Source organism: Microcoleus sp. CZ3-B2 (assembly GCF_036705055.1).
Classification (GTDB): domain Bacteria; phylum Cyanobacteriota; class Cyanobacteriia; order Cyanobacteriales; family Microcoleaceae; genus Microcoleus.
In genome coordinates this window covers 1-57,671 of the sequence record NZ_JAUBTN010000020.1, presented here as the reverse complement: position 1 = coordinate 57,671, position 57,671 = coordinate 1, and the positions used below count along the sequence as shown (strand labels likewise).

The following is a 57,671-nucleotide window of genomic DNA, read 5'->3' as shown; positions in this document are numbered from 1 at the left end:
CTAGCAGTTCTAGCTTCGCGTAAAAGGTTTGTAGTGAGGACTTTAGTCCGCATTCAGGCTAAATCTGTAAGAAGCAACTCAAGTTCTTACTCCAAATATTCAGTAATAAAAGACTAAAGCCCTTACTACAAATATTCAAGAAATATTCAATAAAATTTCTGACAAATACATGAACCAAAAAGTATTAGAAATCGAAAACTTGACTGTTAGCTTTGACGGTTTCAAAGCCATTAACAATCTGAATTTTAGTATGGATGCGGGCGAACTGCGAGTTATCATTGGCCCCAACGGTGCGGGGAAAACAACTTTTCTCGACTCGATTACCGGGAAGGTGCAGCCGACGGAAGGGCGGGTAATCTTTAAAGGTCGCAATTTACGCAAATTGTCGGAATATCAGATTGCTCGCCTCGGTATTGGCCGCAAGTTTCAGACGCCGCGAGTTTACTTGAATTTAACGCCGAGGGAAAATTTAGAGCTATCTTGCAACGGCAATAAAAATGTATTTCCTACTCTGTTTAAGGGTTCTCCTGTGGCGGAAAAGCGCACGGTTGCTGGTTTGTTAGAAACAATTGGTTTAGTTGCTAAAGCTGATGTTCATGCTGGTTTGCTTTCTCACGGGGAAAAGCAGTGGTTGGAAATTGGGATGTTGGTGGCTCAATCTCCCGATTTGTTGTTGGTTGATGAACCTGTGGCTGGTTTGACTGATGAGGAAACGGCGCTGACTGGAGATTTGCTGATTTCGCTGGCCGAAAGTCATTCGGTGTTAGTGATAGAACACGATATGGAGTTTGTGCGGCAAATTGCTCAAAAGGTGACGGTTTTGCATCAGGGTGCTGTTTTGTGTGAAGGAACGATGGATGAGGTGCAAAATGACGATCGCGTTATTGAAGTATATTTGGGAAAACCAGAAGAGTAGTCATTAGTCATTAGTCATTAGTCATTAGTCATTAGTCATTAGTCATTAGTCATTAGTCATTCGTCATTATAAAAATAACAGTTAACAGTCAACAGTCAACAGTTAACAGTCAACAGTCAACAGTCAACAGTCAATAATTATGCTGCAAGTTTCTGATTTGAATGTTTATTACGGCGAAAGTCACATTTTGCGCGGTGTCGATTTAAGTGTTAATGCGGGGCAAATGGTTTGTTTGATCGGCCGTAATGGTGTTGGTAAAACTACGATGCTAAAAACGCTGATGGGGTTGCTGCAACCCCGCAGCGGTAAGATTAATTTTGGCGGTGAGTCGATTGTTTCTAAGTTGACTCACCAGCGGGCAAAGTTGGGCATCGGTTACGTGCCTCAAGGGCGGGAAATTATTCCTAGGTTGAGTGTTAAAGAAAATTTGTTGTTGGGTTTGGAAGCGAAACCAATTGCGGTTAAAAATCCTAAAATTCCTGATGAGATTTTTGATTTGTTTCCGGTTTTGAATACTATGCTCGATCGCATGGGGGGTGATTTGAGCGGGGGACAGCAGCAGCAGTTGGCGATTGCTAGGGCTTTGATGGGTGAGCCGAAATTGCTAATTTTGGATGAACCGACGGAGGGGATTCAACCGTCTATTATTTTGGATATTGAGGCTGCGGTGCGTCGGGTGATTGCGACTAGGGGTATTTCAGTTTTGTTGGTGGAGCAGCATTTGCATTTTGTGCGGCAAGCTGACTGGTATTATGCTATGCAAAAAGGGGGAATTGTGGCTTCGGGAAGCACTAGCGAATTGAGCGATGAGGTGATTCAGAGGTTTTTGGCTGTTTGAATCGAAGGAAGAAGTCATTAGTCATTAGTCATTAGTCATTAGTCATTAGTGCTGTCCCCCCCGATCGAACGTCCAACGTCATCAGGAAGAAGGCTATAACGGCTTCGCTCAGGGTGAAAAGAAGGAGGAAGGAATTGGTGTCAATTTTATGTGAAACTTAACTGGTTCCAAGGCTCTGCCTGGGAACCCATATCAGCGAGGCTCTGCCTCGATTGTGAAAGAGTAATGAGGAGGCAGAGCCTCCATATCTTCGTTACCAGGCAGAGTCTGGTGACAAGTAAATGGAATTAAATGCTTTGATGCAGTTGCTTGGTAAAAAAAACTGGTTTCTGCTTCTAGAAAAAATTCTGTTATTGCTTTTTGCTGCCGTCTGGCATTGTTGTACCTCCCATGCTGGCTCTGTCCAAACTGGCTCCGTCGATGTTAGCATTGCGGAGGTTGGCATTTGACAGGTTGGCATCTCTGAGGTCGGCAAATCGCAAATCTGCGCCGTCTAAATTGGTTCCTGTCAAGTTGGCTTTTCTGAGGTTGGTGTTGCTAATTCTTGCTCCTATTAATTCGACTCCGCTTAAGTCGGCGCGAGCTAGATTGGTGTTGACAAAATCTGAAATCTCGAAGCGACTTCCGCTGAGGTTGGCGTCTGATAAATCTGCTCCTGTGACGATCGCATTTTTTAAGCGCAGGTTAACTAATTTTACGGCTCGGAGGTCGCAGCGGACGCAGCTTTGGGTTAGTAACAGGGTTTCGACGTTGGCGTTGATTTGGTCAATTTGTTGCTGGGAGAATTTTTCGGCAAATTCTGGGGAGACGTAGCCGAGGTTTTTGGGATCCTCTGCTTTTGGTTGGGTTGTTGGTGTTTGGGGTGTTGGTGGTTGACTTGTTGGGGGTTGGAGTGTTGGTGGTTGGGGTATTTGTGGTTGGATGATTTGTGGTTGAGGTGTTTCTGGTTGGGGTGTTGGTGTTTGGGCGATCGCCCTTTGTTGCAGCCCCACCTTCGGATATTCTAGAGTAGCGGCAAACATTAGCAGGGCGATCGACAATCTTGTGAGTTTTTTCATAAATAAATAACAAAAGTGAAAAAATACCATTGATATTGTATGATACTCCCAAAAGCGATAGCCCTACATTGAGATAAATAAATCTCAACTTAGATAAAATACTTCGCAACCGTCAGGTGCGAGAATTATTTTTTATATTGCTGTTCAGCCGTCAGTATTTAGTAGTTAGTATTTAGCAGTGAGCTATGAGGATTCTGTTAGTAGAAGACGACGATCGCATTTCCCAAGCATTAGCAGAAGCACTCACAGACCAACATTATGCCGTAGATATAGCCGCCGACGGCGAAGAAGGTTGGAACTTTGCAGAAGCCTGTACCTATGACTTAATTCTGCTAGACGTGATGCTGCCAAAATTAGATGGAATTAGCCTTTGCCAGCGCTTGCGCCGACAAGGATTAAAAACCCCCGTGCTAATGCTCACAGCCAGAGACACCAGCAATGATAAAGTCATGGGCTTAGATGCCGGAGCAGATGATTATGTCGTCAAACCCTTCGATTTGCCAGAATTAGCAGCAAGAATCAGAGCCTTACTGCGGCGGGGAAGTACAACTGTATCACCAATATTAGAGTGGGAAAATCTGCAATTAAACCCTAACACCTGCGATGTAACCTATCGTGACAATTTGCTGCACCTCACTCCCAAAGAGTACAGCTTACTAGAATTATTTCTGCGAACAGGCGGGCGCGTTTTAACACGAAGTGCTATCCTAGATCATGTATGGGCTTTTGAAGACTCACCGGGAGAGGAAACCGTCAAAGTTCACCTCCGGGGTTTGCGACAAAAACTGAAAGCAGCAGGCGCACCCGCTAATTTTATAGAGACTATTTATGGCATGGGTTATCGGCTCAACCAAAACCTATAATTGCCAATTCCAAGCTTTGGGATGGCGTTTATTGCTATCTTACTTAACAGTTATGATAGCTATTTTAGGCAGTTCTGCTTTTGCTGTTTATGAATTGTTGGCCAGCACTCTATATCAAGAATTAGACCAGCGATTAGAGATTTTAGCCCGGTCTGCTTCTCACGGTTTAGTTGTGAAAGAAAAGCAGTCTCTTCCACAATCTTCAGAAAAAAAAGGCGATCGCACCAACAGAGAAGATAGAGACGACAATGATGATTTGTCTATTGAACTCGATAGCAAAAAAGTCACCGATCAGTTAGACAAAGATGCAGACTTAGACATTCCTTGGCAAAATCTGCGGGAAGCGGATCAATCTGTAGAATGGTTTAATGAAACAGGTGCAATGTTAGGAAATGCTGGCAAGGCTTTACCTCCTCTACCTCTGAAATCTGGTTTTCAAACCATACAAAACGGGCAGATTCGGTTTACCACAATTCCAGTTTACATTTCTGATGGTGAACAGCAAAAATTAAAAGGTTACATTCGCACCAGCGAATCTACTAAAGAAGTCGAAGAAGTCCTCAGCAGCCTCCGCTGGAAATTGGGTTATGGGAGTATTATTTTTCTCAGCTTGACTGCGGTTGGTGGTTTGTGGCTGACAAAGCAATCTCTCCAGCCAATTGAGGAGAGTTTTCAGCAGTTAAAACAATTCACCGCCGACGCTTCCCACGAGTTGAGAAGTCCGCTGACGGCGATTAAAACTTCAGTGGAAGTGATGCAGAATCATCCTGAGAGAATTCATGCAGCGGATGTTAAGAAAATGGCGGCGATCGCCTCTGCGACTAAACAGATGAGTCAGTTAGTTGAAGACTTACTTTTATTGACTAGAATAGATGCTGCTGCTACAACCATCACCCGCGAGTGGATAGCGGTTCCGTTAGATGAATTGTTAGAAGATTTACTCGATTTTTGGGAACTGCAAGCTCAAGAAAAACAAATTACTCTCAAATCAAATTTAGGCATCGGGTTGACTGTAATGGGAGACGGATCGCAGCTAACTCGTTTGTTTTCTAACTTAATCGGAAATGCAATTCATTATACACCAACGGGCGGCATTGTGACTGTTTCTCTGAGAAGTCAAGGTCGCTTAGCAATTGTTAGTGTAGAGGATACTGGGATTGGCATTGCTCCCGAAGATGTCAAGTTAGTTTTTGACAGGTTTTGGAGAGCGGATCGAGCCCGAAATAGTCGGGAAGGAGGTTTGGGGATGGGATTGGCGATCGCCCAATCTATTGTCCAAAGTCACCGAGGAGAAATTAGCGTTACCAGTCAACTAGGGGTAGGTAGCTGTTTTCAGGTAAAATTCTCCTCAGTAACTTAAGAGTTGATTTTAATAAAAAACCTTAACTATCATCCCCATATTCTCCTTGTTCTCCTCGTTCTCCTCGTTCTCCTTGTTCTCCTTGTTCTCCTTTTTCACCAACTTCTCCTTGTTCTCCGTATTCAAACCCGCTAGGACTCATTAAGACGATCGGTTTAACCGAATTATTATTGCTAACCGATGAATTAGCAGGATTAGCGGCATTACTCAAAAAATTAATCGGAGACAATTGATTGAGAGCGGTATCATTCTGAGATGCGATCGCGCTAGCAGCAGCAACAGAAGTTAAAACACAAGCTCCAACGCCGAGCCAAATCTTAGTTTTATTTTGCATTTTTCAAAAATCCTTACTGTGGGTGATTACTTTTACTATCCCACACAAAAGTAAAGAACTCGGAAAGAGGGGAAACATCTAAAAAATGTTGGCACAGGCATTGCCTTATTGCTACAATTCTAGTCCATAAGCAACCTGTAGGAGTTTCCTAAATGATTATTTGTATAGCTAATATTTTGACCACCGAAGAATTAGAATTAATTATCAATAGTCTAAAAACTGCTGAATTTGTCGATGGAAAGTTAACCGCAGGTTGGTATGCAAAACAAGTAAAAAATAACGCTCAATTAAAAAACGATGCGGCTCCGACTCAGGAAATTAGAACTCTAGTCAATCAAGCACTAAAACGCAATTCTTTATTCCAAATAGCGGCTCGCCCGAAAGCGCTGCGTCCGATTATTTTTAGTCGCTATCAGGTAGGAATGTACTACGGTACACATATTGATAATGCGATTATGGGAGACGAAAAACTAATGCGATCGGATTTGTCTCTCACTCTATTTCTCAGCGATCCTGCGAGTTATGCGGGCGGGGAATTAGTGATTGAAAGTACCCAAGGCGAACAAGCTTTTAAACTTGATGCGGGCTCGATGGTTGTTTATCCTACTACAACTTTGCACCGGGTGGAACCTGTCACTGAAGGCGAGAGATTAGTGGCGGTGACTTGGGTGCAGAGTTTAGTTCGGGATGCTCACAATCGAGAAATTCTCTTTGATTTGGATACGGTTCGCGATATCCTGTTTCAGAAGTCGGGAAAGACGGCGGAGTTTGACTTGCTATCCAAAAGCATTGCTAATTTGCTGCGAAAATGGGCTGATGTTTAGGGCGAGGAAGTCTTAGAGACGTTTAAATAAATTTTATGTCTTTCCGAGTTCTTTACTTTTATTTGTCACAATCCTAATATAGCAATCCTAAATCATTATCACGGGCGGCGAACATAAATGTGATTTCCCCAAAATCCATCCTCCTGGACACTCAAGATGCCGTGTCCAGGACACGGCTTGGCCTTAGTCCCTACAGGTACAAGAAAATCATTTAGGATTGCCATAACACTGATTGCCAGGAAATAACAACTCATGAAACGGAAAAATATTTTTAGTTTGCTCGCAGTTACAACGATTCTTTCAGTAGCGGCCAGTTCTGCCTTTGCACAAGCTATAACTCGAATCCGCGATTTGCGACCGTCGAGAACACCAACTACCATCTCTGGAAAAGTAGTCGGTTTTGGAGAAGCTGATGAAAATGAGTGGATTATCGACGACGGTAGCGGTGGAATTAGAGTCGATGCTGGCCCCCGCTCGTGGCGCAATATTAATGTATCAAGAGGTGAAACAATCAGAGTTGTTGGCGAGATGGACGACGGTGAATTCGATGCTTTTTCTGTTACTCGCTCGAACGGCTCAGTAATTAACATCCGCTCTCCCCAAAACCGGGAGCCTTGGGAGGGCAAGGAGGACGATTAACTGCAAAATTGTGCGCTATCTGTCTGCACAGCTTGGGATGCAGCTTTACAAATAGACCCTAGGGTTTTAGCTAACTGACCAAATATAGCAATCCTAAATCATTATCCAGGCGGCGAACATAAATGTGATTTCCCCAAAATCCATCCTCCTGGACACTCAAGATGCCGTGTCCAGGACACGGCTTAGCCTTAGTCCCTACAGGTACAAGAAAATGATTTAGGATTGCTATAGATAAGTTAAACAATAAGAATCTGACAATGAGTAACGAAACTAAAATTTGGACAAGCATCGGACAGTCATATCTAACTAAAGATAATTCGATCGATGTAAATATAGCGTCATCGGAGAGATACCAACTCTCAATCAGTGAAAGTGGCGAAAGTGGCGAAAGTGGCGAATTTGGTGAAAGTGGCGAAAGTGGCGAATTTGGTGAAAGTGGCGAAAGTGGCGAATTTGGTTACGATAGGAATTTTTCGATAGGTCAACCTGTAAATTCTTCCAATTCTAGCCCAGTTACGGGCAATTTTCCCATGATTTCTCAGGGATACGAAAGGGGCGATAATTTTTATCAGATTGAAATTGAAGGTACAAATGGTAACGACATCCTGACAGGAATTCCTGGGAATAATGTTTCTTTAGAAGGACGCAGGGGCAATGATATTCTGAGCGGCAACAATGGCAATGATGAACTAGAAGGTGGCAAGGGTCAAGATACCCTTGACGGTGGTGCAGGAAATGATATTATCGATGGAGGGAGGGGTAAAGATATTCTGACCGGCGGTATGGGTTCGGATTTATTTGAGCTAGAAGGGCGATCGGCTACAAATACTCTCGAACTCGCTGATATCATCACTGATTTTCAAAAAGGTGTAGATAAATTGAACCTGGAAGATGGCTTAGGATTTTCTAACATTAATATCACTCAAGGCAATGGAATTTATGCTGGTGATACTCTGATACAGCTAGCAAATACGGGTCAATATTTGGCAGTGTTGAAAGGAGTTAATGCTGGCAATATTAACGGGGCAGATTTCAGTTTTTCATAATGGTCTAATTTAATTTAAACTCAGTCTGGACTTACCCGCGCGGGGTCATCAACCCGGTTTTTGATACCATTTTTACAAATTTTTGCTCCGAAAGAAGTTTTGGGCGGAGTGAACGTCCGGGTTGTTTACATGGCGGAGAGTTTGTAAGGTGCGTCGCTGTGAGATTTTTGATCTTTATTTGGGGATTGTCTATGGCGACGCACCCTACGAATACTTACTACTAAGTTTGAGCCTTTAAGAATAACATTTACAGCCGATGAAATTATGGCGATTTATGCTACGTCACAACAGGGAATTGCTGCGGCTAAATCTATGAGTAAAGCTGCTTTAGCAATGCTTGAATTATATGGGATTGGTGCGGGATGCGGTGTGCATTGCGGGAGCGTTATCGAGAGGCTCTTTGGCGGTGAAGATGTTCGGACTTATACTGTAATTGGTGATGTTGTGAATACAGCAAAACGCTTAGAAAGTGCCACGCCTGGTGGTGCTATTACTATTTCTGATGCTGTCTATCAACGGATGTCACAAATTCTAACAGTCGAACCTTGTGAACCGATTGTGGCTAAGGGTAAAACAGCAGCTTTAATTGCATGGCGGTTAATATAGCAAGCCCTAAATAAAATTTGTCGCTGTCAAGTTAGTTTTTGTGATTATAGTTTATACGTTGGTTAGCAAGTAAGGTGCTGATGGGTCAATACGGTTCACTTAAGACCGATCCCCCCTAACCCCCCTTAAAAAAGGGGGGGACAAGAAAGCTTTCAAAGTCCCCCTTGCTTTCGGGGGATTTAGGGGGATCTCCGGGGCACAAATAGTGTTAAGTGAACCGTATTGGCTGATGGGTGCACTCTAAATTTCGCTAAATAGATCCAAGTTCAGATAAAAGACTTCGGAACCGTCGGGTGCGCGAATCAACTTTTCTATTACCGGAGGCAGTTGTTGTTGGCGGTACAATTCGGGAATTTCGCAGAAGCTTTCTTCGGGAACTTCCAAGATTTTTGGCATATCAGGAATGGGAATTCCCAAGCGATCGCTTTTATTTAAACTGCAAACAATCAGGTAGTTGAAGTCAGCAAGAGTGCGACTGCTGGGAAATATTTTGGATAAGTTAATCAGGGTAATCAATTCTTCTTGATGTCGCACTAAACTTTGACCGCTATCTAAAAAACCGTAGGGATTAAAGTCTTTGACAACGCGCTGGACTTTTTCAATGGGAACTGCATAATTAACGTTTCCGAGTTCAAAGGAAACAAGTTTTCGAGGGGGGGTTCTGACAGCACCTTGTTTTTGGCTGCGAAAACGGCGATTGTAATTGGCGTGAGTCATTCGATTTTAGATTGAAGATTAATGAACCGCGAAGGCGCTAAGAACGCAGTACGCGAAGCGGCGCGTAAGCGCTAGGAAGAGGAAGAAGAAGATGCTGTTTGGATTATTTAATGTTTGATTAATTTGGGGATGGCTTCTAAAAGTTGGGCTTCGCTGTAAGGTTTGGTGAAATATTTATTTGCGCCTAATTCCATTGCCATTTGCCGATGTTTTTCGCCGCTGCGGGAGGTCAGCATGGCTACAGGGATTTTAGCAAACCGCTGGGTCGATCGCATCGATCGCAACAATTCAAATCCATCCATCCGGGGCATTTCAATATCCACAATGGCCAAACTGCAATCAAGACCGTTTTGCAGCTTTTCCAAAGCATCCAGCCCGTCTTTAGCCTGCACGACTCGGTAGCGGGCACGAGTCAGCATCAGAGACAGCAACTGCCGAATTGTATAGGAATCGTCCACTACCAAAATCTGGGGTGACTGACTCGAACTCGGCGCCATATGTGGCGTTGTACCGGACACAGGGGCGATCGAACTATTGACAGCAGAAGGTTGACCTACCAAATCATCCACATCCAAAATAGTCACAACTTTGCCGTCCCCCAAAATCGTACTCCCCAAAACCCCGCGAGGCTTGGATAGAGGTGGCGGCAAGGGTTTAACCACAATTTCCTGCTGGCCGATCAGCCGTTCCACAGCCACCGCCAGCATTCCTTCACTAGAAGCCAAAACCAAGACAGGAATGTGGTCTTGAGTCAAAGGGTCTGGAGAGGGGCCATCGGGCCCGAGGACGCTATATTCGAGTAAATCTTGCATCCTCACCAAACGAATAAATTCCTCCCGCCACCACAGCATCGGCTGATTGCCGGCGGTGTGAACTTCCGAAGCTTTGATGTGGAGAATCTCCTCGACTGCATCCAGCGGTACTGCTATTTTATTGCGATCGGTCTTCACCATCAAAGCGTCAGTAATCGACAGCAACAGCGGCAGCTTGATGATAAAGTTTGTACCTTTTCCCAGGCGAGAGTCCACCTTTACCGTTCCCCGCACAGTCCGCAAATTCGTTCGCACCACGTCGAGTCCGACTCCCCGCCCCGAAAGGTCGCTGACCCCTTCTGCGGTGCTAAAACCAGGCCAAAACAGAAAATCGTAGAGTTCGGCAATGGAAAATTCTTGAGCTTGTTCCTCTGTCGCTAAACCCTTGTTGACAACCTTGCGGCGGATGATTTCCGGGTCAATGCCTTTTCCGTCATCGGCGACAGTAATAATAGTTTGGCCGCCTTGGTGGCGGGCTGCTATTTCAATTTGACCGCTGGCGGGTTTGCCGCTGGCTTGCCGAACTTCGGGAATTTCGATGCCGTGGTCGAAGGCGTTTCTCACTAAGTGTATTAAGGGGTCGCGCAAAGCATCGAGCAAACTTTCGTCAATTTTGGTATCTCTTCCCACTAACAGGAGGTTGACATCTTTATCGTAAGTGAGACACATATCCCGAAGCGCTCGGGGCAAGTGGTCTACGGCGCGGCTGAAACTCACGACTCGCAACTGCATGACGCGGCTGCGGAGTTGTTCGGTAATGCGGCGCAGTTGGTCGGTACTGCGCTCGAATTTCATGGCTAGGAGGTCTAATTTGGTGGCGGATTGTGAAATTGCTTGGGCGGTTTCGATGACTTCTGCGGCTGTAGAGTGGAACTCTGTATAACGATCCATCTCTAAGATATCAAAGTGAGCATGGGTCAGAGAGGATTTACTGTTAGCGATCGCCGGAAATTCTATTTCAGATCCTGCAATTTTTCCCAATCCCGCATTGCCGTTTCCCCCTCTCCAATCGGCAAAACTCAGTCTGTCGTATTCTTCTCGCAACTGGCCGCCGAATTGGTTCAAATCTACGATACTGCGGCGGATGCGCTTGACTTCGCCGCGCAGTTCGGATTCTTGAAGTTCCAAATTTGTACGGTTGATGACTAATTCTCCGACGAGGTTCACCAATTCTGTTAAGCGTTCTAAGTCTACTCGGATTGTCGGTCTTTGGAGGTTGGGGAGTGGGGGAGTGGGAGATTGGGGGAGGGGGAGAGGGGGAGATTGGGAGAGGGGGAGATTTGGGGAGGGGGAGATTTGGGGAGGGGTTTCGGATGCTGGTGATTCGTCTGTGGGTGGGGAGATTGGGGGGAGTTCGATCGCCCTTCCTTCCAATAGCTGCTGGCGGGCGGTTTGCAGGTTTTGGGCGATCGCCCAACCCTCGGACTGGAGGCGTTCTAAAGTCAAGTCTGGAAAATCGATCAAATCTCTCAGGGGTGCGGCGACTTTCCCAAAATCGGGCAATTGCAGCATTCCAGCCAAGCCGGAGAGTTGATAATAAACCTGGTTGAGGGCGGTGACGCTTTTTGCTAAATCTGCCTCAGAAGCTTGGGAAAGTTCGGTTTCCAGGCGATTGAAGATTGGCGGCAATTCGTGTTCAAAAATCAGTTTTAGGGTTTCCGGGGCTGCCGATCGACTGGCGGCGGGAACTGGTGGCGGTTCTGGCTTGCCGTACTTTGCCTCGAACTGGGCGTGAATTTGGGCGAGATCCTCCAAATTTGACCTTTGATCTGGAGTGCTGACATCTGAGTGATGAATGGATTCGACAGAAATCTTTTTGAGAGTATCCACCCCTTGCAGTAAAACACTTACAGTGGTCGCTTCCAGTGCCGACAAGTCCGTGCGATCGCGCAAAATGACAAAACAGTCCTCCAGCGTGTGAGCCGCCGCCGACACGTTTTGAAAGCCCAACATCGAACCCGCACCTTTAATCGAGTGAGCCGCCCGAAACATTTCTTTAACTGCCGCTTCTCGTTCTTGTAACCCAGCACCTTCCATCGCCAGCAGGTGAGTCTCCATTGACTGGAGAAACTCGCTGGTTTCTGCGGTAAAAGCATCTATTAATTCGTTTAAATCATCGTCATTCATATTAAATTAGTCATTAGTTAGTAGTCATTAGTCATTAGTCCTTAGTCCTTAGTCATTAGTTATTAGTCACTTCTTAGATGATATTCGGTTCATTTCAACCCGCCCCGCCCCACCGACAGAAATGCGATCCTCTTCTGCAAGCTTCGCTAACGCACTTTTTGCCTTGGGATGGGGCGGGTTTATGTAGATTCTCGGTGGGAATTAAACATTATTCGTGAATCCGCCCCTACAGGAATTAGGTTATTTAATGGAATTTGAGACGACCAATGACTAATGACTAATGACTAATGACTAATGACTAATGACTAATGACTAATGACCAATGACTGATGACTAACTGCGGAAATTCGCCACCGACTTTTGCAATTTGTCAACAGAACCGGACAGATCGTCCAAAGAAGCTTTGACATCCGAACCCTTTTGTGCAGTTGTATTCGCAATCTCATTGACTTGCTGCATACTGTTAGAAATTTCCTCAGCGGAAACAGTTTGCTTGGCAGATGCGCGAGTAATATTCTGCACCAAAGCATTCATTTCTCGACTAACTTCGATGATAGCATTGAGGTGAGTTTTAGCTTCGCTGGCTAGTTTAGTGCCTTCCACTACCTCCAAAGTTCCCGATTCCATTGCCTTCATCACGCGGCTGATTTCTTCTTGAATTGTACCGACAATTTCCGAGATTTCTTCAGTAGCGCCGGCCGATCGCTCTGCAAGCTTCCGCACCTCTTCGGCGACAACGGCAAAACCCAAACCTTGTTCGCCGGCTCTGGCAGCTTCAATCGTAGCATTGAGAGCTAACAGATTGGTCTGCGAGGCAAGTTGAGAAATGGAAGTGACAATTTTGCCGATTTGCTGCGAAGATTCGCCCAAACGCTTCATCATTTTTGAGGTTGAGGCGATCGTCAACCGGAGCTCGTTAATGCCTTCGACAGCGCGATCGACCGCCATACCGCCGACTTCAGCAGTGTGAGAAGACTGCTGGGCGACTGTTTCAGCCCGCACCGAAACATCTCGCACGTCGCGGATCGAATTCACAATCCGCTCGATTTCCCGCATGATCGCAGATATTTTTGTGGCTTGAACTTCCGCCTGTTGGGTGAGTTGGCTGGTATTGTTAATTGACTCGCCAGTGGCAGATGTTACCTGTTCGGCTAGATTTTGAATTCCCGTTACCACCTTCCGCAGAGAACCGATTAAGAAGTTAAAAGAATCCGCAACAGCACCTAAAACATCGTTAGTAACTTCCGCCCTGACAGTCAAATCGCCTTGAGCCGCGCCTTTAATTTCTCCCAACAATTTGAGGACTTGTTGAGTCATAGAATCGGCTTCAGCTTTGCGTTCTGCTGCCAATTTTCCTAGCCGTTCTTCTGCCTCTTTGCGTTCGGTGATGTCAAAGCGGATGGCGATATATTTGACTATTGTGCCGCTGGTATCGAAGATGGGGGCGATCGTCGAATCTACCCAATAAAATGAGCCATTTTTAGACCGATTTTTGATTTCTCCTTTCCACACCAAGCCGCGCGAAATTGTCAGCCACATTTCAGCAAAAAATGCTTTGGGATGGTAGCCGGAATTGATAATGCGGTGGTCGCGGTGCAGCAGTTCTCCCATGCTGTAACCGGAGATTTGAATGAATCTGTCGTTGACGTAGGTAATCATGCCTTTGATGTCAGTTTCGCTGACGATCGCAGCTTCGTCTAGGGCATTTTGCCGCGTTTTGAGTTCTTGCAGCAAGCGTTGCTGTGTCTCGGCAAACTGCTGCATCTGCTGCTGGGATGCTCTTTCTTGGGTGACGTTGCGGCAAACGACTACACCGCCTTTGATTGCTCCCGTTTCGTCTTTAAGCGGCCTGCCGCTAATTTTTATCCATAGGCCCTCCGGCTGGGCTGCATGGCGGGTGAAAACATCTACGTCGTCTGGTGATTCTCCTCGAATTGTGCGCGCTAAAGGTATGTCGGCGGCGGGATAGGGAGTGACTCCATCTGGCAAAAATAAGCCGTATTTTCCCGACCACTCGTCGGGAAGAGTATCCGTTGAACCCAAGCCAAAGATGTTTTCGGCTGCGGGGTTGAACAAAACAAAATTGCCATTTTCGTCGGCAGCAATTATGCCGTCGCCAATGCTGTCTATTAGCAGTTGCAAGAGATTGCTTTGCTGGCGAAATTGCTCTTCGGAACTGGCTAATTGGGCGGTTGTTTTTTCCAGTTGCACCATCGCGTGTTTACTTTCGGTAACGTCGCGAGCCACTGCATACATGAGCTTTTGTTCGGTTTCCGGTCGCACTTTCCACGACAGCCACCTGTAGGAACCGTCTTTGCAGCGGTAGCGATTTTCAAAGAACTTTATTTCGCTGCCCTCGGTTATTCTTTTTGCTGCGGCTATGCTTTCTTCGCGATCGTCTGGATGGAGGAAATGGAGAAAAGATTGGTCTTGAACTTCTTCTAAGGTGTAGCCGAGGGTTGTTTCCCAAGCGGGATTGAGGCGCTTGAATTTGCCTTCAAAATCTAAAATACAAACTAAGTCTAGGGACAGGGTAAAAAATCGCTCGCGCTCTGCTTCGGCTTTTTTGCGATCGGTAATTTCGATCGCCACACCGCCGACACCCATCGGTTTGCCGTCCTCTCCGGCCAAAGGAAAGTAAGAAGCCAGCCAATCTCGGATTACACCCGGTTGATTGACGGTTGTTCCCGATACCTCAATGTTTAAAAATGATTGGTTGTTTGTCAGAACGCTCTCCAAAATCGGCTGCAGAGTATCGACCATTTCGGGTATCACTTCACTGACAGTTTTGCCGAGGTGTTCGGCAACTGACGGGCCGGTGGTTTCCGCTAATTTCTCGTTGACTTGCACGAAGCGCAATTGGTCGTCAAAGATAAACATGGCGGCCGGGGCGGCTGTAAAGAATGCGTCAAAGCGAGCTTGACGCAAAACTAATTCTCGTTCTAGAGCTTTGCGATCGCTAATGTCGCGAGCTTCTGGAATCAGCAGCACGACTTTGCCGTTGTCGTCTTTGATGGGTTTTAGGGAGAAGTCCACAGTCATCACAGCACCTCCAGCAACCAGCACGTCGGCTTCGTAGCGGACAAATTCGCCGGCGGCGGCGGCGACGACTGCAGCTTCGACTTTTTGCTTGGCTTCTGGGGAAATCTGCCACCACAAATTCTCGGCAAACTGCGTGCCCACGAAGTCTTCGCGCCCGAGTCCGGCGGCTGTCATGGCTGTTTGGTTGGCTTCTAAGACGGTGCCGTCGGGTTCTAGCAGCCCGACTAATTGGAACGATTGGTCGAAAATGGCTCGGAACAGTCTTTCGCGATCGCGCAGCATTTCTTGGGCCCGCTGGCGATCGCTGATGTCGCGCGTCACTGTGGCTAGGCCCACCGGCTCGCCTGTTTCTGGGTTTTTGACTGTAAACAGGGTGAAGTCAACGGGAATGTTGTCGCCGGTTTGAAAGTTTCTAAACTGGAATTCGCCCTGCCACAAACCGTCTCGCACAGTGGCGGGCAATATCTCTTCTTTGACAATCTTAGCGTTTTCTGGTGTGAAGAAGTCATACATATTTTTGCTTTTGACTTCTGCAATATTTTGCAATCCGGCGAGCTTAATTCCAGCGGCGTTAATGTATGTTGGCTCTCCCTCCATTGTTGCTATGCCGATAAAATCCGAGCTGCTTTCGACAAGCGAAATCAATCTTTTGTTTTCGATTTCAGCCAGCTTGCGCTCTGTAATGTCGTTGTTAATTTCTAAAATTGCCTTGGGTTTTCCATCTTCGTCCCGCTGCAAAGTCCAGCGGCTGAATACGGTAATTTGGGTTTGGTAATTGGTGGTGTGAATCAGTTCTCCTTCCCAATAATTCTGCTGTTCTAGCTGTTCTAAAATTGATGCTAAAGGTTGGGTAAATCTCGTATCAAACAGGCTGTGAGTAACTTTTCCTAAAGCTTCTTGCTTTTTCCAGCCGTATATTTTCTCAGCGCCCTGGTTCCAGTAATCGATCGTGCCGTCTAGCTCTCGAATAATCAAAGCATCGCTGGCTAGGTCGAGCATTTGCAAGTTCTGCTGCAAGGCTTGTTCCGCGCGCTTGCGGTTGGTGATGTTGCGGGCGATCGTTGACATAAATTCAACTTCTCCGCTGTCGGATTTGTGAGCAATAATTACTTGAGAAACCGGTATTTCTTCGCCTTCTAAAGTCTGCCAAATTGTCTCGCCGCTCCAAACTCCATCCCGACAAGCTGCGGGGATGCCGACGTTCATAATAGTATCGACACTTTTGGGCGATGTCACGTCGGAAATGCTGACTTCGGCTAAATTTGCCTCCTCGCCAACTTTTAACATTTCCCTGGCCGCGCGGTTGAGATAAATGGTGTGCTGCTGGGAGTCTGTCATCCCTACCCAGTCTGTTGTCGCTTCTAGGATGGCCTTGAGCCGCAGTAGCTGCTGTTCGGATTCGCGGCTTTCTGTGATATCGCGGGCGAAGCCGAGCATTCCTATAGTATTGCCTTCTGCATCTTTGAGCGGCAATTTCTGGGTGTCGAATACGTGTATTTTGCCGTCGGCTAAGGTGGCGGATTCGTTGGAGGCCGGCGCGTTTTTGTTGTCGGCGCGGAAGTTTTGGATTTGGTTTTGGGAGTCTGTTTGGGCGTGGGTGTTGCTGAAGATGCGATCGGCCCCGATGCCGAGCTCTAAATCATCTTTGCCGATAATTTCTGCTGGAGTTTTGCCGAAGGCGGCGGCGAAACCTGCATTGACTAGCGCGTAGCGGCGGTCTTGATTTTTGACGAAGATGCAGTCTGGGGTGGCGTCAATTACTGTCCGCAGCAAACGTTGGGAATTTTCTACTTTTGCCAGTGTTTGCCGCATTTGTTCTTCCATTTCCACGCGCTTGGTGATTTCTCGAATCGCGCAAACGAGGACTTTGCTGCCGGAGGCATCTACAAAGGTAGATTTTTTGACGGAGAAAAACTGGGTATTTCCGGCTGGGTTTGTGATAGTTTCTTGGGTTTCAATGCTCGTATTTGCCAAAAAGACTAATTGATTTTTTTCTTCATATATGTCTGCTTCTTCTTTCGGCAAAAAGTCGCGGTAAGCTTTGCCAATTAGTTCTTCTCGGCTGTAACCGATGTATTGACAAAAGGCATCGTTTAATGTTAACCATCGGTGCTGTTCATCTTTGACGTAAATCGGGTCGGGGATGGTGTTGAGGATATTGTTTAAAAATTGTTCCGAAGCTTTTAATTGCTCTTGAACAACGGTGCGATCGCGAATCTCTTGTTGCAATTGGGCGTTAGTTTGCGAAATTTGCTCGGTTCTTTCCTGGACTCGCTGCTCTAGTTCTGCCGTTAGCTGTTGCAAGGCCGCTTCTGTTTGTTTGCGTTTGGTAATTTCGCGGCCTTCTACAAGTATTTGATAGACTTGTCCAGTTTCATCTAACAGGGGTTTTAAGGATAGATCCATTACTATCAACTGGTTATTGAAGCCTGTGATTTCGTATTCTTCCCGCACAATTTGGCCGGTAGAGACTTGTTGAATGTTGGTTTTTATTCGCTGCTGGTTGGTTGAGGATGCTGCCCACCAAGGTGTGTGCCAAAATTTCTGTCCCAGCACTTGTGATTCTGGGAAGTTGCCTAATTCTAGCGCTGTCCGATTTGCTTCGATCAAAGTACCGTCTGGCTCTAATAATCCGATGATTTGAAAAGCTTGGTCGAAGATGGCTTGAAATCGCTGAGTAGTTTGGCTGAGGGCTTGTTCTGTTGCTTTTTTGGACTTGAGAATTTGGGTGGAACCTACTAAGAATTGGTAGCGGTTGGACAAGCTCAAAAATGCGATCGCCGGAATGACAGTCATCCAATCGGAGATAGTTTGCGCCACCGGGGAGTGCGGCAGTCCCAAGTATTCGGCGGCGTGGCCGCTGTGTCCGAAAGCGCAACTCAAAAATATGCCTGCTGTGACTGTGGCGAAGATGTCAAACCCAAATTGACGGTTTCGCCACAAACCTAAGCCGATCAGGAAGCCGATCGCAAAATAACACAAAGAAATGATGCAATTGGCAATCCCAGTTAGCATCGATGGAGAGAAGTCAGGTAATGTGAGGGTGAATGTCGTGGCGATCGAGCTATAGAACAATTTGATCATAAAATTTATAGTTGGCAAGTTAACTGCAGGCGATGGAACGATCAATTTTAGATTTTAGATTTTAGATTTACTCCATATTCTTCCTTCTTCCTTCTTTTCACCCGCTCAGCTTCGCCGTTATAGCATTCTTCCTGATGACGTTGGACGTTCGATGAGGGGAGGACAGCACTAATGACTAATGACTAATGACTAATGACTAATGACTAATGACTTCTACTTACCAGCGTTCGGAATGGGCGATGGCTTCGACATCGACTATCATGAGCAAGCGTCCGTCGGAATTGTACAAACCTTTCAAAAAAGGAGCTAAGTCAGGGCTGACATCTATCGCCGAGACAGTGCGATCGGGATTTAGAGATAAAACTCCTTCGACGCGGGAGACGGCCAATCCCATCCGCATCTTCGACAATCTCACGTCTCGGGGATCTGGCGCTTCCACCACTAAAATGCGGCTGCTTGGGTGGTGAGTGTCAACCGGTTCGATACCTGCAAACCCTCCGAAGTCTGCGGTTGCTAAGATTTCGCCCCGCAAGTTGGTTAATCCCAGCAAAAACGGCAGGGTGTTGGGAACCGGGGAAATCGGTTGTTCGCTGAGGGAAAGCACTTCTCGCACAGCCTCTAATTCTATGGCGAACAGACTGTCTCCTTGAGCGAAGATAAGAAATTGTTTTGTTCGACTTGTCTGATTCCCCGCTACGGTGGGAGCAGTTGCTTTCATTGTAGATTTTTTGTTTATAGTCTAGCTTACAAATTAGGATTTTGCTGTGCCAGGAAAGGGGAGCATCTCACGAGAGGGCAAAAACCGTCTTTGAGGAGTGCGATCGTCCAGATTCCGAGATTTATACCTATAGCGATCGCACTTTGTGTAATATCTTGTCCGGTCAATTATCCAAATAAAAAAGGTTCGATCGTTAGGAATGGGAGTCCGCATCATCTGAGGACTTGCATTCCGAACTCAAACTAATCTTAGTATAGTGATTCGATCGGAGATGATATAAATGCAAAACAGGTGTTATATCTCCGGTCTACGAGCGCAACAAAAACGTTTCGCAGTGCGGACTTCAGTTTGGTATAGGAACCAATCCGAACTCAGTTAATCGACCAGACACTATATTAAATAAATCGCGGATTTGACAATAAATCAACTTGCGATTATTATTAAAAGTAAAAATTTTAAGAAATTGTGAAACCCAGTTTTTTCAAGAAAACGGGGTTTCTAGCTATAATGTTTTTTGTGAGAGTTAATGAAGGCTATATATTGTGTTTAGGCAGAAAGCAGGCGCTGCACGATGTTGACGAGTTGCTGAGGTTCAAAGGGTTTGCTGACGTAAGCGTCTGCACCTAAATCGGTTCCCCAAGCTTTATCAATGTCGGTGTTTTTATGAGTACAAAATACTACTGGTAAGTTGGCAGTTGCGCGATCGCCCCGCAATTCTCTGATCACTTCAAATCCGTTCATTCGCGGCATCACTACGTCTAAAACCACAAGATCCGGGGGTTTTTCTCGGATCAGGGCGATCGCTTCTTCGCCGTCGCTAGCCCGGATCGCGTCCATTCCGGCATCTTGAAGAATGCGACAGATGATTTCGAGTTCGCTGGGAACATCGTCTACTACTAAAATTTTTGACATAATTCCATACTTCCTTGCTGTTGTTGACAGCCGACAATTCAGGATTGAGAAGCTGGCGCGATGAGTTTCGCCCCGCGAAAGCTATGGTTGTTTGGCTGCACCCCGCCACCGAACAAATTAATTCACTTCTAAATACAATATAGCCGATCGCACTGCCGCTGCGGGCAGAAAAAAGTTTAGTTAACCAACAATATACGAGATGCAAACGGATTTTGAGGAATTTGGCAATTGGGATTTGGGATTTGAAATTATCCACTATTAGTTGCCAAATTTAAACTTCAATAATTACTCGCAAATTACCGCACTTTTCATTAACCAGACAGGCTATTGACGAACCCGATCGCTCAAATTTCCAATCCAGCAAAGTTGAGCAAATTTTTAAGTTATACCGCGACAGTTTGTTAATCGATTTTGGTAGTGCGGACTCGATAATTCGCAGTTGGTTGTTGGGGAAATCGGGGACTAAATTTAACATAATTTGCCAGAGTTGAAAAATACTGCGAGTTGCCCAAACTTGGGGCGAAAAAGCTACAGGATACTGCACGGGGCGATCTACATTAAAATTTATGGCGCGATAGATATTTGCTGCGGTAGGTTGTGCTGGCAAGTTCTCTTAACTGATAACTTCTTATCGCGTACAGTTAATTTAATAACATTTTAAATATTTAGTCTATGGTACCTAAGATGGAGATTTTTACATCGGCCGAGATCGCACTTTTTACCTTTAATTTTGATAGGACAGGGGTGCTAAACCGCAAACCAGCTTAATTGACTTCTACCGAAAGAAAGAATCCTACGCAATCGAGGCATTTTTCCCAGTAGCATCTTCCCTTAATATCAAAAGTTGTGTAAAATACTGCTATACAAGGGCTGACGCGCTGGCGATCGCCAAAACCAGCTTTTTCAACTCGCTCGCGCGCACTCCCCTGAAATGATTATCAAAAAAATCTCCGTTGATGCGCCACCAAATAAAAAATGCTAATTCAGTAATTTAATTGGGATAAATTTATAAATATGAGCGTTCAGTTTAGCGAGATTAAACTCCCTTCAATCCCCAGCCAGCAACAACCAGAAAAAATAAAAAACGCTGGCAATTTTACCCAGAAAAATAAGCCCAATGTACCTGAAGTGAAAGGGATATCGCGGCGAGGGATGACTGAAATTATAGCAGATATTCAGAACGAGCGAGGTGACAGCATTACTCCTCTGGAATGGACTTATTGTCTCTGGGCTAAAGCTGAATGGGATACCAAAAACCCCGATCGCGCCCCAGAAATATCCCAAGCTATTTGGCTGGTAGCTCAAAACAATGTCCGCCTGAAACAGCAGTTGCTGTGGCGCTTGGCTCTGCACCACAGCCACCAGTTAGAAAATCCTGTTTCTAGCAATGTTCCGGTGCTCGATCGCTCTTTGGTAGAGTGCTTTGCCGAATTTGCCAGCACGGCGGCGGGTATCGATGCTTTACCAGTACAAATTATTAAAATCCTGACTCGCGATAACTCTGATTACGAGCTAGCAAAACTCAGTTGGCAATATCTCAAAACCCCAACGGAGCTATTAGCAAAAGCTCAGTTACCCGCCACAATTCCCGCAGTCGATCGCGCTCAAGTACATCTTGCCGGAATTTTTGCTAAAAATCAGGTTTCCGATTTGTCGGGCGTAGAATGGCTGCTTAGGTGCTTGAAGGAAATGCCACCAGCGCCGCAACTTGCAGCAGTTGAAGAGTTGTTAGTGAAAATTTCGAGCGATATTCTCAAAAATCAAAGGCCGAAATTGGTTGAGTGGGTGCGAGATGAATATTATCCCAAATTGCAGTTAGTTTCGGCTCCCGCCCGAGAGTCGCTGATTCGATGGATTGGCGCACTAAATTACAGTTATTTCCAGAAAACAATTGATTTGGTGGCGCGGATGCTGCGGCTGTCTGATGCGGAAATTAAGCAGTTGGAGGAGCGCCGAGATTTTTGGGCAAATTATAGCGATCGCCTGAAGCGGGTGCGGTTGCTTTTGCCGCAGTCGTCTGTGAGCGCGATCGGCTACCAGTTGCAGTTTGATGTGGATATCTTACCAGAGGAGGGCGCTCCTCCAACTGAGGTCTGCATTTTTGAATTGGAGGAGTATTGTGCGATCGAGTTTTTGCGGGGCACCGGGGCGGAAATTCGGTTAATTGGGCGCAGTAAAGAGAGCGATCGGCTGTTGTTTGTCAAAAAAGAACTTTCAATTAAGCGCATCAGAAAATTAGGTGGCGAAGTGCACGATCGCGTTTTTATGTGGCAGAGTTCCTGTGAAAAGTGGCTAAAACAGAAAAATATTCTGCCCAATGAGGGGACTAAATCTTTTCAGGGAATGTCGCAGTATTACGGTAAATATGATGCTACAAATGGCTTGAGAATGCCGGAACCTCAAGAACAAAAAGAGCGCGAAGTTTTATTGAAAAAGTGGCAAAAAGAAATGGAATCTTTGTCATAACGATTGCGACTAATCAGTTGGTAGTGAGGAATGCGAGTCCGCAAAAATCAAGAAGGACTCACATTCCTCACTACAAACCTGGGCGAACTGTGCGACAGTCATATTTTCCCCGGTAGAATATTTTGGGTTGACCGAAATTGCCACAAACGGGCGATCGTCCTCCTCGATCTCTCCTCGCGGGTACAGCCGAAAAGACTGCCGCCAGATGCCGTCAAATTAATCAGTGAGATAGATACTGCGATCGGCTATAATCAGGGGCTAGAGGAAAAGAACACTGAAAACCCGAAAATATGGTTGCCATCCAAAGAAATCTCAACATTGCCGCCCTTGAAGCAGAATACAGTCAAAAAACACCCAGAGAAATTATCAAATTCGCCCTAGAAAATTTTGACAATATCTCAATTTCTTTCAGCGGTGCCGAGGACGTAGTTCTGATCGACATGGCCTCGAAAATCACCAAAAACTTCCGCGTTTTCACTTTAGACACCGGACGATTGCACTCAGAAACCTATCAGTTTTTAGATGCCGTCAGAAAACATTACGGCATTAAGTTAGAAGTAATGTTTCCCGATGCAGCAGAAGTACAAGCCCTAGTAGATGAAAAGGGATTGTTTAGTTTTTATGAAGACGGTCACAAAGAATGCTGTGGCGTGCGAAAAGTCAAGCCGCTGCGCCGGAAATTGAATACCCTCGATGCTTGGATTACAGGTCAGCGCAAAGACCAAAGCCCCAGTACCCGCAACGGTATTCCGGTCATTGAAGTTGACGGTGCTTTTTCAACTCCCGACCATGAATTAATTAAATTCAACCCCTTAGCCAATTGGTCTTCGGCAGAAGTTTGGGAATACATTCGTGCTTTGGAAGTGCCTTACAACAAGTTGCACGAACGCGGTTTTGTCAGCATTGGTTGCGAACCTTGTACCAAACCAGTATTGCCCAACCAACTCGAACGCGAAGGTCGTTGGTGGTGGGAAGAATCGACGATGAAAGAGTGTGGCTTGCACGCTGGTAATGCACAAAAATAGTGCATAAAATCCTAGGGTGCGTCAGAGGGAAAATTATTAGTTTTTTGTCAAAATATTCAGCCCTGACGCACCATACAATAACTATTGTATAAGGTGCGTCGCTGTGAAATTGTCGATGTTTGTTTAGGAATTGTCGATGTATCCGCACCCTAGGGCTTCTTTCTTCCTGATGACGTTGTACGGAAAGCTCGGAGGCGATAGCACTAATGACTGATGACTGATGACTGATGACTAATGACTAATAACTACCCTTCGACTTCGCGAGCGGGTAAAATGACTAATGACTAATGACTAATGACTAATGACTGATGACTAATGACTAATGACTAATGACTTCTTCCATCTTCCTTCTAATTTTTTTAAGTCAGGTATTTATGCTCGCCTCAACTAGCGAATTGCTGAACACGGCCCGGAGAAACGCTTATGCGATCGGCGCTTTTAACGTGTACAATCTCGAAGGAGTAAAAGCCGTCATCGATGCCGCCGAAGCGCTGCAAAGTCCTGCGATGCTGCAACTTCACCCCAGCGCCCTCAAATACGGAAAATCGCCTTTAGTCGCGCTTTGCATGGAAGCCGCGCGCAAGTCTTTAGTCCCGATCGCAGTACACTTAGATCACAGCACCTCAGAAAAAGATATTCACCTCGCCCTAGCCGCCGGCATCAAGTCAATTATGGCTGACGGTTCTCCTTTGTCCTACGAACAAAACTTAATATTTACTCGCAAAATGACTGAATTATCCCACGCTAACGGTGCGGTGGTTGAAGCAGAAATCGGTCGAATTAGCGGCACAGAAGATGGTTTGACAATCGAAGAAAAAGCGGCTAAAATGACAGATCCAGTGGAAGCTGTAGAGTTTATTCAAGCAACTAAGGTGGATTTTCTGGCGGTAACAATTGGCAACGTTCACGGCAAATATTTCAGCGAACCGAAACTCGATTTTCCGCGTTTGGCAAAAATCCGGGCTTCTGTTTCGGTGCCGTTAGTGTTGCATGGCGCTAGCGGTTTGCCAGAATCGATGATTAATCAATCTATTAAATTAGGCGTATCTAAGTTTAATGTGAATACGGAAGTTCGCGATGCTTATATGGAGGTGTTAAAAACTAGCAATTCTTTGTCAGATCCTGATTTGTTGGAAGTTATGCAAAAGGCGATCGATGCTATGCGATCGGTGATTTCTGGCAAACTGCAACTTTTTGGTTCTGCGGGTAAGGCTTATTTGCATCAGTCACCTTACGCCGATGAGTTGACTGCAAATAGTGTTAGCAATAAATAAGCTTAATTAATCAAACTATTGTTAAATATTATTTTTTTTGTAGGGAGAAGCTTGTTTTTTTATGGGAGTCTCAAGAAGGACTGAATTCATCACTACGAGCCTGTGTAAAAAGTAGGGAAAAAGTAATTTTTAGGAGTTATAATAAGGACTGAATTTCTGAATGTAAACTTGTGACAAGAAGGACTGAATTCATCACTACGAACCGGTTTGCTCGGTGGGAAGGCGAGTCCTCTTTGGGAGTTAGAAGCAGGACTTTAGTCTGATTTTGACTGGTAATTTTGAAAAAATACTAGATTTATGCTAAAATAACTTTAATAGTGGCAAGACAATCGCCAACACCTTTCAAACTTTTATTGGAAACCTTTTTACCTTCTTCCGTGAAGTGAATCTAAAATCTAAAATTGACTGACCCAAAATTCTGTACTATGCTCAACATTCCTCAACTGATTGCTCAAGAACTTGACATCAATCTCTCCCAAGTCAATAATGCTCTGGAACTTTTCGCCGAGGGCGCAACTATTCCGTTTATTGCCCGCTACCGCAAAGAACGTACCGATTCCCTCAACGAAATTCATTTGCGGGATATTTCCGATCGCTTTACTTATTTGACGGAAATTGAAGACCGCAAAAAGTCGATTTTGGAGACGATCGCCTCCCAGGGCAAACTCACGGAGGAATTGCAAGCTAAAATTGAATCGTGCTTGCAAAAAAACGAACTCGAAGACCTTTATCTGCCTTACAAACCCAAGCGGCGGACGCGGGCGACAATTGCTAGAGAAAAAGGTTTGGAACCGCTGACAGAATTTATTAAGTCTCTGAACAAGCCGACTGCTCAACCGGCCGATATCGCAGCGGAAGCTAGCAAATATGTGTCGGAAGAAAAGGGAGTAAAAACTTCAGAAGAAGCTCTCAAAGGTGCTGGGGATATTTTGGCCGAGGCGGTTTCTGAACAAGCTGAATATAGAGCTTATTTGCGAGATTTTTTGATGAAAACTGGGGTTTTTGTCTCGAAAATTAAAGATGATTTCCCAGAAGGAAGCACTAAATTTGAAATGTACCGCAATTACCAAGTTGCAGCGAGAAGCGTTCAGTCGCACAATATGTTAGCGCTGTTTCGCGGGGAAACGGAGGGGGTTTTAGATTTAGACTTGGCCTTTGATGAATCGGCGGTGATGGCTTATTTGGAATCTCAGGAAATTAGAACTAAGATAGCAGCAGTTAAGGAGTTTTATCGATCGACATTGAAGGATGCTTTCAACCGACTGATGAAGACTTCCTTGATTACGGAAGTGCGATCGCACAACAAAGCCGCCGCTGATATCGAGTCGATCGCCACTTTTGAAACCAACCTCCGCGAGTTGCTGCTGTCGGCGCCGGCGGGAATGAAACCCACACTGGCGATCGATCCTGGATTTCGCACCGGTTGCAAAGTTTCCGCCCTCGACGAAACCGGGCAATTTTTGGAATATCAAGCAATTTTCCCGCACCAAGCCGCAGCTCAGCGACAGCAAGCTGGTAAAATTGTCAAGCATTTAATTGAAAAATATAAAATTGAATTAATCGCGATCGGCAACGGTACAGCTTCCCGCGAAACAGACGAGTTTGTATCGGAAGTTTTGGCCGAAATGGACAGAAAACCGATTAAAGTCATGGTGAACGAATCCGGCGCATCGATTTATTCAGCAAGCGATGTGGCGATCGCCGAATTTCCCGACCTCGACATCACAGTCAGGGGCGCAGTCAGCATCGGAAGGCGCTTGCAAGATCCTTTAGCCGAACTTGTAAAAATCGACCCGAAATCAATCGGAGTCGGTCAATACCAGCACGACGTTGACCAAAAACTGCTCAAAAAGAAACTCGACGAAACAGTCGAAAGCTGCGTTAACTATGTCGGAGTTGACTTAAACACAGCCTCCAAAGAACTGCTGACCTTTGTATCAGGAATGACGGCAACAGTTGCTAAAAATATCGTCAATTACCGCAACGAAAACGGCGCGTTTAAAAATCGCCGTCAACTCTTGAAAGTTCCCAAACTCGGCCCAAAAGCTTTTGAACAAGCCGCCGGCTTTCTCCGCATTCGCGGCGGCGAAAACCCCCTGGACAATACAGCAGTTCATCCCGAAAGTTATGCTGTCGTGCAGGCGATCGCCAAGGATTTAGACTTGCCGCTGACAGGAATAACACAAATATCGGAAAAAATCAAGACTGTAAATATTAAAAAATATGTCACAGAGAAAGTCGGAGAACCGACACTCCGAGACATTATTTCCGAACTCGAAAAACCGGGAAGAGACCCGCGTGCCGAGTTTAAATATGCCACTTTCCAAGCTGGAATTAAAGAAATCTCCGATTTGCAAGTGGGGATGGAATTAGAAGGCATCATCACGAATGTAGCTAACTTTGGAGCCTTTGTTGATGTGGGAGTGCACCAAGATGGTTTGGTTCATATTTCTCAATTAGCCGATCGCTTTGTAGACGATCCGAAACAGATTGTGAAAGTCGGACAAGTTGTGAAAGTGCGGGTTTTGGAGGTGAATGAGAAGTTAAAGCGGGTTAGTTTGACGATGAAGCTGCAAGAAAAACCGCAACCGCAAAATGGCAATACCGCGAGGCTTCCGGCCCCGCGCCGACGTTAAAAGTTTGGGGGAAAGGTGAACAAGGGCGATGGCGTTGGGCCCCGCAAGCTACGGCTATAATAGTGTAATCCTCACCAACCGCAAAATTATATGATTGCAGGTAAAAGCGACACCTATGTCTCTCCTGAAGATTATTTAGCAGGCGAGAAAGTCAGTCCTATCAAACACGAGTACAGGCAAGGTGAAATCTATGCAATGGCAGGCGCAAGCAAAGCTCATGTCATCATTTCGGGAAATGTGTTTGCACTGTTGAGAAATCATCTTCGAGGAAGTGGCTGCATAACTTATATGGCAGATATGAAAGTTCGGATTGAGGCATCAAATTTCTATTACTATCCCGATGTAGCGGTTAGTTGTGATGAACGAGACAAAAATGCTGATGAAGATTTCATTCGCTACCCGCGCTTAATTGTGGAAGTTTTATCGCCGACAACAGCGGCTTTTGACAGAGGTGAAAAATTTGCCGATGACCGCACTTCTTAAAGTTTGCAAGAGTATGTATTAATCAATCAAGAAAGAGTTAGTGTAGAGTGTTTTAGACGAAATGCAGAGGGTTTTTGGGTGCTTTATCCTTACACTCAAGGGCAAGAAATTGAGTTAAAGAGTGTTAATTTTAGCTGTGCGATCGAGGCTTTGTATGAAGATGCGATCGAGATTGGTTGATTTTAATTACTCCTGAATCACTGATATTGATATGATTGAACCGCGAAGACGCAAAGGACGCGAAGGAAAAGAAAAGAAGAACAAGCTGCTAATTGCTATTTTTTCTTGGTAGCTTTCCAAGGGCCGCGGTAGAAGTAAAAAGGATTGTTTTTACTTGCCGATTCCCAACATTTAAGACACACAAAAAACCACTGCCCCGATTCGTCATACCGGGCGCGGTAGAGAGTCAGGGCAGATTGGAAAGATCGCAATATTTGATTCTGATTGCCGTGGTCATTGTTTCTGGGTTTCAAACAATAACGGATTCTTGAGGACGGGCGAATATCATGCGGCCTGCGCTAGTTTGCAGGGCGCTGGTGACTACGACTCTGGCTTCGGCACCGACGTAGCTGCTTCCTGCTTCTACGACTACCATTGTGCCGTCGTCCAAGTAACCGATTCCTTGAGAGGGTTCTTTGCCTTCTTTGCGGATTTTTAGTTCGATTGTATCTCCCGGCAAATAAGTGGGGCGCACTGCATGAGTCAAATCGTTGATATTCAAAACCGGCAGTTTTTGGACGGTAGCTACTTTCGATAAGTTGTAATCGTTGGTGAGCAAAATGCCGTCGATATCTAAGGCGAAGCGGACTAATTTGGCATCGACTGTGGCAATATCTTCGTAGTCAGCCGAGTGAATTTGAATCCGTTCTGGATATGTTTCTTTGATGCGGTTGAGTACATCTAAGCCGCGACGCCCGCGCACTCGCTTTTGATCGTTGGCGGAATCGGCTACGAGTTGCAGTTCTTGGAGCACGAATTGCGGAATAATAATTTGACCTTCGAGGAAACCTGTTTCTAGCAGGTTTTCAATCCGGCCGTCAATTATACAGCTTGTATCGACTACTTTGGCAGAGGCTGGTTTGAAAGTTCCTTCGGCTACCAACACCGTATCTAAGCTTTTGGGGTTGATCAAGCGCAGGAAAGCACGGCCGTGGGTTTCTGTCAAGCCGACCCCTGTGAAGCCGAACATGACGCTACCCAATACTGCGACTAGGGGTTTGATAAAGCCGAATTCGCGGGGAATTGGCAGCAGGAACAGCGGAGCCAGCATTAAGTTGGCTACTAGCAGTCCGATGATTAAGCCGATCGCCCGCGTCAGCAGCATCTCCACCGGCATATCCCGGACTCTTTTTTCTACGCGCCGATAGGTTGTTTGAGCCACTAATCCGAACACGAAGCCGATTAATGCTCCAAACGAGCCTAGTACGGAACTTAAACCTTGTATATTTGTAACTTGCTCCAGCAGGTTGTTCGGTAGCAGCTCGACTCCGTAATAGCCGATGCCTCCGCCTGCGATTATGAATGAGATTATTATGATTGCGTCTAGCATTAGTTCTAGGTTAATGAATTTGTTTACATTATATCTTTCCCGTGCTGATAGTTTTTTCCGACGTTGCGGTCGGATATCGCTATCTTGATTCATAAATTTTAATGAACTTATATTTCGCGCCTCTACCGTGAAGGGGATGCGCGATCGAGCAAGAGTTAGATTTAGCGAGGTCTGCCGAGGGCATCTACCAGATACCAATACAGGAATCTCTGGCTATTCGGGAATTTCTGCCGATCGCCACCGATAGGAGGTGCAACTAAAATAGCCTATCGAACCCAGACCTTTATTGCTGAGAAACTGTCATAATATACATAATTATTAATGATGCTTTAATTAAAGCTTGAGATTTGAACTGGCAATTGTGGCAAAAGAGTAATGAACGCTACTACAGATTATTTAACATTTGAATTCAAAAAAAGCGGCCAAGCGGCAAATTCCGGCATTCCGAGTTCGGCTTACCTGCACGTACCTTTTTGTCGCCGCCGCTGTTACTACTGCGATTTTCCGGTTTTTGTGGTGGGCGATCGCAAAAATGGCGAAAATTCCGGCACAATCGTGCAATACGTTGCCGCACTGTGTGAAGAAATTCAAGCAACTCCAAATTTAGGCGCATCTCTGAAAACAGTTTTTTTTGGTGGCGGCACGCCTTCGCTGCTTTCTGTCAGTCAGTTGAGCCATATTTTAGAGACTCTAGACGGCAAATTTGGGATTGCTGCTGGGGCGGAAATTTCTATAGAAATAGACCCCGGTACTTTTACTTTAGAACAGTTGCGGGGATATGTAGCGGCGGGAGTAAATCGAGTTAGTTTGGGAGTGCAAGCTTTTCAGGATGAATTGCTGCAAGCTTGCGGACGATCGCACTCTGTGGCAGAAATTTTTGAAGCAGTAGAAATCGTGCGATCGGCCGGGATTGTCAATTTCAGTTTAGATTTAATTTCGGGACTGCCGCACCAAACTTTAGAACAGTGGGAAACTTCCCTTAAATCGGCGGTAGAAATTGGCCCGACTCACCTGTCGAGTTACGACTTAATTGTTGAGCCTGGAACGGCCTTCGGGCGCTACTTTGAAGCAGGCGCGCAGCCGCTACCGGCAGATGAAACTGCTGCTGAAATGTACCGTTTGGCGCGATCGATTTTGACTGGGGCTGGCTACGAACATTACGAAATTTCTAATTACGCTAAGCCCGGTTATCAGTGCCGCCACAACCGCGTCTATTGGGAAAATCGCCCTTATTACGGTTTGGGAATGGGGGCGGCGAGTTACGTGCAAGGGCGGAGGTTGACAAGACCTCGCAAAACTCAAGAATATTATCAGTGGGTGCGATCGATCTGTGCGATCGCTTCAGCAGCCACCCCAAAAACAGGAGAGGAAACCCCGCAGGATATTTACCCAGCACTCGATCAAAATGTTCAAGTCTCAGAAAATGACATTTTGTTAGAAACGCTGATGCTAGGCTTGCGTTTAACAGAAGGAGTTAGCCTTTCGGCGCTGACTCAACAGTTTACGCAGCAAACAGTCGATCGAATTTGGGATTGTTTGCAACCCTACTGGCGGCTGCGATGGGTGGAAATCGTGACAGCCGATCGGGAGATTTCCTACGGAATAGATCCGCTTGACGCAACTTTAGCCGAAGGCGCGAAACTGCCGCTTTCAGGAAATTTGAGGTTGAGCGATCCTGAAGGTTTTTTATTTTCCAATACAATTTTAGCCGATTTGTTCAGCCAGCTAGGCAAGGATAACTAACTGGCCTCTGAGCTGTACTCCCTCAGACAGTAACCGAGGGCGATCGAGCCAGGGCAGCAAATTAAAATTAGAGAAAAATTAATTGCTCCCTAGTTTGATTCCGTCAAAAAAGATATGTTTTCTATCGATCCCTAAACAAAACTTAAAATCGAACTAAGCCTTGAGGTAGACGCAGCGACTGAAATCCGGCTGTCATACTTGAGATTGAAGATTTGAAAAAGATATCGATGGAAACTCTAACTCTCAAACGCAACAACCTTCACAGCGAATCCATTCTTGTAACTAGCGCTCCGCCCTGCACTTCTATTTCTAAATGCGCTTTGTGCTGTTACTACAAAGATCCAAAAGGATCGGTTGGTCACTGTCAATTGTTGAATGCACCTGTGAGGGGAGGATGGAAATCTTGCACCTTAGCAATGTCGCCTTTTGCACCTTCTTGGGAACAGGTAGAAAAAGGCAATATTTCCCCCAGAGGCATTTATTAATATACCCAAAGTATGTTTATTTTTTATTGTAATATGTTATATTAATATCGGGCGAGCAGCCGATGGATTACACAATTTCACAAACAAGTAAAAAAAATGAATTTGACAATGAATGAGGTGATTGCCGAACCTAATACGCGCATTTTGTGTTGGTATCTCAACAATACTAGCAAAGTGCAAATTGCTCGAATTACAAATATTCCTAATTGGTATTTTGAGCGGACGGTGTTTCCGGGAGAACGTTTTTTGTTTGAAGCGGTACCGGAAGCTAAATTAGAAATTTGGACAGCCGCAGAGACTGGTGGTGTGGCGTGCGAACCAATTTTGTGCGATCGACTGCAAGTAGAAGAATTAAGCACCGCTGATTGAACTGCAACAAAAATGGTAGGGTGCGTCAGTTTTGACATCTTAAAATCGTGCCGAAAAAGTCTCATGCTGACGCACCCTTGATTTAATTCCGGGCGTGCGTCAGCATGAGATTCTTGGTTTGTCGCCAAAATAGTTGTAGCTGACGCACCCTACTTATCAGAAACCAGGTTTCTGGCGTGATTTATCGTTAAGCCCAAAACTCCTAGAAACCGGGTTTTTGGCCCCACATCAGCCCTAAAACTCTCTGAAATATCGATCTAAGCTAAATTATAGAAAATCCACCGCTCTTCAATCTTAAAACCCGATGTCCCTCACCGAACAAATCCTCTCCCAAGTGCCGGGAAATGCCCTTGAAGGCCTGCAAAAGGTCGATCGACTCTGGAACAACCTCAAACAAAACACCGCACCAGCACCCCAAGCAGTCAAGCACAACCAACAACCCCTCGAAACCCTCGACTTCGACATAGTTATCGGCGGCGGAACCCTAGGAATACTCATCGGAACAGCCTTAGCCGTGCGGGGTTGGCGAGTAGCCCTACTCGAACGCGGCATCCTGCGAGGGCGCGACCAAGAATGGAACATTTCGCGCAAAGAATTAGACGCATTCTTAGAACTAAATTTGCTGACTGCTGCTGAAATAGACAAAGCAATAGCCACCGAATACAACCCAGCCCGCATCAGCTTTGCCAACACCCCCGACATTTGGGTGCGCGACGTACTAAACATCGGAATAGACCCAGTTTACCTCCTCGAAACCCTCAAACAAAAATTTCTCCAAGCCGGAGGCAAACTATTTGAAAACACACCATTTAAAACAGCAACAATTCACCCCAACGGAGTCGCAGTAGAAGCGGCAATTACAGATTTACCGACAGCCGAAAATTTATTTAAAACCAGATTATTCTTAGACGCAATGGGACATTTTTCCCCCATTGTCCGCCAAGCCAGACAAGGGAAAAAACCCGACGCAGTATGTTTAGTAGTCGGCACTTGCGCCCAAGGATATCCCAAAAACGAAACCGGCGACATATTTGCATCCTTCACCCCAATGCAAAATCAGTGCCAATACTTTTGGGAAGCATTTCCAGCCAGAGACGGGCGCACTACTTACTTATTTACCTATATAGACGCTGACACAGAAAGATTCAGTTTAGAAACATTATTTGAAGAATATTTGCGCTTGCTGCCCCAATATCAAAACGTCAAACTCGAACAGTTAAAATTCCAAAGAGCACTCTACGGATTCTTTCCCTGCTATCGCCAAAGTCCTCTAAAAATGCCTTGGAATCGCATACTTCCAGTCGGAGACAGTAGCGGTAGCCAATCGCCCCTCAGCTTCGGCGGTTTCGGCGCAATGGTGCGCCACCTCAAACGATTGACCCTCGGAATTGACGAAGCTTTGACAAGCGAGAGTTTAGACAAAAAATCCCTTGCACTTTTGCAACCGTATCAGCCGAATCTATCTGTCACCTGGTTGTTTCAGCGTTCGATGAGTGCTGCGATGAATCAAAAAATAGATCCCAATCAAATCAATCAACTGTTGGCTGCTGTATTTCAGGTAATGGAAGAGTTGGGAGAACCGGTACTCAAACCGTTTCTGCAGGATATTGTGTTATTTCCGGCTTTGTCAAAAACCCTGTTTAAAACAGCAATTAGTCATCCTGGATTAGTGATGAAAATCATTCCGCAGGTGGGAATAGCTAATTTGCTTGATTGGATGGTTCATTATGTAAATTTAGGAATTTATACGGGATTGCAGCCGTTAGGGAAAGCGGTAGAACCGCAGGTTAAAAATTTGTCTGCAGAACAGAAATTTTATTTTAACCGATTAGTTGAAGCGTGGCAATACGGCGCGGGAGGCGATTATTAATTTGGTCAGTAATTGGGTTTGTAGTGAGGACTTTAGTCTGTGTCAAAATCAGAATAATAAAATCCTCATATCGTTTCTGGTTGCATCGGAATAATAAAATCGAGTCAACAGTTAACAATCAACCATTCAGTTTTTCGAGTCAACAGTCAACTGTCAACAGTCAACTGTCAACAGTTATATATGAGTGCAACCGGAATTGATATCACTACAAACTTATACAGGAGCTATAACTGCTAAAGCTTGGGGAATCACTCGGAATTTTGCAGGCGTGTGAGTGGTGATTTCACCGTCGGTATTAATCGAACGGCGTTTGCTAGTATTAATCTCAAATTCTTGAGCGTGCAAGGCGCGAACCTTCGGCCAAGTGGTATAATTTCCTTGCCTCATTGCTGGCAGTAAAGCAATGATTTCCCACCAATGGTGTGTCTCTAAACTGTACAAATCCAGTCGCTTGTCGTCGATGGTGGCATCTTCGGCAACTGTCATGCCGCCGCCGTAGTAGCGGCCGTTGCCTATGGCAATTTGAATTGTTTTTACATTAAAATATTGGTTGTTTACCTTGATTTCTGCTCTGAATGGTCGCGATTTAAAAATTGTCTGCAAAGCAGCCAAAGCATAAGCTAAAATTCCCCAGCGCTGCTTTACATCTTTAGTCAGTCTCTGGGTAATTTCGACGCTCAATCCCAAACTCGCTACATTAAAAAAATGCTGTTGGTTTACCCAACCTATGTCTATAAGCCGAATTTTACCGCTGGCAATTACTTGAATAGCTGCGGATAAATCTGTAGGAATTCCGAGAGTGCGGGCTAAATCGTTAGCTGTTCCCATCGGCAAAATACCCAAGGGCAATTTAGCGTCCATCAAACCTTCGATGGCGCAGTTGAGTGTGCCGTCGCCGCCACCGATGATGACTAATTCGACTTGATTTTGGTGGTTCCGAATTGTGTTGGAAATTTCGCTGGCGCTGTCGGTTGATTTTACTATTAATTCAAAACCAAGTGCTTCTAATTTGGCAGTGGCTTGAGATAATAGTTTTTTCCCTCTTCGAGAGTGCTGGTTTACTAAAAGGAGAGCTTTTTTCATTAGAAAATGGGCAAATAGTTGGGTGAAAAAAATTAATGCTGTCACGGTTCGTAGTGCGGGATTTCGTCCACACTGCGAACCCAAGGAGGAAATGGCTTTATTTAATTGGAATTTATTAGATCTATTTTTATTTAGGTGGGAATTTGGTTTTTTGTTTCAAGAATATGACGAATTGATGATTTAAATGAATTGATTTAATGTTTTAATTATATTTTACCATGGGTGAGGGATTGACATAAATCTCAAATAATTGATAATTGTAGCAACAGATTGCGGGAGACGATCGCGCTTCTGGGCTAGCTGTCATCTACCTTCTTGAAGCTAAATTAAATTTATGTCTCATATTTTAGAACAAGCGCAAGCCGCTGCCGATCGCCAAAACTGGCCTATTGTAGTCGAATGCTTGCAGCAAGTGACAGCCAACCGCAGCCAGCCACAGGAAAAAATATTTTTAGAACAAGCCGTAAGTTTAGCAATACAAGCCTTGGAATGGGGGGATTTTCAAGACCGCTGGGAAATTGCTAAGGTATTGCCAAATCTGGGAAATAGCGCGATCGCACCTTTAATTGCTGCGATCGAAGACGAAGACGCAGACACCGAACCCAGGTGGTTTGCCGCCCGCATTCTCGGAAAGTTCCCTCGCCCGGAAGTGATTGCAGCTTTAGTAAAATTAGTCAAAAATTCCGACGAAGAATTGAGCCAAATCGCGGCCCAAACCCTCGCCAATTTCGGCCCGACAGCTATAGAATCCCTAGCAACTCTATTGCAGCAGGAAGACTCGCGACAGTTTGCAACAGTAGCCCTCGCCCAAATTCGCCGCCCCGAAGCGATCGCCCCGCTGTTGAGTGTAGTCAAAGACTCTAGAATTGCGGTGCGGCTGGCTGCGATCGAGGCTTTGAGTAGTTTTCACGACTCCCGCATCCCGCCGGTACTGGTAGAAGCACTCAAAGATGTGGCGACATCAGTTAGAAAAGAAGCGGTGAGAGCTCTGGGAGTTCGCGCTTATTTAGATGCAGAATTAGATTTAGTTAATTTGCTCAAACCTTTGCTTTGGGACATCCGATTTGAAGTGTCCCAACAAGCGGCGATCGCGATCGGGCGACTGAAAACCGATGCTGCAGCGTACAGTTTATTTGAATTCCTGCGAAACCCCGCAACTCCCCTGGAATTGCAAATCGAAACTGTGCGCGCCCTAGGCTGGAGCGAAACTGCTGTTGCTTTAGAATATTTGCAAACTGCGCTGATTGGGCGATCGGTTTTTAACGCACAACGGAGCGAATTCACAAATAGCGATCGAGTGCTAAATGCCAGCGAATCCTTACAAATTGATAACATTAATCCTGCTGTTTGTCAAGAAATTGCCGCTGTTTTAGGGCGAGGGTCAAAGCCGGAGTTAAAAATAAAAGCTGCAGAAATTGCGATCGGTTTGCTAGAGGGGAATTATCCGGCGGTGCAGCCTCCCGAAATCAAACAATCTTTAGCTTTAGCGTTAGGACAATTAGGTGATATTAGAGCGCTAAACGCACTGATTCAATTGTTAGGCGACGGCGATAATAGCGTCAGGCTGCACGGCGCTGCAGCGCTCAAAAGGCTTGGTGCAGCGGAGGTTCGGCAGCAATTAGAAAGTTTAGTTAAGCAAGACAATCTGGAACCGGGATTGAGAGAGGGAATTGCGATCGCCCTGCAAGAATGGTAGGAAAATAAGTCTTGTTGACTGTTGACTGTTGACTGTTGACTGTTGACTGTTATCTGTTATCTGTTATCTGTTATTTGTTAACCAATAGCTGTCAACAAATAACCAACAACTAACAACCAACAACTAACAACCAACAACTAACAACTAACAACCAACAACCAACAACCAACAACTAACAACCAACAACTAACAACCAACAACCAACAACCAACAACCAACAACCAACAACCAACAACCAACAACTAACAACTAACAACCAACAACTAACAACTAACAACTAACAACCAACAACCAACAACTAACAACCAACAACTAACAACTGACTAAATTGGCAATCGCACCCCAAAAGTCGAGCCTAGTCCTAGGCCGGGACTTTCGACCCAGACAGTGCCGCCGTGGAGTTCCACCAGATGGCGGACGATCGCCAATCCCAGTCCCAGCCCGCCGTAATTGCGCGTAGAACTGCTGTCAGCTTGGCGGAAGCGATCGAACACAAACGGTAAAAACTCCTTGCTGATGCCAATTCCGGTATCGGTGATGGCGATCGTCACAGAGTGAACCGGAGACACAGACAAAATGGCACCACCAGCCGATCGCGATTCCCCCTCATCCCAGACCCTGATTTCTATGCGACCTCCCCGCGGCGTAAACTTAATTGCATTCGAGAGCAAATTCCACACCACCTGCTGCAAACGAGCAGCATCGCCCCTCAAGGTACTCACTCCTTCGCCGTAATAACTCACCAATTCAACTCCGCGAGCTTCAGCATCAGGAATCAGGGCCTTGACGGCCGTTTCTACAGTCCCAACCAAATTCACCGGGGACAGCTTCAAACACACTTTACCGCTGACAATCCGGGAAACGTCCAGCAAATCCTCAATCATCTGAGTCTGCAACCGCCCGTTTCGCTCGATCGTCTCCAAAGCCACAGCCGTTTTTTCGGGACTCAACTTGCGCTGTCGCAGTATCTGAGACCAGCCCACCACCGCGTTGAGAGGAGTCCGCAACTCGTGGGAAAGCGTTGCCAAAAACTCGTCTTTAATCCGGTTGGTCTCGGAAGCTTCCCGGTAAAGCCGCGCATTGTCGATCGCCACCGCCGCATCCCGCGCCAAATCCGACAGCAAAACCAAATCGGCGTACTCGCAGCGGCGGCCAGACTCCCCGCACAGCAGCGAAATCGCTCCCAGCGTCCGCCCGCGAGCCATCAGCGGCACGCAGATTGCCGATAGCGGGCTATGGGAACACAGCACCAACAGCAATTCCCTGTCCGGTACCACCGCTTCGAGGGCCCAATTCGGTATTTCGGGGTAAAGTTTCGCCTCCCCAGTCCGCAGAACCTTTGCCACTCCGTGCCTTCCCTGGGGGTCTACCGGCAAGCGCTGGTCGATTTGCCACAGCAGGGCGACTTTGTTCGGATCGGAGTTAGCGACTGCTTGCAAGCGGAGCGAGCCGTCGGGTTCGATTAAATGCACGCAGCACCAATCCCCCAACTCAGGTACTGCTAAATCTGCCAGACCTTGCAGCGCCTGCTGGTAATCTAGGGAAGCCGAGGACAGCAAAGCCAAGGCTCGGGCGCGGAAATCGGCTGTTTGGGTCCATCGGTGGCGATCGTCAATATCCGTACAAGTCCCGAACCACTTGATGATTTTCCCCTCAGCATCCCGCACGGGCAATGCCCGACACAGATGCCAGCGGTAAGCCCCGTCAGATGCCCGTTTAAAGCGGTATTCCACCTCATAAGTCTCCCCAGTCTGTACCGAGTTATTCCAGCGTTCTAGGGTGTGTTCCAAGTCATCTGGATGCAAAATTGGCTGCCACCCCCAGCCTTTAGTTTCCTCCAGCGTCATGCCGCTATATTCAAACCAGCCCTGGTTGCAATAATCGATCGCGCCGTCGGGTAAAGCAGTCCAAACTATTTGCGGGATGGCTTCAGCGAGGGCGCGGTACAACTGTTCGCTGGCTTCTGTTTGGCGGCGGGCTACTTGTTCCCGCGCCAAGGCGAGATTCCGCTGTGCTTCGGCTTGTTTGCGATCGCTGATGTCGCCGATCGCCCCGATCAATTTGTAGGGATTGCCTTGAGAGTCAAGCACTGCCATGCCGCGATCGATCCAGTGCAGCCAGCCGCCACCTTGGTTCTGAACGCGGTATTCCTCAAAAAATGGGGCAGCAGAACAGTCTGGCGCGCTCAAATATCGATCGAGTGCAGCCAGGACTCGATCTCGGTCTTCCGAATGCAAGATACTGTTCCAAGCTGCTCTCGTCCTCGGAAATCCGCCTTTTTCGTACTCCAAATGTCCGTCTATCTCACCGAACCACAGCACGATACCCGTATCGATATCCCATTCGTAAATCAAATCGCTAGCACTTTTTGCCGCAATCCGAAACCGCTCTTCAGACTGTCGCAGCACTTCCACAAAATTAAAGCGTTCCGTCACGTCCAAAACCAGAGACTGCAACGATATCAACTGTCCAGAATCGCTGTAAAAAGCCGAATTGTACCACTCGCAGTGCAGCAGCGAACCGCCCTTATTATAATTGCTGTTGCGAACTACATTGCAGCGAGTCTGTGAGTTTTTTAAACTATCAATTGCCGATTGTACATCTTCAAAATCGCCATACCCAATAAAATTCCATTCGCTAAAATGCTTGCCTAAAACTTCTGTTTCCTTCCACCCAAAAATCTTTTCGGCAGCCGGCGACCACCCGCTGATGCGACAATTTTTATCCCACTCAATCACAGCTAGGGGTGTATTTTCAAAATGAGAAGTGAGTTTTTGCATCGCGTCGCCCAAAGATGCTTCTACTTGCTTGCGCTCAGTAATATCGCTAAAAGAAATAGCTATACCGTCGCCCAATTTAACCGTCACAATCCGAAACCAGCCGACAATGCCTTCGCTGTTGTAATAAATCTCGGTATCGAGGGGAGTTCCTGTTTCTACAACTTCCACGTAACGGTCGAACAAATTGCGCTCTTTATGACCGGGCAGCACTTCCAGCAATCGCTTTCCGATTAATTCTTCAGGAGTCATATGCTGAATTTTTGCCGCTGCGGGATTGACGTATTCCCATTCAAAATCCACAATTTTAGATTCGTCGCGAAGGCTGCGGAACACGTTAAATCCATCTATAGATAATTCCTGAAAAACGCGGAAGCGTTCTTCACTTTCTTGCAGCTTGCTGACAGTATCGAGCAGAATTTGCTCGACTCGCTCGCGCTGCGCTATTTCTGCGAGCAATTGCTGGTTAATTTGCTGGAGTTCGTTTGGGGGGGAGGCGGTGGAATTTTTAATGGCCATCACAGCAGGATCTCGATCGAGCTTTTGAGTTTTCGGCGCTGTATTTGCGGAGAAAGAGGCCAAACCGTCCAAAGCCAAGAATTGTTGAGAAAGCGATGGCATCAGTTCCGCCACAGCCCACAAAGAAATCACAGCCGTAATGGCGGCGAGGAAACTTGAGGGCCAGTAACTGGGATGCACCAGCATCCAAACTTGCATCAGATGAGTTGTGCCCCGGCAGAAAAACCAGGCTCCCAATAACAGAAACCCCCTGCTCAAAGGCAATTTGCGCTGCTTCCAGGCAAAGTATGTCAGAATCGCTGGAATTGAGTAATCAGCCAAGGAAATTAACAAATCGCTGACCGCGTGCAGTCCCATTAACTGCGGTGGCCACTCTTCTAATCCACCTTGGGAAATAAAATTGTGGTTAAATGACATAATTTTAAGAAGAAATTGCAGCATTTCGGCTTTCCCGTGCGTGCGATCGTACTTGCACTTGTGTTGCTGACCCGCTAATTCCTAGTTTATACACAAAGAAACAGAAAATAACAGTCACTTTCAGCCGGGATAAAAGTTCATTGCAGGTTTTAACCGTGCCCAATCTTCGGACATTTATTGACAATTATAGGGAAACTCAGGTACTATAATGCTCCATTAATTATCAAATTAAATGCTATCTTTTGAGATCGAAATTCAACAAAAAATCCCGCAGCTTAACGCAAGCGAGCGATGGCGACTGCTAATTTTATTAAAAATCTTGAGCTATCAACTGGCAAAATTCTCTAAATTTATCGAATTTAATCGGTTTGTTGATAAGTTGGCAGATTCAGAAATCCCTTCAACATTGGAGAAGCGACATTTACTCGGACGCTCCGAAATCCTGCCCCAGCAAGTTGGTTCGTAAAAACGAGCATCTCCGCGTCTGTCAGCATCAAAACTAATCTGTACTGTATCAAATTCTACTAAATTCTTCAACTAAATCGGTTAACGTTACTTACGATCGTTCGAGGAAAATGTCTGAAACCATCTAGAATTAAACATCCATGCGCTTAGAGCAGCTTCAAGCATTTCTTTCGGTTGCTGAAACCGGGAGCTTTCAGCAAGCGGCCCGGAAGTGCGGCGTGACTCAATCGACTATTAGCCGTCAAGTGCAGGGACTCGAAGCGGAAGTGGGTTTGTCGCTGTTTCACCGTGCGGGAAGCGCGAAGCTGACTGTGGGAGGGGAACGCCTGTTGCCTCACGCTCGCAAAATCTGTCAGACTTGGCGAAATGCTGCGGTCGAATTGGCGGATTTGCTGGCGGGAAAGCAGCCGGAACTGTGCGTGGCTGCGATTCATTCGGTTTGTGCTGCTTATTTGCCGCCTGTGCTGCAAAGGTTTTGTCGCGATTATCCTGAAGTGCAGTTGCGGGTGACTGCGCTGGGGAGCGATCGAGCTCTGAAAGTTCTCAAAGACGGTTTGGTGGACATCGCGGTGGTGATGAACAACCGTTATTTTACTCAAGCTCCAGAAATGTTGGTTGAGGTACTCTACAATGAGCCGATCGAGGTATTGATGGCGGCAAATCATCCCCTGGCCGTGTACGATCGAGTACCTTGGCCGGAATTGATTTGTTACCCGCAAGTGGTGTTTAAGGACGGGTACGGAATGCAGCGGATGGTGCAAGAACAATTTGAACGCATCGGCGCTAAACTTCATGCTGTTTTGGAACTCAACACTCTCGATGCTTTTCGGGGTGTGGTGCGACAGGGAGAATTGATTGCTTTGCTACCGCATTCAGCTTTGATTGAGGCCCAGGGCGATCGCACTTTAGCAATTCGGCCCATCGTCGCCAAACAAAGTGCAAATCCCCAAGTTTCGACGATCCTCTTCGAGGGCTTCGGTAACGGACAATCGGCGATCGATCCAGCTTGGACTCGCGAAGTGGTATTGGTGACAACTCACGATCGAATGCAAATTCCGCCGATCGCCCATTTCTGGAATCTGGTACGCGAATTTGTACCACCATTGGATGTCATCAAGCTCGGAAAATTAGGGAATTAATTCGCGAGTTATCAGTTTTTTTTGTTGACTGTTGTCTGTTGACTGTTGACTGTTGACTGTTGTCTCTTCTCTTTCTAATAACAAATAACAAATAACAAATAACAAATAACAAATAACAAATAACCAATAACCAATAACCAACTACAAGAATTATGAGTGACCAATTTAGAGAATTGCTGCGAAAAATTGGCAGCGGAATACACACAGGAGAAAACTTAACTCGCCAGGAAGCAGCAGCAGCCACGCGGATGATGCTGCTGCAAGAAGCCACACCAGCTCAAATTGGAGCTTTTATGATTTCCCACCGCATCAAACGGCCCACCGGCGAAGAATTAGCCGGAATGCTAGATGCCTATGAAGAATTGGGGCCCATGCTTGCCCCCCCAAACCGAGAAAAAGGGTTTGCAGTTTCTAGCGTCGCCGTGTTTGGTGTAGCTTACGACGGGCGATCGCGCACCGCTCCAATTAGCCCCATAACCGCCCTAATTTTAGCCGCCTCTGGCGTGCCAAGCGTCATGCACGGCGGCGATGTCATGCCAACCAAAGAAGGCATTCCCCTGATAGAAATTTGGCGCGGTTTGGGAGTAGACTGGACAAAACTTAGTTTAGAAAAAGTCCAGCAAGTTTTTGACAGTACCGGTTTAGGTTTTGTCTACCTTCCCAAGCATTTTCCTCAAGCCACCGCTTTAGTGCCCTACCGCCGCGAAATCGGCAAAAGGCCGCCTTTTTCGACAATGGAGTTGATGTGGTGTCCCTGCGCCGGCGACGTTAACGTCATCTCTGGCTACGTGCACCCGCCGACAGAAGCTATGTTTCAAAAAGCCTTTGAATTGCGGGGAGTCAAAAATTATACCACAGTCAAAGGATTGGAGGGAAGCTGCGACTTGCCGCGCGATCGTACTGCAATTATCGGCATTGCTAGGCCGGATACTGAGTTTGAGCGAGTGCTTTTGGCCCACGGAGATTACGGTTTCAGCAACACAAATCCCGCCTTTGAATCCGAGGAAGACTTACTCAAACAAATCCAGGAAGTGTTGCTAGGCAAACCCTCAGAATTGATGCAGTCAGCTATCTGGAACGGCGGCTTTTATCTGTGGCGCAGCGGGGTTTGTTTAGAGATAAACTCGGGTTTGATTGAAGCAGAAACTTTATTGAGCAGCGGTCAAGTCATGCAAAAACTTGAGGAAGTTAGCAAAGCAATTTGTGCTTTAATTTGAGAATGAATCATGAGGTTTTGTGCTAATGACTATTGACAGTTAACAGTTAACGGTTGACAGTTAACTAATGACTACTGACTACTGACTACTGACTAATGACTAATGACTAACCATCAAATTGCTGTAATTGTACTCGCAGGCGGTCAAAGTTCGCGCATGGGGACGGATAAAGCTTTGCTGGAAATTGAGGGTAAAAGCCTGTTGCAGCGGGCGTTAGAGGTTGCAGCATCCGTAACGCCACAAGTGTATGTTTTGACTGCTTGGCCCGATCGCTATCGATCGACCTTAACCGAACAATCCCAATTTCTGCTAGAGTACAATCCGGGCTCCGGGCCCTTAGTTGCATTGACTCAGGGATTGACAGAAATTCCCGCCGACTGGATTTTACTATTAGCTTGCGATTTGCCCTTATTAGAACCCCAAATTATTCAAAATTGGGCGAGTCAGCTAACTGCTATTCCCCAATCAACCCTAGCAATTGTCCCTTATCAAAACTCGCGCTGGGAACCTTTGTGCGGATTCTACCGCCAACAATCTCTCGCCAGTTTGCAAAGTTTTATTGAAAAAGGGGGACGTTCCTTTCAAAAATGGTTAAATCAAATCCAAGCAATCCCTCTACCTGTAGGGGAACGAGAAGCAATAATGTTATCGAATTGCAACACATTAGAAGAGTTTGAGCAATTAAAAGATAAAATGAGTAACGGTTGACTGTTGGCTGTTGGCTGTTGACTGTTGACTGTTGGCTGTTGACTGTTGACTGTTGGTTCTAATTCCGAATTACCAATTCCGACTGACTACTGCCAACTAAGAGGGCGGGCACGGGGACACCGCCCCTACCAACTAACTAATGACTAATGACTAATGACTAATGACTACTGCCAACTGACTATTGACTAATTAAATGATTAACGAATACTGGTTACTCGATCGCAATATAACATTTCTCAATCACGGCTCCTTTGGGGCTTGTCCGATTCCCGTACTCGAAGCGCAAATTAGTTTCAGAGAACAACTCGAAAGAGAACCTTTGCGCTTTTTAATGCGAGAATTTGAACCGCTGTTAGATAATGCCAGAAATCAGTTAGCCGCATTTATCGGCGCGGGTGAAGAAGATTTAGCCTTTGTGCCGAATGCTACAACGGGAATAAATGCTGTTTTGCGATCGCTCACTTTTGCTCCGGGCGACGAATTGCTAACCACAAATCAGGAATACAACGCCTGCCGCAACACACTTGATTTTATAGCAGAGCGCACAGGTGCTAAAGTAATAGTAGCAGAAATTCCATTTCCCATTGAATCGCCCCAACAAATTATTGAAGCAATAATTAAGTGCATTTCTGCTAAAACAAAAATTGCCTTATTAGACCACATAGTCAGCCAAACTGGCTTAATATTTCCCATCAAACAGTTAGTCGGCGAGTTAGAAAATCGCGGCGTAGATGTATTGGTAGACGGAGCACACGCGCCGGGAATGGTAGCGCTCAATTTAGCAGAAATTGGCGCAACTTACTACACGGGAAATTGCCACAAATGGCTGTGCGCGCCGAAAGGTGCAGCTTTTCTGTACGTGCGACGAGACAAACAAGATAGCATTCGGCCAACTACCATCAGTCACGGCGCTAACTCGCCGCGCACTGATAAATCGCGCTTTCAATTAGAATTTGACTGGATGGGAACAGTCGATCCGAGTCCCTATTTGTGCGTACCCGTAGCTATTGATTTTATGGGTTCTTTGTTGAAGGGTGGCTGGCCAGAATTGATGGCAAAAAATCATACTTTAGCGTTAGCCGGAAGAAAAATATTGGCCGATAAATTAGATTTGCCACTACCTTGTCCCGATGAAATGGTAGGTTCAATGGCAGTTGTACCGCTGGCTGATGAAAAATCTGATGCGGTTGCAAAAGGCGGAATTGCACCTTTGCAAGAGGCGCTGTGGCAGATTTTTAAAATTGAAGTTCCCGTGATTCCTTGGCCCGATTCTAGCAAGCGGTTGGTAAGGATTTCCGCTCAGTTTTACAATACTTTGCCGCAATATGAATATTTGGCTAAGGCGCTGGTTGAGCTGACAAGTGATGGGTTAACCGCAGATTTCAAGCGTACAGACACTGATGAAACCAGATAATTTAATCGCTTTTTAAAAGGGATGAGCATGGGATCTCCGGGCGATACAAACTGTTAATCCAAGCCTATTGGAATATAATAAGTAGAAAGGCGTAAATATTTGTAGTTGGGATGAGGCAGGAGTCAGGAGACAGAATGCAGGAGGGATTGGGGTTTGAGCCTCATTTATCTTTCTTAACACAGTTGTGTTTTTCCCCACCGACTTACTTATAGCCAAACTTGCATTTCCCCAGCCCAAACAAACCAAATGCAAAAAAGGAGAATTCAATGTCAAATGCGATGATGGTAATTTATCCCTATCGCGAACAGTACACCTGGGTTTTTGACGACGAGCGAGTCGGACTTGTCCGAGAACCGTTTGTTCAGGGCGTACCCCAGATGATTGAAGCACTCGTCGCAGAGATTCCCAATGCCTATGGAGGTTTCCGACTTTTATTCTCTGCTAATCCATTTCCCGGATATTAAGCAGAAATGGTGTGGTTTAAAACAGAATACGGCGGTAACTGGTATCGCTGGGAAGCAAAAAATCTTGAAGGCTGGCTTTGTCCGGCGTTGTTCAAATACTTTATAGAAGCACCGCCCAAGTTTTACTGTCAAGCTGAAAAACTACAATAATTAACAGCAAGTCTATGAAAAACTTGTCAATATTTAAACGCAATTTTGTTAAACCAGTCGATCGCGAAACTCGAAAAAAGCCTAAAATAGTCCTGTATGTATTTTGGACACTTTTGCTGATTTTCACGGCAGCCATCTCCGCAGGAATCGGAGCAATGACCGCCCTCTTCGCCCCCGTGGAACCGCAATTTATTAGTAGAGTCCTAGACGCTGCGGGCTTTAACTACAAATCATCCAACTCTTCTGGATACCGCCTGTCGCGGCCTGTTAATATCTTGATTATGGGAATTGACCGTGTACCAGAAACCGCTGCAAATTCACCTAAAATTTTTGAAGGTCGAAGCGATACAATACTCGTATTTCACCTCGACCCTAGAGATAAATCTATTAGTTTGGTTTCAGTTCCGCGAGATACTAAAGTCCAAATTCCCGGAATTCGTTTTAGCAAAATTAACGAAGCTAATGCTAGAGGAGGAGCGGCTTTGGCGACGCGATTGGTTAGCACTATCTTGAACAATGTGACAATAGAAAGATACGTGCGAGTCAGCAACGGTGCGTTTCGGGAATTAGTCGATTTGTTAGGAGGAGTTGAGGTATTTGTACCTCGGGCGATGTCCTATACAGATACGACCCAAAAGTTAAAAATAAACTTAGCACAGGGATGGCAAATTCTCAACGGAGAACAAGCAGAACAATTTGCTCGATTTCGCAACGACGGTTTAGGAGATATCGGCCGCATTCAGCGACAACAATCTTTAATTCAAGCTATTCTCAACAGCCTCAAAAGTCCTTCTGTATTGGTGCGTTTGCCGGAAATTGTACGATTGATGCAAAAATATGTGGATACAAATCTAAATTTTGAGGAAATTTTGACGCTGACAAGTTTTGGTTTGCAATTGGAGCGAGATAATTTTAAGATGGTGATGTTACCCGGACGTTCTAGCTCAGGACAAGGGGATTTGAGGAGTTATTGGATTTTAGATGCTGCGGGGCGCGATCGCATTATGACACAATATTTCCAGCAAGTAGTGCCAGATTTTGCCCAAGGGCAATTTCCCAATTCCAGCGAGTCAGTTTCCCCCACTAACCTTAAAATCTCCGTCCAAAACGCTTCTAGCAAACCGACAACCGCCAAAAGCGTTGCTGAATTTCTCCGAAAAAATGGCTTTTCTAATGTATCTGTAGTCAAAGATTGGCCCGACAAGCAGCGTCAAAGTCAAATTATTGTCCAGAAAGGCGATTTAGCCGCTGCAAATCAACTGCAAAAAGTGCTAGGCGACGGTAAAATAGAAGCATCATCTACTGGTGAAATAGATTCGGATTTGACACTTCGCGTCGGCGAAGATTGGGTAAAGCGATTTTAATTAGTCATTAGTCAGTAGTCATTAGTCAGTAGTCAGTAGTCATTAGTTGTTAGTTGTTAGTTGTTAGTTGTTAGTAGGGAGAGGAGACGGCAGTGCCGTGTCCCTACAATTGATTGCAGTAGGGACACGGCACTGCCGTCTCCTCTATATTATTCCGGCGCAGCCAGAATTGATATTAGTTGTTAGTTGTTAGTTGTTAGTTGTCAACAGTTAACAATGCCCAATGCCCCATTCCCAATTCCCCATTCCCCATCATTATGAAAAGTGTATCCCGAATTTTCCTGAGCCTGATTTTCAGTTTAGTGTTGGCTTTTGGATGGGTGCTGCTGAGTGCTACTCCTGCATTGGCGCTGCCGAAACTTAATATTAATTACACAAATATTGATTTGTCCGATCGCGATTTTTCCAATTCTGACTTAGCGGGCGGAACATTCGTCGCTTCTGAAATGCGGAGAACCAACTTTCAAGGCGCTGATTTAAGCAATGCGATTTTGACTAAAGGAGTTTTGCTAAATGCCAACTTGTCAGGCGCTAATCTATCGGGTTCTTTAGCAGATAGAGTTACATTTGACGGCGCTAATTTGACTAATGTTAATTTCACCGAAGCAATTATGACACGAACTCGGTTTTTTGATGCTGCAATTTCCGGCGCTGATTTTACTGACGCGATTATCGATGCTTATCAAGTGAATGTCCTCTGCGAAACTGCAGATGGTGTGAATCCTGTGACGGGAGTTTCTACGCGAGAAAGTTTGGGATGTCCGTAGAAAGTTACGATTGCAGTAATTATGCGTTGGGGCGAGAAACTGGGTTTCTACGAGTTTTTTGGTTGAGTGACGCAAAATCTACAAAGAAACCCGGTTTCTGAATATCGCGTTGGGGCGATAAACCGGGTTTCTACGAGTTTTTTGATTGAGTGACACAAAATCTACAAAGAAACCCGGTTTCTGAATACCTCGTCGGGGCTAACTGTTGCTTCTATCGATTGCTACAAATGCCTGTATTCGCAGCAGTAACTACCAAATCTGAATTCAACAGCAAATCTAAATCAGTGTCGGGATTAACAGCATACAAATCCACTTTATCTTTACCCAAAAATACCCCGACTAAAGTCCCGATTCCTGCACCGCCTAACACCTCTTCAGTTGCGATCGCCCGATCGCCCGTAACTCCCGCAATCGCGGCCGCCGCTGCTGCACCCAAAGCCGTATTCTTAATCAAATTTCCCACATTCACGCCCTTAGTCACAGTTTCTTTGCGAGTAATCACTTGCGAAGTAGCATTCAAAGGTACTCTGTTACCGTTGATGATACTTAATTCTTGGGCCACAAACTGAACGCCTGCAGTAGTCGATCGCAATTCGCCACTAATTTTAGACCCTTCGGGTATCAAAACTTTGCCATTATTCCCCGCGATATCCGAAGCAACAGTCAGCGTAATCGGAGACTTGTCATTGGGGCCTAGCAAAATCTTGCCTTTGGGATACTCGATGGGAATAGTCACCCCGCTAGGAATTTTCACAGCAACACTCTGGCCAATATCAGCCTTAGCAATGTAAGGAGAATTAATTGCTCTTGCTTGATTGGTACTGACTAACGCTTGATAGATAAAAGCAGCTACTTCAGCCCGCGTCGCTGACTGGTTTGGTTTGAGAGATTTAGGATTGGGATAGCTGACAACCAATTCTTTTTCAGTCGCAGCAGCAACACTTTTGACAGCATAACTTTGGATCTGATCCGCATCATTGTAGTAGCTGAGAACATCTTGAAAATTGCAAGTAGGTTCATAGCCAAGTCCGTTATTTAAAGCGACTACAACTTGCACGCGAGGAATTTGCTGCATTGGCCTGAAAACATTACCGGGATAGCCAGACATCCATCCCATTTCGTATGCTTCGGCGATCGCCCCCTTGGCCCAAAAATTCGACGGAACATCGGTAAAACCTACAGCAGCGCGGGTTTTTGCCTTGTTGACAGAACGAATCATTGCCGCAAATTCAGCCCGCGTTACGGGTGCATCCGGGCGGAAAGTGCGATCGGGAAAACCTTTTATAATGCCCCTTTCTGACAAATCTTGAATAAAGTCTTTTGCCCAATAGTTATTACTAACATCCGAAAAAGCTGTCTGAGCAAAAGCAGGCGCGGGTGCTAGCAGTGGCGCTGCAGTTCCAGCAACGGTTCCCAAGGTTAATAAAACAGATGTGCCGAATTTAATGCGGTGAAATACAGACATTTTTGATTCTCCAATTTACACAAGTTTTTTATTAAGGATAAGTAAGCTTATTTTAGGCTGATTGATTCTCGCCTAACTTACTCTTTTCCTCGGCTATGTAATCATTATGGAATGCTTTTATTTGTGGTGAGGGGAAGATAGGGTCTTTTAAAATAAATATTTTGAGACCGATGTGTAGATTTAAAAATGCTTAAACTCCTTAAAAGCCTTATGTTCCCTATCTCCCTTATCTACCTTAAACTTATAACGGTTATTTGACCGGATCTGATATGAGTTGAAGGAAAGGCAGATTAGTCTGAGAAACAGCCAGTGGCAAGAAACCGGGTTTTTCAGGCATCTACTTCGTTGCAGCCAGCAGTTAGCCAAAAATCCCGGTTTCTGGATTAGCAGTGCGTCCTAGACTAGACTAATGACTGCTGACTAATGACCGATCGCCAGTAGCGGTTCCCAACTTGTCACATCTTCAAATAAATATTGATAGCCCGCTGCGTTGGGATGGATACCGTCTGCCGTCAGACAAGAACGCCACCAAATATTACCGCGATCGATCCATTTATCAAAAATATCTAAATAGGGAATTCCCCGCAACTGACAAGCTAATTTCGTTGCTTCTTTATAGCGATACTGGTCTGCATGATTGTAGTACAAACAATCTTGAAAAGGCATTTTGCTTTCATCCACCGGCACCATCCCCACAAAAATCACCGGACAAAGTTGTTGGGATAGGTTTAATAAATTATCCAAAACAGTTTTAAAATGTTCAAAATCGGTATAACTGCGCCCGGTAGGCGACTGCACTCTCGCCGTATCGTTTAAACCGACGGAAAGAATAATCGCATCGGGGACGCGGTTTCTGAGCTCGCCTCGGTGGCGAAACTCGTTTTCGAGGCGCTGGGCGACTTGATAGGTGCGATCGCCCCGAACCCCCAAATTGTATAAAACGTGTCCTGCACTGTCCGGTAACATCCACTGGCGCCGCAATCTTTCTACCCAACCACCGCCTACGCCGTCGCCAAAACCATAGATTAAACTGTCGCCGAAAGCAACCAATTTGAGGGGACGAGAATTTACCCGATGCAAGTGACCAAAGGAATAGCCTGTTGCTGCCTGCATAAGCGATACTCAGTTAGTAATTTATGAATCTTGACATACTAGACTAGAATGTAACATTAGATAAACTAGGTAATTTCGATGATTAAGCGTCCAACCTTCGATTCAACTCAGTTAACCCGTCGGGCAGAAGAGTTGATCGGTGCTGCATCCAACCGCTATCGGATTACGGTGCAGGTGGCGAACCGCGCCAAACGCCGCCGCTATGAAGATTTTGACAATGACGACACTCAAATGATGAAACCTGTAATGCGGGCGATATTTGAGATGTCGGATGAAATGACTCAGCCGGAAATTATCGGAGATATCTAGACTTGGCAAGTTTTGAGTTTTGAGTGGTGAATATCCAGCAATTTTTGTTCGCTCAAAACTCAAAACTTTCTCAAACTAGATTGGCCCGCTAGGGTAAAAAATCCGTTTATTTTCGGTACGCAAGGGTTCGAGAAATATATACACAAGCGAGGGGGACGATCGCACTCCTAAGAAACTATTTTTCTCAAATCGGGATTCTCCCAACGGGGTTGATTTTCGGAAATCATAAAATTAGAAACTAGGAGATATGTTGGCAGGTAAGTTGAGGAAAATATTCTATTTTTAAAATTGTCAAAACCGTGAAGAAGAAATTAAAGCTGGGCTTGAGTTTTCTGTTTGTTACTTTGATTGTGGCGATTTTCACGCTTTTGAGTTGGGTATTGGAATCGGGCGAACTGAGTATGTCTGCTTTGGAACCTATGCTGCGGCGGAGTTCTGAGTCTGCGCCGGCGGTGCGGGTTGCTCAACAATCGGGGCCGCTGCAGGTGAGGGCGCAAGATGCGTGGAAGTTTGTGTATGAAAAATTGCCGGATTTGCCGATCGAGAATAACTACATTTCTCAGGAAACTGGAAAAGTAGATCCAAACAATACTTTAGTCGGCCGCTTGATTCGATATCACGTCTTTGTTAAAGGAAGACCGCCGAATTACCGCTTAGATTGGAAGTTGAGTTTAGCTGACTATCTGGGGGCGACTCCCGATTATTTGGTGGAAGACGTGTATCCGGGAAAGGATGTTTTGCGAAAAAATCCGATGGAAGGCGATCGCGCTGCTATTCAAAGTTTAAATCGAACTCAGCGGGATGCTTTGGTTCAAGCTTTGGTTGATGTTTTTACGCAGAGTTCAGGATCGCGGACACCGGCGGCGCGCGAAACACCACAAGGGCGATCGACTTCGCCGGAAATCACGCAGCCGCAGCCGGGAGATGCGAAATTGCTTACACCTTAGTATTTTATTGCCGATCGAATCTAGCTTAAACATCGCCTTTATTTCTTAGTCCGCGCACCATCCGGACTTTGTTTGACTCTTGAGCGGTTTCAACCGCCGAACAATGTCTAAAATCCAAAATCTAAAATCCTTCAATGGTGGAACGTGTAATCAAGACTGGTGTTGGCTGGCGTTTGGGATGGAACCCCGAAGCGCAGGAGTTTCAGGGTTTGGTGGCTGGGGAGGGTTGGGCGATCGAACTCACGGAGGCTGAGTTAAACGATTTTTGCCGATTATTGGGACAGTTAGCCGACACCATGAGTCAAATGGCCTCTGAGTTAATGGATGAGGAAAAAATAGCCATTGAAGCCGAAACAGATTTGTTGTGGCTGGAGGTAGAAGGCTATCCCGAGGCTTACAGCGTGCAGTTGATTTTGAATGCTGGCCGCAGGTGCGAGGGTTTTTGGCCGGCGGCTGCGGTGCCGGGTTTGGTGCAGGCTGCAAAAGTTTTAAAAGTTTTTTGACTTTTTCTGAGATTTCGTGCTATGCTGTTAAAGTTGTCGGGGCGTAGCGCAGCTTGGTAGCGCACTACTTTGGGGTAGTAGGGGTCGTGGGTTCAAATCCCGCCGCTCCGATTGTAATGAAACCTTCTCTTTGAGGAGGTTTTGTTGTTTTTAGCTAAACAGAGGGAATCTCACGCGCGATACCTCTATTCGGGTTGGTGTGGCGATCGATCCGGCGGGTCATTCGATTTTAGATTTGAGATTTGAGATTTTGGATTGATTCCACGGATCGATCGCGTGGCGGGTACCACATGCAGAAATTCTTTGTTACCCGGATTTGGTATTAGATAAAGCGGCGTTGCTCAATCAGGGTATGAAAAAATAAGTTTAACATCCAGAAACTGTGTCGAAAATGGTTTCTATGATATCAATTCCGGCTGCACCGGAATGATAAGCGAGGACACGGCACTGCCGTATCCTCCGTTTCTTTATATCATTCCGATGCTAACGGAATTGATATGACTTGCATATTTTGCCTTGCATACCGTAAATCAGCAACGCCGATACAGCATATTCCATGTAGATGTAGAGAGCCAGAAACCGGGTTTCACAGAACAGAATCAGTAATGATGCGAGAACTGTAAAGAAACCCGGTTAGGAGTGTGTACTTCATAAACCAGGAATACGCTGTATATTTGATGATTCTGTATGCTGATGCGGTTGAAGAAAATTAGAGAATTAATTACTGAGAATTATTAAATTTTAGAGCTAAAAATCCCCAATCTAAAATCTAAAATCGCAAATAAAATGACGCCTGCTAAAGTTTCCTAACAGTACAAAAGCACTTTATAGGAAACCCGCGGGCGTCAAATTTAAGCAACCGTGAATCTTAGAACAAACCCAAGGTGAAAGATTGGTCGATCGGGAAAATAGCACCAATACCCAACCACAGAGTTACCGCAGTTCCAAACAGGAAGACTGCAGTAGCCACAGGGCGGCGGAACGGATTTTGGAATTTGTTAACGCTTTCGATGAACGGAATCAAAATCAAGCCGAGGGGAACAGCGGCCATGCAAGCAATACCCAACAATTTGTTAGGCAAAACGCGCAAAAGTTGGAACACCGGCCACAAATACCATTCCGGTAGAATTTCTAGCGGAGTCGCAAAAGGATTGGCCGGTTCGCCAATCATAGCCGGGTCTAGTACGGCCAAACCTACGCATAGGGAAATTGTTCCCATGATGACTATAGGGAAAACGTAGAGCAAGTCATTGGGCCAAGCTGGTTCGCCGTAATAGTTGTGACCCATGCCCTTAGCGAGCTTAGCGCGTAGCGCCGGATCGCTCAAATCTGGTTTTTTGAGAATAGACATAGTAAGAGTGTTCTCCTTTTATTTTTACCCGGGCTTGGCATCTTGCTGTATTCGTTAGTCTGAATCAGCGGCGCGATCGGGCTGTCAATAAATATCATGAGTGATGAATTCTGAATTTTCAACCCAAAATTCCGCAGGGGGCAAAAAAATATCGCCCCTACAACTCAAAACTTACAACGGGCCCGAAATGCCTTGCTTGCGAATCATCAAGAAGTGAGCCAGCATGAAGACTACAATCAGCCAAGGCAGCACGAAAGTGTGCAAGCTGTAGTAGCGAGTCAAAGTGCCTTGACCGACGCTGACACCGCCGCGTAGAAGTTCTACCAGTAAAGAACCGACAACCGGGATGGCTTCGGGGACACCGGAAACGATTTTAACGGCCCAGTAACCGACTTGATCCCAAGGCAGCGAGTAGCCTGTCACGCCGAAAGAAACGGTGAGGACTGCCAAGATTACTCCTGTCACCCAGGTTAATTCGCGGGGCTTTTTGAAGCCGCCGGTCAGGTAAACCCGGAAAGTGTGCAGAATCATCATCAGTACCATCATGCTGGCAGACCAGCGGTGGATGGAGCGGATCAGCCAGCCGAAGTTGACCTCATTCATCAGGTATTGCACTGAAGAAAAAGCTTCTGCTACCGTTGGACGGTAATAGAAAGTCATGGCGAAGCCGGTGGCAAATTGGATCAAAAAGCAAACTAAGGTAATTCCGCCCAAGCAGTAGAAGATATTGACGTGGGGGGGTACGTACTTAGTGGTGATGTCGTCGGCGAGCGCCTGAATTTCCAGGCGTTCCTCAAACCACTGGTAGGTTTTTGAGTCGGTGATTTGTTTAGAAAACATGGAGCCAGAATTCCTAAAAGAATATTGCTGTGGTTGAGGTAAGCGGGCAGCAGCCACAATGTTTTTTGTCGCCCCGCCCCGAGCAGCTTGCTTTTATTAGCAAATGGCTGAGGCTATTTTAAAATTTGGAGCTTGCGAAAGGAACTCTGCATTGTGCGATCGCCCGCGAGCGCTGGGAAATTCAGCGGTCGCTTGTTCCTGCTCGCTGGCGTTGCCCGATCGAATTCCAGACTATGATAAAAAATGTAACATAATTGCTGTGCAGAATTCACGGAGCGATCGCTTTTTTCTTCGCCTCAAATAGCATTTTCTGCAAGCTCAACATCCGCCCCTACTAGGCAGATAGCCAATAACAGGGCCCAAGACCGCAGTCCGGGTCGGTCAGCGACTCTCTGGCTCGTGAGTTTTAATTTTCCTGATAAAACTTCACTAATTTTTACAATTAAATGTTAAATTTAAATACTTTTTTGTTCGCAGCGTACATTTGACGCGGATTTGACGAGTCCTGAATGTCTGGGGGAGAGTTGACCGCGCAAAAGCTTAAAAGCCTACAAATTAAAAATGCAGGAGATGCCATACTTGCCTATCTTTTACACAAAAATCATGCACAGACGAGTTTTTCAGACTGCAATTTTACTATTCCTCCAAGTCGCCCTGGTTCTGGGCGCGTGGACACAGCCTGCGGTGGCCCTAACTTCAGAACAGCAGCTTTTGAGCGAAGCTTGGCGAATTGTCAACCGCTCTTACGTGGACGACAGCTTTAACTCTAAAAACTGGTGGTCGATCCGCCAACAAGCTGTCAAGCAGCCGCTCAACGACAGAGAGCAGACTTACACGGCGATTCAAGGGATGCTGGCCAATCTCGACGATCCTTTTACTCGACTGCTGAAACCAGAACAGTACCGCAGTTTGCAGGTCAACACTTCGGGAGAATTGACTGGTGTGGGGCTGCAAATTGCGATCGACTCCCAGACAAATACCCTGACAGTGGTGGCTCCTTTGGCCGGTTCGCCGGCGGATCGAGCCGGCATTCAACCGCTCGATCGCATTCTGAAAATTGATGGCACTGCCACGTCAGAATTGAGCCTAGACGAGGCAGCAACTCGAATGCGCGGCCGCGCCGGTACTGCTGTCACTTTGACCGTAGGGCGCGAAGGAAGAGACGCTCCTGAAGATATTGAGTTGGTGCGCGATCGGATTGAACTCCACCCGGTTTACGCCGAATTGCAGTCTGGCCCAGACAATTTACCGCTGGGCTACATTCGCTTGAGTCAATTCAGCGCTAATGCTACTGAGGAAGTCGCCGGCGCGATCGACAGTTTGGAAAAACAAGGAGCCGCCGCCTACATTCTCGATTTGCGTAACAATCCGGGCGGATTGTTGCAAGCAGGAATTGAAATTGCGCGTCTGTGGCTCGATTCCGGGACGATCGTCTACACCGTAAACAGACAAGGCATTCTCGGCAGTTTTGAAGCCTATGGAGGGGCTTTGACGGCAGATCCGCTAATTGTTTTGGTCAACAAAGGAACGGCCAGCGCTAGCGAAATTTTGGCTGGTGCGCTGCAAGATAACGGCAGAGCTCAATTGGTCGGAGAAAAGACTTTTGGCAAAGGGCTGATTCAGTCTTTGTTTGATTTGTCTGATGGTTCCGGGTTGGCGGTGACTGTCGCTAGGTACGAGACGCCGAACCACACGGATATTAACAAATTGGGGATTTCGCCCGATCGCGTAGTGCCGCTACAGCCGATTGCGCGCGATCGAATCGGCACCGAAGCAGACTTGCAATATCAAGCTGCACTGGAACTATTGAAGGCAAAAACCGTGATTGCCAAGTCAGCAGTAAGTAGTCAGTAGTCAGTAGTCAGTAGTCATTAGTCCGCAGTCATTAGTCATCAGTCATTAGTCATTAGCTATGACTTCTCACTTGTGGGTTACTAGAAGCAAAATTACAGATTGAGCGATCGATACACTTCGTATCGAAATTAACCAGACTGTCACTAAAAAGTGCTGGGAGACAAACAACTAATGACAAACAACTAATGACAAACAACTAATGACTGATGACTAATGACTAATGACTAATGACTGATGACTAATGACTAATGACTAATGACTGATGACTAATGACTAATGACTAATGACTAATGACTAATGACTAATGACTAATGACTGATGACTAATGACTAATGACTAATGACTACTGACTACTGACTCCCTTAAGGTTAAGGTTGCGGGGTGGAGTCTTCGACTTCTGGTGTCGGGGACTCTTGCAAAATCACCTGACGCTGCTGGGGATCCATTCGATTGCTTTGCTCTTGCATCACAGTTTTAGCAAGACTAGGGTCAAAAGAGCGGTTAAAGTCCGATCGCGACTTATCTACTCGCCCTTGGGTAAGATTGACTTCAGCTTGAATTTCGTGCAACTTTTCTTGCACTGCCCGGAAGTGAGGCAAAAGCTGAATCACAGCAGAAGTCGCACAGACTGAAAGTACAATGTTGACTGCTAACTTAACTCCAGTTTCGGCGGCGAGCGTTTGATGAGGGTAGGAACGCTGGCGCTTGCTGTTGCGACGAGGAGTAACCCGAGGGGGAGTTTTTACAGGACGCAGTGGGGTAACGGTGGGTTGAATTGCTTGCATAATTTTTTTTCAAATACCTGAGACTGAAGTTTTAGAGCACAAACCGTGCAAATTCCGAGCTTAACGCACACCCGCCCCTGTTCGTGACGGTGCCGGCAGCCAAAATTTTTGAGACTGGGTAACGCTTGAGGACGGAATTGCACAATAAAAATGCCTGCCCTTGCAGTTTCCTCTTGCTGACCACAAACAATCTACTCCACGGTGGCAGCAATTGTCTGTAATTTGAAGATTTAACTACTCGGACAGGCATTTTGCGATTCGCGACTGGTGTCTAGAAACTACTTGTACAGTTCAGTTGACAGCCGGAAAGCCAAGATTCCAGGAATCAAAGCAATTACGAGCGCTACGTAGACTTGGGTATCTGTTAAAGACATATTCGGAAAACTCCTTTTCGCGGGCACGAGCTTTCACCAATTTGAGACAAATTGGCACTTTTGGGAATCGTTTGTTACAACTTGAAATATATTTGGTGCGTTTGGGGATGAGTGTCCGAGTGTCCGAGTGTCCGAGATGGGGAGATGGGGAGAT

The 57,671-nt window shown here is 46.0% G+C and carries 49 protein-coding genes, 1 tRNA gene and 1 pseudogene (1 of these 51 running past the window's edge); 34 read left to right on the top strand and 17 right to left on the bottom strand.

The genetic code is table 11. The features are described from left to right. The 3 genes from QUA97_RS11860 to urtE all read left to right on the top strand — a co-directional run. Positions 1–23 carry the 3' end of a TIGR00266 family protein gene (locus QUA97_RS11860; protein WP_194071146.1) on the top strand. 706 nt of this gene lie to the left of the window's left edge, so 23 of the gene's 729 nt are visible here — the last part of the coding sequence; its start codon lies off the left edge, out of view; the stop codon is at positions 21–23. A gap of 146 nt (positions 24–169) precedes the next feature. Further along, on the top strand, positions 170–916 hold the full coding sequence (urtD, locus tag QUA97_RS11855) for an urea ABC transporter ATP-binding protein UrtD (protein WP_194071147.1): 747 nt from the start codon (positions 170–172) through the stop codon (positions 914–916). 139 nt (positions 917–1,055) lie between these two features. Then, positions 1,056–1,754 (top strand): urea ABC transporter ATP-binding subunit UrtE, encoded by a 699-nt coding sequence (gene urtE, locus QUA97_RS11850; protein WP_194071148.1) that lies wholly within the window; start codon positions 1,056–1,058, stop codon positions 1,752–1,754. 350 nt (positions 1,755–2,104) lie between these two features. Here urtE and QUA97_RS11845 read toward each other — a convergent pair whose 3' ends face one another. Further along, complete coding sequence (locus QUA97_RS11845) at positions 2,105–2,812, bottom strand: pentapeptide repeat-containing protein (protein ID WP_333194687.1); 708 nt, start codon at positions 2,810–2,812, stop codon at positions 2,105–2,107. 185 nt (positions 2,813–2,997) lie between these two features. Here QUA97_RS11845 and QUA97_RS11840 point away from each other — a divergent pair, with 185 nt between their 5' ends. Together QUA97_RS11840 and QUA97_RS11835 are read left to right on the top strand one after the other, a co-directional pair. Beyond that, positions 2,998–3,675, top strand: coding sequence for a response regulator transcription factor (locus tag QUA97_RS11840; protein WP_333194686.1), 678 nt, complete (start codon positions 2,998–3,000; stop codon positions 3,673–3,675). Further along, positions 3,641–5,035: a sensor histidine kinase gene (locus QUA97_RS11835; RefSeq protein ID WP_333194685.1), complete on the top strand. Its 1,395-nt coding sequence runs from the start codon at positions 3,641–3,643 to the stop codon at positions 5,033–5,035. Before QUA97_RS11840 ends, QUA97_RS11835 begins: the two co-directional genes overlap by 35 nt. A gap of 22 nt (positions 5,036–5,057) precedes the next feature. Here the strand turns inward: QUA97_RS11835 and QUA97_RS11830 are convergent, their stop codons facing one another. Next, positions 5,058–5,369 (bottom strand): hypothetical protein, encoded by a 312-nt coding sequence (locus tag QUA97_RS11830; RefSeq protein WP_333194684.1) that lies wholly within the window; start codon positions 5,367–5,369, stop codon positions 5,058–5,060. A gap of 152 nt (positions 5,370–5,521) precedes the next feature. Here QUA97_RS11830 and QUA97_RS11825 point away from each other — a divergent pair, with 152 nt between their 5' ends. The 4 genes from QUA97_RS11825 to QUA97_RS11810 all read left to right on the top strand — a co-directional run bounded on the left by QUA97_RS11825 (position 5,522) and on the right by QUA97_RS11810 (position 8,484). Continuing rightward, positions 5,522–6,193, top strand: a complete 672-nt coding sequence (locus tag QUA97_RS11825; protein ID WP_333194683.1) for a Fe2+-dependent dioxygenase — start codon at positions 5,522–5,524, stop codon at positions 6,191–6,193. A gap of 252 nt (positions 6,194–6,445) precedes the next feature. After that, on the top strand, positions 6,446–6,832 hold the full coding sequence (locus QUA97_RS11820) for a DNA-binding protein (protein ID WP_333194682.1): 387 nt from the start codon (positions 6,446–6,448) through the stop codon (positions 6,830–6,832). Positions 6,833–7,089: 257 nt separating this feature from the next. Continuing rightward, positions 7,090–7,878, top strand: coding sequence for a calcium-binding protein (locus tag QUA97_RS11815; RefSeq protein ID WP_333194681.1), 789 nt, complete (start codon positions 7,090–7,092; stop codon positions 7,876–7,878). Positions 7,879–8,088: 210 nt separating this feature from the next. Further along, on the top strand, positions 8,089–8,484 hold the full coding sequence (locus QUA97_RS11810) for an adenylate/guanylate cyclase domain-containing protein (protein ID WP_333194707.1): 396 nt from the start codon (positions 8,089–8,091) through the stop codon (positions 8,482–8,484). A 240-nt stretch (positions 8,485–8,724) separates the two neighbouring features. On the opposite strand, the gene QUA97_RS11805 is transcribed toward QUA97_RS11810, so the two are convergent. From QUA97_RS11805 to QUA97_RS11780, 6 genes are all read right to left on the bottom strand, one after another. Beyond that, on the bottom strand, positions 8,725–9,201 hold the full coding sequence (locus tag QUA97_RS11805; RefSeq protein ID WP_333194680.1) for a chemotaxis protein CheW: 477 nt from the start codon (positions 9,199–9,201) through the stop codon (positions 8,725–8,727). A gap of 107 nt (positions 9,202–9,308) precedes the next feature. Further along, positions 9,309–12,140 carry a hybrid sensor histidine kinase/response regulator gene (locus QUA97_RS11800; protein WP_333194679.1) on the bottom strand — a complete coding sequence of 944 codons (2,832 nt, stop codon included), beginning with the start codon at positions 12,138–12,140 and terminating at the stop codon, positions 9,309–9,311. 333 nt (positions 12,141–12,473) lie between these two features. After that, positions 12,474–18,266: a methyl-accepting chemotaxis protein gene (locus tag QUA97_RS11795; protein ID WP_333194678.1), complete on the bottom strand. Its 5,793-nt coding sequence runs from the start codon at positions 18,264–18,266 to the stop codon at positions 12,474–12,476. Positions 18,267–18,483: 217 nt separating this feature from the next. Continuing rightward, the gene (locus QUA97_RS11790; RefSeq protein ID WP_194068653.1) at positions 18,484–18,984 is read right to left on the bottom strand and encodes a chemotaxis protein CheW; all 501 of its coding nucleotides are present in this window, start codon (positions 18,982–18,984) and stop codon (positions 18,484–18,486) included. Positions 18,985–19,530: 546 nt separating this feature from the next. Next, positions 19,531–19,896, bottom strand: a complete 366-nt coding sequence (locus tag QUA97_RS11785) for a response regulator transcription factor (RefSeq protein WP_194068655.1) — start codon at positions 19,894–19,896, stop codon at positions 19,531–19,533. A 271-nt stretch (positions 19,897–20,167) separates the two neighbouring features. Further along, the gene (locus tag QUA97_RS11780) at positions 20,168–20,503 is read right to left on the bottom strand and encodes a hypothetical protein (RefSeq protein WP_194068656.1); all 336 of its coding nucleotides are present in this window, start codon (positions 20,501–20,503) and stop codon (positions 20,168–20,170) included. Between the two features lie 407 nt (positions 20,504–20,910). On the opposite strand from QUA97_RS11780, the gene QUA97_RS11775 reads away from it, so the two are divergent. The 6 genes and pseudogenes from QUA97_RS11775 to QUA97_RS11750 all read left to right on the top strand — a co-directional run bounded on the left by QUA97_RS11775 (position 20,911) and on the right by QUA97_RS11750 (position 27,960). Next, entirely contained in the window at positions 20,911–22,362 is a 1,452-nt protein-coding gene (locus tag QUA97_RS11775) for an EH signature domain-containing protein (RefSeq protein WP_194068657.1), read from the top strand. 30 nt (positions 22,363–22,392) lie between these two features. Further along, positions 22,393–22,743, top strand: a complete 351-nt coding sequence (locus tag QUA97_RS11770) for a hypothetical protein (RefSeq protein ID WP_194068658.1) — start codon at positions 22,393–22,395, stop codon at positions 22,741–22,743. Beyond that, positions 22,653–23,387 carry a phosphoadenylyl-sulfate reductase gene (locus tag QUA97_RS11765; protein WP_333194676.1) on the top strand — a complete coding sequence of 245 codons (735 nt, stop codon included), beginning with the start codon at positions 22,653–22,655 and terminating at the stop codon, positions 23,385–23,387. Before QUA97_RS11770 ends, QUA97_RS11765 begins: the two co-directional genes overlap by 91 nt. 329 nt (positions 23,388–23,716) lie before the next feature. Next, a complete protein-coding gene (locus QUA97_RS11760) occupies positions 23,717–24,661 on the top strand; it encodes a class II fructose-bisphosphate aldolase (protein WP_333194675.1) in 945 nt (314 codons plus the stop codon). 425 nt (positions 24,662–25,086) lie between these two features. Beyond that, positions 25,087–27,297 (top strand): Tex family protein, encoded by a 2,211-nt coding sequence (locus tag QUA97_RS11755; RefSeq protein WP_194068685.1) that lies wholly within the window; start codon positions 25,087–25,089, stop codon positions 27,295–27,297. A 90-nt stretch (positions 27,298–27,387) separates the two neighbouring features. Further along, positions 27,388–27,960 (top strand): annotated as a pseudogene (locus tag QUA97_RS11750) (Uma2 family endonuclease). A gap of 289 nt (positions 27,961–28,249) precedes the next feature. On the opposite strand, the gene QUA97_RS11745 reads toward QUA97_RS11750, so the two are convergent. Beyond that, complete coding sequence (locus QUA97_RS11745) at positions 28,250–29,329, bottom strand: PIN/TRAM domain-containing protein (RefSeq protein WP_194068660.1); 1,080 nt, start codon at positions 29,327–29,329, stop codon at positions 28,250–28,252. A gap of 375 nt (positions 29,330–29,704) precedes the next feature. Here QUA97_RS11745 and hemW point away from each other — a divergent pair, with 375 nt between their 5' ends. From hemW to QUA97_RS11725, 4 genes are all read left to right on the top strand, one after another. Continuing rightward, positions 29,705–31,072, top strand: a complete 1,368-nt coding sequence (gene hemW / locus QUA97_RS11740; protein WP_194068661.1) for a radical SAM family heme chaperone HemW — start codon at positions 29,705–29,707, stop codon at positions 31,070–31,072. Between the two features lie 227 nt (positions 31,073–31,299). Beyond that, on the top strand, positions 31,300–31,557 hold the full coding sequence (locus QUA97_RS11735; protein ID WP_333194674.1) for a hypothetical protein: 258 nt from the start codon (positions 31,300–31,302) through the stop codon (positions 31,555–31,557). A 96-nt stretch (positions 31,558–31,653) separates the two neighbouring features. Continuing rightward, a complete protein-coding gene (locus QUA97_RS11730; RefSeq protein ID WP_194068664.1) occupies positions 31,654–31,926 on the top strand; it encodes a DUF1830 domain-containing protein in 273 nt (90 codons plus the stop codon). Between the two features lie 304 nt (positions 31,927–32,230). Beyond that, entirely contained in the window at positions 32,231–33,796 is a 1,566-nt protein-coding gene (locus tag QUA97_RS11725; RefSeq protein WP_194068666.1) for an FAD-binding oxidoreductase, read from the top strand. A 213-nt stretch (positions 33,797–34,009) separates the two neighbouring features. Here the strand turns inward: QUA97_RS11725 and QUA97_RS11720 are convergent, their stop codons facing one another. Continuing rightward, the gene (locus QUA97_RS11720) at positions 34,010–34,879 is read right to left on the bottom strand and encodes a lipid kinase (protein ID WP_194068667.1); all 870 of its coding nucleotides are present in this window, start codon (positions 34,877–34,879) and stop codon (positions 34,010–34,012) included. A 334-nt stretch (positions 34,880–35,213) separates the two neighbouring features. Between QUA97_RS11720 and QUA97_RS11715 the strand changes: the two genes are divergently transcribed. Continuing rightward, the gene (locus tag QUA97_RS11715; protein WP_194068669.1) at positions 35,214–36,575 is read left to right on the top strand and encodes a HEAT repeat domain-containing protein; all 1,362 of its coding nucleotides are present in this window, start codon (positions 35,214–35,216) and stop codon (positions 36,573–36,575) included. 323 nt (positions 36,576–36,898) lie between these two features. On the opposite strand, the gene QUA97_RS11710 is transcribed toward QUA97_RS11715, so the two are convergent. After that, the gene (locus tag QUA97_RS11710) at positions 36,899–40,288 is read right to left on the bottom strand and encodes a sensor histidine kinase (protein WP_333194672.1); all 3,390 of its coding nucleotides are present in this window, start codon (positions 40,286–40,288) and stop codon (positions 36,899–36,901) included. Positions 40,289–40,520: 232 nt separating this feature from the next. On the opposite strand from QUA97_RS11710, the gene QUA97_RS11705 reads away from it, so the two are divergent. The 9 genes from QUA97_RS11705 to QUA97_RS11665 all read left to right on the top strand — a co-directional run bounded on the left by QUA97_RS11705 (position 40,521) and on the right by QUA97_RS11665 (position 47,976). Then, on the top strand, positions 40,521–40,754 hold the full coding sequence (locus tag QUA97_RS11705; RefSeq protein ID WP_333194671.1) for a hypothetical protein: 234 nt from the start codon (positions 40,521–40,523) through the stop codon (positions 40,752–40,754). 139 nt (positions 40,755–40,893) lie between these two features. Further along, entirely contained in the window at positions 40,894–41,892 is a 999-nt protein-coding gene (locus QUA97_RS11700; RefSeq protein ID WP_333087217.1) for a LysR family transcriptional regulator, read from the top strand. A gap of 152 nt (positions 41,893–42,044) precedes the next feature. Next, positions 42,045–43,109 carry an anthranilate phosphoribosyltransferase family protein gene (locus QUA97_RS11695; RefSeq protein ID WP_194068675.1) on the top strand — a complete coding sequence of 355 codons (1,065 nt, stop codon included), beginning with the start codon at positions 42,045–42,047 and terminating at the stop codon, positions 43,107–43,109. Between the two features lie 102 nt (positions 43,110–43,211). Next, positions 43,212–43,817, top strand: a complete 606-nt coding sequence (locus QUA97_RS11690; RefSeq protein ID WP_194009653.1) for a molybdenum cofactor guanylyltransferase — start codon at positions 43,212–43,214, stop codon at positions 43,815–43,817. Positions 43,818–44,010: 193 nt separating this feature from the next. Then, positions 44,011–45,231, top strand: coding sequence for an aminotransferase class V-fold PLP-dependent enzyme (locus QUA97_RS11685; RefSeq protein ID WP_194068679.1), 1,221 nt, complete (start codon positions 44,011–44,013; stop codon positions 45,229–45,231). Positions 45,232–45,497: 266 nt separating this feature from the next. Then, complete coding sequence (locus QUA97_RS11680; protein ID WP_333194670.1) at positions 45,498–45,695, top strand: hypothetical protein; 198 nt, start codon at positions 45,498–45,500, stop codon at positions 45,693–45,695. 6 nt (positions 45,696–45,701) lie between these two features. Beyond that, positions 45,702–45,845, top strand: a complete 144-nt coding sequence (locus tag QUA97_RS11675; protein WP_333194669.1) for a hypothetical protein — start codon at positions 45,702–45,704, stop codon at positions 45,843–45,845. A 14-nt stretch (positions 45,846–45,859) separates the two neighbouring features. Continuing rightward, on the top strand, positions 45,860–47,209 hold the full coding sequence (locus QUA97_RS11670) for an LCP family protein (protein WP_194068682.1): 1,350 nt from the start codon (positions 45,860–45,862) through the stop codon (positions 47,207–47,209). A 257-nt stretch (positions 47,210–47,466) separates the two neighbouring features. Then, the gene (locus QUA97_RS11665) at positions 47,467–47,976 is read left to right on the top strand and encodes a pentapeptide repeat-containing protein (RefSeq protein ID WP_194071080.1); all 510 of its coding nucleotides are present in this window, start codon (positions 47,467–47,469) and stop codon (positions 47,974–47,976) included. A gap of 211 nt (positions 47,977–48,187) precedes the next feature. On the opposite strand, the gene QUA97_RS11660 is transcribed toward QUA97_RS11665, so the two are convergent. Continuing rightward, entirely contained in the window at positions 48,188–49,441 is a 1,254-nt protein-coding gene (locus QUA97_RS11660) for an S-layer homology domain-containing protein (protein WP_333194668.1), read from the bottom strand. Between the two features lie 420 nt (positions 49,442–49,861). After that, positions 49,862–50,554, bottom strand: a complete 693-nt coding sequence (locus QUA97_RS11655; RefSeq protein ID WP_194071082.1) for a GDSL-type esterase/lipase family protein — start codon at positions 50,552–50,554, stop codon at positions 49,862–49,864. 78 nt (positions 50,555–50,632) lie between these two features. Between QUA97_RS11655 and QUA97_RS11650 the strand changes: the two genes are divergently transcribed. From QUA97_RS11650 to QUA97_RS11635, 4 genes are all read left to right on the top strand, one after another. Beyond that, the gene (locus QUA97_RS11650) at positions 50,633–50,863 is read left to right on the top strand and encodes a DNA-directed RNA polymerase subunit omega (protein WP_194009660.1); all 231 of its coding nucleotides are present in this window, start codon (positions 50,633–50,635) and stop codon (positions 50,861–50,863) included. A gap of 299 nt (positions 50,864–51,162) precedes the next feature. Continuing rightward, the gene (locus QUA97_RS11645) at positions 51,163–51,810 is read left to right on the top strand and encodes a hypothetical protein (protein ID WP_194071083.1); all 648 of its coding nucleotides are present in this window, start codon (positions 51,163–51,165) and stop codon (positions 51,808–51,810) included. A 134-nt stretch (positions 51,811–51,944) separates the two neighbouring features. Next, positions 51,945–52,313: a DUF1818 family protein gene (locus QUA97_RS11640; RefSeq protein WP_194009662.1), complete on the top strand. Its 369-nt coding sequence runs from the start codon at positions 51,945–51,947 to the stop codon at positions 52,311–52,313. A 37-nt stretch (positions 52,314–52,350) separates the two neighbouring features. Next, positions 52,351–52,424, top strand: a tRNA-Pro gene (locus QUA97_RS11635). 757 nt (positions 52,425–53,181) lie between these two features. Here the strand turns inward: QUA97_RS11635 and petD are convergent. Continuing rightward, on the bottom strand, positions 53,182–53,664 hold the full coding sequence (gene petD, locus QUA97_RS11630) for a cytochrome b6-f complex subunit IV (RefSeq protein WP_194071084.1): 483 nt from the start codon (positions 53,662–53,664) through the stop codon (positions 53,182–53,184). A 171-nt stretch (positions 53,665–53,835) separates the two neighbouring features. After that, entirely contained in the window at positions 53,836–54,504 is a 669-nt protein-coding gene (petB, locus tag QUA97_RS11625; protein ID WP_194013049.1) for a cytochrome b6, read from the bottom strand. A gap of 603 nt (positions 54,505–55,107) precedes the next feature. Here petB and ctpA point away from each other — a divergent pair. Next, positions 55,108–56,358: a carboxyl-terminal processing protease CtpA gene (gene ctpA / locus QUA97_RS11620; protein ID WP_333194667.1), complete on the top strand. Its 1,251-nt coding sequence runs from the start codon at positions 55,108–55,110 to the stop codon at positions 56,356–56,358. Positions 56,359–56,726: 368 nt separating this feature from the next. Here ctpA and QUA97_RS11615 read toward each other — a convergent pair whose 3' ends face one another. Together QUA97_RS11615 and psaM are read right to left on the bottom strand one after the other, a co-directional pair. Continuing rightward, positions 56,727–57,143, bottom strand: a complete 417-nt coding sequence (locus tag QUA97_RS11615) for a hypothetical protein (protein WP_194071086.1) — start codon at positions 57,141–57,143, stop codon at positions 56,727–56,729. Positions 57,144–57,421: 278 nt separating this feature from the next. Then, complete coding sequence (psaM, locus tag QUA97_RS11610) at positions 57,422–57,517, bottom strand: photosystem I reaction center subunit XII (RefSeq protein ID WP_015174804.1); 96 nt, start codon at positions 57,515–57,517, stop codon at positions 57,422–57,424. Positions 57,518–57,671: the final 154 nt, after the last annotated feature.

Coding starts and splice junctions, on each gene's coding strand:
- QUA97_RS11700 (WP_333087217.1), top strand. CDS start 40,894: ATGCGCTTAGAGCAGCTTCAAGCATTTCTTTCGGTTGCTGAAACCGGG.
- QUA97_RS11650 (WP_194009660.1), top strand. CDS start 50,633: ATGATTAAGCGTCCAACCTTCGATTCAACTCAGTTAACCCGTCGGGCA.
- QUA97_RS11825 (WP_333194683.1), top strand. CDS start 5,522: ATGATTATTTGTATAGCTAATATTTTGACCACCGAAGAATTAGAATTA.
- ctpA (WP_333194667.1), top strand. CDS start 55,108: ATGCACAGACGAGTTTTTCAGACTGCAATTTTACTATTCCTCCAAGTC.
- QUA97_RS11720 (WP_194068667.1), bottom strand. CDS start 34,879: ATGAAAAAAGCTCTCCTTTTAGTAAACCAGCACTCTCGAAGAGGGAAA.
- QUA97_RS11655 (WP_194071082.1), bottom strand. CDS start 50,554: ATGCAGGCAGCAACAGGCTATTCCTTTGGTCACTTGCATCGGGTAAAT.
- QUA97_RS11685 (WP_194068679.1), top strand. CDS start 44,011: ATGATTAACGAATACTGGTTACTCGATCGCAATATAACATTTCTCAAT.
- QUA97_RS11680 (WP_333194670.1), top strand. CDS start 45,498: ATGTCAAATGCGATGATGGTAATTTATCCCTATCGCGAACAGTACACC.
- QUA97_RS11805 (WP_333194680.1), bottom strand. CDS start 9,201: ATGACTCACGCCAATTACAATCGCCGTTTTCGCAGCCAAAAACAAGGT.
- QUA97_RS11760 (WP_333194675.1), top strand. CDS start 23,717: ATGACTTCTTCCATCTTCCTTCTAATTTTTTTAAGTCAGGTATTTATG.
- QUA97_RS11815 (WP_333194681.1), top strand. CDS start 7,090: ATGAGTAACGAAACTAAAATTTGGACAAGCATCGGACAGTCATATCTA.
- QUA97_RS11790 (WP_194068653.1), bottom strand. CDS start 18,984: ATGAAAGCAACTGCTCCCACCGTAGCGGGGAATCAGACAAGTCGAACA.
- QUA97_RS11770 (WP_194068658.1), top strand. CDS start 22,393: ATGCGAGTCCGCAAAAATCAAGAAGGACTCACATTCCTCACTACAAAC.
- QUA97_RS11785 (WP_194068655.1), bottom strand. CDS start 19,896: ATGTCAAAAATTTTAGTAGTAGACGATGTTCCCAGCGAACTCGAAATC.
- QUA97_RS11845 (WP_333194687.1), bottom strand. CDS start 2,812: ATGAAAAAACTCACAAGATTGTCGATCGCCCTGCTAATGTTTGCCGCT.
- QUA97_RS11710 (WP_333194672.1), bottom strand. CDS start 40,288: ATGTCATTTAACCACAATTTTATTTCCCAAGGTGGATTAGAAGAGTGG.
- hemW (WP_194068661.1), top strand. CDS start 29,705: ATGAACGCTACTACAGATTATTTAACATTTGAATTCAAAAAAAGCGGC.
- petD (WP_194071084.1), bottom strand. CDS start 53,664: ATGTCTATTCTCAAAAAACCAGATTTGAGCGATCCGGCGCTACGCGCT.
- QUA97_RS11800 (WP_333194679.1), bottom strand. CDS start 12,140: ATGAATGACGATGATTTAAACGAATTAATAGATGCTTTTACCGCAGAA.
- QUA97_RS11745 (WP_194068660.1), bottom strand. CDS start 29,329: ATGCTAGACGCAATCATAATAATCTCATTCATAATCGCAGGCGGAGGC.
- urtE (WP_194071148.1), top strand. CDS start 1,056: ATGCTGCAAGTTTCTGATTTGAATGTTTATTACGGCGAAAGTCACATT.
- QUA97_RS11690 (WP_194009653.1), top strand. CDS start 43,212: ATGACTAACCATCAAATTGCTGTAATTGTACTCGCAGGCGGTCAAAGT.
- QUA97_RS11775 (WP_194068657.1), top strand. CDS start 20,911: ATGAGCGTTCAGTTTAGCGAGATTAAACTCCCTTCAATCCCCAGCCAG.
- QUA97_RS11795 (WP_333194678.1), bottom strand. CDS start 18,266: ATGATCAAATTGTTCTATAGCTCGATCGCCACGACATTCACCCTCACA.
- QUA97_RS11765 (WP_333194676.1), top strand. CDS start 22,653: ATGGTTGCCATCCAAAGAAATCTCAACATTGCCGCCCTTGAAGCAGAA.
- QUA97_RS11840 (WP_333194686.1), top strand. CDS start 2,998: ATGAGGATTCTGTTAGTAGAAGACGACGATCGCATTTCCCAAGCATTA.
- psaM (WP_015174804.1), bottom strand. CDS start 57,517: ATGTCTTTAACAGATACCCAAGTCTACGTAGCGCTCGTAATTGCTTTG.
- QUA97_RS11820 (WP_333194682.1), top strand. CDS start 6,446: ATGAAACGGAAAAATATTTTTAGTTTGCTCGCAGTTACAACGATTCTT.
- QUA97_RS11705 (WP_333194671.1), top strand. CDS start 40,521: ATGCTATCTTTTGAGATCGAAATTCAACAAAAAATCCCGCAGCTTAAC.
- QUA97_RS11670 (WP_194068682.1), top strand. CDS start 45,860: ATGAAAAACTTGTCAATATTTAAACGCAATTTTGTTAAACCAGTCGAT.
- QUA97_RS11615 (WP_194071086.1), bottom strand. CDS start 57,143: ATGCAAGCAATTCAACCCACCGTTACCCCACTGCGTCCTGTAAAAACT.
- urtD (WP_194071147.1), top strand. CDS start 170: ATGAACCAAAAAGTATTAGAAATCGAAAACTTGACTGTTAGCTTTGAC.
- QUA97_RS11725 (WP_194068666.1), top strand. CDS start 32,231: ATGTCCCTCACCGAACAAATCCTCTCCCAAGTGCCGGGAAATGCCCTT.
- QUA97_RS11835 (WP_333194685.1), top strand. CDS start 3,641: ATGGCATGGGTTATCGGCTCAACCAAAACCTATAATTGCCAATTCCAA.
- QUA97_RS11660 (WP_333194668.1), bottom strand. CDS start 49,441: ATGTCTGTATTTCACCGCATTAAATTCGGCACATCTGTTTTATTAACC.
- QUA97_RS11830 (WP_333194684.1), bottom strand. CDS start 5,369: ATGCAAAATAAAACTAAGATTTGGCTCGGCGTTGGAGCTTGTGTTTTA.
- QUA97_RS11735 (WP_333194674.1), top strand. CDS start 31,300: ATGGAAACTCTAACTCTCAAACGCAACAACCTTCACAGCGAATCCATT.
- QUA97_RS11640 (WP_194009662.1), top strand. CDS start 51,945: ATGGTGGAACGTGTAATCAAGACTGGTGTTGGCTGGCGTTTGGGATGG.
- QUA97_RS11675 (WP_333194669.1), top strand. CDS start 45,702: ATGGTGTGGTTTAAAACAGAATACGGCGGTAACTGGTATCGCTGGGAA.
- QUA97_RS11695 (WP_194068675.1), top strand. CDS start 42,045: ATGAGTGACCAATTTAGAGAATTGCTGCGAAAAATTGGCAGCGGAATA.
- petB (WP_194013049.1), bottom strand. CDS start 54,504: ATGTTTTCTAAACAAATCACCGACTCAAAAACCTACCAGTGGTTTGAG.
- QUA97_RS11730 (WP_194068664.1), top strand. CDS start 31,654: ATGAATTTGACAATGAATGAGGTGATTGCCGAACCTAATACGCGCATT.
- QUA97_RS11665 (WP_194071080.1), top strand. CDS start 47,467: ATGAAAAGTGTATCCCGAATTTTCCTGAGCCTGATTTTCAGTTTAGTG.
- QUA97_RS11715 (WP_194068669.1), top strand. CDS start 35,214: ATGTCTCATATTTTAGAACAAGCGCAAGCCGCTGCCGATCGCCAAAAC.
- QUA97_RS11755 (WP_194068685.1), top strand. CDS start 25,087: ATGCTCAACATTCCTCAACTGATTGCTCAAGAACTTGACATCAATCTC.